The sequence below is a fragment of the Jiangella ureilytica genome (genome assembly GCF_004348545.1).
GTDB lineage: Bacteria > Actinomycetota > Actinomycetes > Jiangellales > Jiangellaceae > Jiangella > Jiangella ureilytica.
On the sequence record NZ_SMKL01000041.1, the window covers coordinates 1 to 54,119 of the forward strand.

The following is a 54,119-nucleotide window of genomic DNA, read 5'->3' on the forward strand; positions in this document are numbered from 1 at the left end:
GGCGTGCCCAGGGCCTCCCCGTCCCCCTGATAGCTGCCCGTTCTTATGCCCCGGGTGCCCGGGTCAAGTCCAAGCGCCCCGACCCCGGCGGCGCGCAAGCACAGAGCGCGCGGACTTGAGGCGGGTGGCCGGGGTTAAGAGAATGGGCAGCAAGGGGGACGGGGAGCCCACCTCACCACCCCGGCGAACGCATCAACTCAGCTCACGCTTGAGATACACCAACTCACCATCGCCATCCACATCGGCGTGATGACGAACGAAGCCGACCTTGTCGAGCACCCGGAGCGACGCGGCGTTCCACGGCCGGACCGTCGCCCACACCCGCTCCCGGCCGGTCTCCGCCGCAGCCGACACCACCGCGCGAGCCGCCTCCGTCGCGTACCCGTGCCCGTGGTGGCGCCGCAGCAGCTCGTACACGATCTCCGGCTCGTCCACCGTCGACCGCCCGACGATCAGGCCGCAGTACCCGAGCGCCGCACCGTCGGCCCGCCGCCGCACGGTCAGCAGCCCGAGACCGGACGACATCGCAGCGACACGCTGTGAAGCCAGCCGCTCCCGCATCTCCTCCACCCCGAACGAGACGTTGGGCGGGTCGTGCTCGGCCAGCAGCTCGAGGTTCCACTCGGCGTCGGCGTGGTCGCGCAGGCGCAACGAGAGCCGCGGCGTCTCGAGCGCGAACCTCACAGCGTGACGGTGACCGTCGCGACGTCGACGGGTGGATGGTCGGCGGCGGGTTCGGCGCCGTGGCCGATGGCGACGGCTCCGATGGGGGTCCAGCCGGCCGGCAGGTCCAATTCCGCCGTCGCCGCCGACAGGGCGGGGTCGGGGAACAGCCAGGCCGACGCGAGTCCTTCAGCACCGAGCGCGATCAGCAGGTTCTCGACCGCCGCGCCCAGTCCCAGCAGTGCGTCGGAGCCGTCGACCAGGCAGGGGATGACGACGTACGGCGCCGTGCGCAGCAGCCCGGCCCCGTCCAGGGCGGCGGCCAGCCGCTGCCGCGACGCCGGGGACTCGAGCAGCACGAACCGCCACGGCGGCGTGTCGATGGGCCACGGCGCCGAGAAGGCCGCCGCCACGGCCTGCCGCACGACCGAGCCGTCGACCGCCGCCGGCGTGAACGACGACGCGGTCCGCCGGGCGAGGACGGCCGAGCGCATCGCCTCGGGGGTGCCGAGCCGGAACCGGTCCTCGGCGCTCGGCCGGATCAGCGCCGCGACCCCGGCGTCCTCCTCGCCGGGTTCGAGCAGCAGGTGCGGCAGCCCACGCACCACGGCGACCGGCATTCCGGACAGTTTCGCGCGGACCAGCTCCGACGCCGCCGCCAGTTCGTCGGCCAGCGCCACCACCGTCACGCCCAGGTCGTTGCCGTAGGGATCGACGCTGCCGCGCAGGTCGTCGACGGCCCGCACGCCGGCCGAGCCGACCGCGAAGTCGGTGACACCGTTGCGCCACACGCGCCCGGCGGTGTCCGTCACCACGACCCCCACGCGCACGCCGAACCGCGCCGCCAGCCCGTCGCGCAGCCGCCGCGCCGACCCGTCCGGGTCGACCGGCAGCAGCACGATCGACCCGAGCTCGACGTTCGACGCGTCGACTCCGGCGGCGGCCATGACGAAGCCGTGCCGTGTCTCGACGATGCGGGTGCGCCCGCGCGGCGTGGTCCACTCCGAGATGGTCCGGACCGCCTCGGCGTCGATGGCGGCGTCGCGGTCGATGCCGGCCACGATGCGGCCCTCGGCCTTGCTCACGATCTTGCTGGTGACGACGACGATGTCGCCGTCGCGCAGGGCGTCGCCGGGCGGAGCCGACTCGAGCGCCGTCGCCAGGATGCCGACGAGGTCGTCGCCCGGCCGGACCTCGGGGATGCCGGGCAGCCCGAAGGCCTCGTACCGCGTGCTCACCGAGCCCGCACCTCCTCGGCGAGGTCGAGCGCCGCGCGGGCCATCGCGGCCGCGGCGTCGACGTCGGTCATCCACAGCGGGACGGCGGCGCAGCGCACGCCGGCCGCCTCGACCGCGGACACGGCCTCGGCATCGACGGTGTCGACCAGCCAGCCGTCGAGCAGGTCCGCGAACAGCTCGGCCACGCCGGCCGCCGTCGTCGGCACCCCGATGGCGGTCAGTGCGGCGTCGGCCATGCCTCTGACCGGTGAACCGCCGATGATGGGTGAGAGGCCGACGACGGGGGCGCCTGCGGCCCGGACGGCGTCGCGCACCCCGGCCACCGCCAGGATCGGGCCGATGCTCACGACCGGGTTCGACGGCGGCAGCAGGATCACGTCGGCGCTCTCGAGGGCCTCGAGGACCCCCGGCGCCGGCTTGGCCTGGTCGGCCCCGACCAGCACGATGCGCCGGGCCGGCACTTCGGCGTGCAGCCGGACCCACCACTCCTGGAAGTGGATCGCCTTCTCGGTGGCCCCGGATGCCTCGTCCTCCAGGTCCGCGGCGACCACCACGTGCGTCTCGACGCGGTCGTCGGTCATCGGCAGCAGCCGCACGCCCGGCTGCCACCGGTCGCACAGCGCCTCCGTCACCGCCGACAGCGGGTAGCCGGCCGCCAGCATGCGGGTGCGGATGAGGTGCGTCGCGAGGTCGCGGTCGCCGAGGGTGAACCACTGCGCCTCGGCACCGTACGCCGCGAGCTCCGACGCGACGGCGAACGTCTCGCCCTCGCGGCCCCAGCCCTGCGACTCCTCGATGCCACCGCCCAGGGTGTACATGACGGTGTCGAGGTCGGGGCTCACGTGCAGGCCGTGCAGCGTGATGTCGTCGGCGGTGTTCCCGATGACGGTGACCCGGGCGTCCGGCACGGCCCGAAGGAGCCCCCGCAGGAACCTGGAGCCCCCGATCCCCCCGGCCAGCGCGGTGATCCTCAGCACAGCCACGACCGTACCCGGTGCCGCCCGCCGGTCCGGTCCGCGCCCGGTCAGCGAGACACGCGGAACCGGAACGACCGGCCCGGACGTCACAGGGATGGCGCGGTTGGGACGGCCCGGATCGGGTATTCGGCCGTCTGGCGAGCCACTGCCGGGAGCGCTTAAGCTCCCGGCTCGAACCGGCCCGGAGCGTCTTCAGGGCGCGCCGGGACGGGTCGGGGCGCAACGGGCGACCGGGGCGCCGGCAAACGAACGGAGATCTTTAGCACGGTTCCGCTTGACGCGCACGTATTGCATTCATGTAATTTCGAACGTGTCGTTCAGTGGTTCTGCGGCCTCGACCACCGCAGGAGCGCTACGGGGGCCGGCTTCGAGCCGGAGAACCAGGTCGAAGGAGGCGAGCCATGACCGAGTGGGACGGGGACCAGATAGACCTGCTCTGGGGCGAAGCCGAAGAGATGAGTTGGCAAGAGCGGGCGCTGTGCGCCCAGACTGATCCGGAGGCGTTCTTCCCTGAGAAGGGCGGGTCCACCCGAGAGGCGAAGCGGGTCTGCACCGGATGCGAGGTCCAGGCGGAATGCCTGGAGTACGCGCTGGCGCACGACGAGCGTTTCGGCATCTGGGGCGGGCTGTCCGAGCGGGAACGGCGGAAGCTCAAGAAGCGGGCGGTCTGACGATCACCCGGCCGGTCGCCGAGTAGCTGCAACCTGTCGTTCTCAGGTTCAGCGCGTAAGGTTGGCGGTCGGCGCACGGGGTCGCCCGGCCGAGGCATGCTTCGGCCGGGACCGCCATTGCTCCGTGTGCTCGCAGACCGAACCGCTGGAACGACGACGAGGCATGGCACCGGACCCCTTGACCGCAATCGACAACGGCAGCCCGACACCCAGCGTCTATTCCGACCCTGGCATCGGCGCCAACGCCGCACTTGACGCGTTCGCCAGCGACATCGGCGAACCGGAACCGGTCGACCCCACGGCGCTGCTGACGCACGACGTCACGGCCGTGATCGTCGCCCACGACGGCACCCGGTTCGTCCACCGCACCCTCGAGGCCGTGGCGGCGCTGCGCCGCATGCCCGAGCGCATCGTCGCCGTCGACACCGGCAGTCGCGACGAGACCGAGCAGGTCCTCACGTCCACCCTCGGCGCGCCCTCCGTCGTCTCCATGCCGCGGTCGACGGGGTTCGGCGCGGCCGTCGCCGCCGGCGTCGTGGCCGGCGACCAGATGGCGCAGGCCATGCTGGGCACCGGCGGGCTGCGCCGGTCGGACCAGACCCGCTGGATCTGGGTCCTGCACGACGACAGCGCCCCGGCGCCCGACGCGCTGGCGCGGCTGCTCGAGACCGCGATCCGCCGACCCGACGCCGGCATCATCGGGCCGAAGGTCCTCGACTGGCGCGAGGGCCGGCAGCTGCTCGAGATCGGCCTGACGGTCACCGGCGGCGGCCGCCGTCACACCGGCCTCGACCGCCGCGAGTACGACCAGGGCCAGCACGACACGACCAAGAACGTTCTCGCCGTCGGCAGCGCGGGCATGCTCATCCGCCGCGACGTCTGGGACGAGCTGGGCGGCTTCGACCCGCGGCTCACGATCTTCCGCGACGACGTCGACCTCGGCTGGCGCGCCAACGAGGCCGGCTACCCCGTCGTCGTCTGCCCCGAGGCCGTCGTCTACCACGCCGAGGCCGCCGCGCACGGGCGCCGCCGGCTCGGCGCCACCCGCGACCGGCCGCACCTCGCCGACCGCCGCAACGCCATCTACGTCCTGCTGGCCAACACCCCGGCACGCTCGCTGCTGCTCGTGCTGCTCCGCGTCGTGTTCATGAGCATCGGCCGGTCGCTGACGTTCCTGGTCGGCAAGCAGCCGGCGCTGGCCTTCGAGGAGCTGGTGGCGCTGCTGTCGGTCATCGGCCGGCCCGACGTGCTGATCCGGGCGCGGGCGCGGCGCCGGCAGACCCGCCGCAAGTCGCCGTCGCAGCTGCGCTCGCTGTTCCCGCCGCGGGGCCAGCAGCTGCGGCACGCGGGCGAGAACGTCCTCGGCGTCATCACCGGCTCCAGCGGAGGCGCCGGCCACGACGTCTCCGGAGGCCGGCGCGCGGCCAGCACCGACGGCAGCGACGACGACGACGTGCCGCCCGGAGACGACACCTGGATCCTGCGCTTCCTGCTGCACCCCGCCGTCCTCATGACCGCCGCGCTGGTGGTGGTCACGCTGGTCACCGCGCGCGGCCTGATCGGCTCCGGCCGGCTGTTCGGCGGCGCGCTGCTGCCCGCTCCCACCGCCGCCGGCGACCTCTGGGAGGTCTACACCGAGTCGTGGCACGGCGGCGGGCTGGGCAGCGCCTCGGCATCGCCGCCGTATCTCGGCATCGTCGCGGTCCTCGCGTCGGCGGTGCGCAACGCCTCGCTCACCGTCGACCTGTTGCTGATCGGGTCCGTGCCGCTGGCCGGCCTGACGATGTACCTGCTGGTCCGCCGGCTGGCCGGGTCCAAGCTGCTGCGGGTCTGGGTCTCCGCCACGTACGCGCTGCTCCCGGCGACGACGGGCGCCATCGCGGCCGGCCGCCTGGGCACCGCCGTCGCCGCCGTGCTGGCGCCGCTGCTGGCGCTCGCGGTCATGCGCACCCTCGGCTCGCCGGGCCGGCCGGGACCGGGCCGGGCCGCATGGAGCGCCGGGCTGCTGCTCGCCATGGTCTCGGCGTTCGTGCCGCTGGCCTGGATCGTCGCGCTGGTGCTCGCGGTCGTCGCGGCGGCGACGGTGTTCCGCGACCGCCGCGCACTGTTGCGGCTGGGCGTCATGCTGGCCGTCACGCCGGTCGTGCTGATCCCGTGGACCGGCAGCCTGTTCAGCAACCCGATGCTCCTGGTCACCGAGGCCGGCGTGCCCGGGCCGGGCCTCTCCGACCCCGAGCTCGCGCCGTGGTCGGTGCTGCTGCAGAACCCCGGCGGCCCTGGCAGCGGCCCCGTGTGGCTGGGCGCCGGCATCCTCGCCGCCGCCTGGTTCTCGCTGTTCCGCCCGGTGCGACGGCTGGCCATCGCGGCCGCCTGGACGGTGGTGGGCGTCGCGCTGGTCGCGGGCCTCGTGCTGTCGCGCCTCGCGGTGAGCGGCCCGACGCTCGAGACGCCGGTCGCCGGCTGGCCCGGGCTCGCGACGGTGGTCGTGGCCGGCGGCCTGCTGATCGCCACGGCCATCGGCGCCGAGGGCGCCCGTGAACGGCTGTCGCGGGCCAGCTTCGGCTGGCGGCAGCCGCTCGCCGTCATCGTCGCCGCCGCGGCCGGGCTGGCTCCGATCGTCGCGGCCGGCTGGTGGGTGGCGCGCGGCGCCGGCGATCCGATCGAGCGCCGCGACGCGCAGATCCTGCCCGCCTACGTCGCCGATGAGGCCGTCCGCCCCGAGCGGGTGCGCACCCTGGTGCTCAGCCGCACCGACGACGGCCGCATCACCTACGCGCTGCTGCGCGAGTCCGGCCCGCGCCTCGGCGACGCCGAGACCAGCCCGCCGCCCGAGGAGTACGGCCCGCTCGACCAGGTGGTCGCCGACGTCGTCTCCGGCCGGGGCGGGGCCGACGGCGCCCGGCTCGCCGAGTTCGCGGTGCGCTACCTCTACATGCCGCGCCCGTACGACCCCGACCTCGCCGACACCCTCGACACCGTGCCCGGCCTGGTCCGCAGCAGTGCCCCCGAGGGCGCGGCGATGTGGCAGATCGACCAGCCCGTGGCCCGGGTCTGGGTCACCGCGCCGCCCGCCCACGGCACCGAGATCGCGCCGCTGGCCGACGAGGACTCCGAGGTCGTCACCGTCCCCAGCGGCGAGATCGACGCCGCCGGCCCCGTGCCCGAGGGTGCCGAGAACCGGCTGGTGGTGCTCTCCGAACTGGCCGATCCCGGCTGGACGGCGACACTGAACGGCGACGAGCTCGAGCCCACCACGTACGCCGGCTGGGCGCAGGCGTTCGAGCTGGGCCCGCAGGCCGGTGACCTGGTCGTCGAGTACGAGGGCAACCGGCGCGCGTTCTGGCTCTGGTTCCAGCTCGGCGCGGTCGTGGTGGCCGTGGTCCTGGCGCTGCCCGGCATCCGCCGCGAGCGCGGCGCCGTCGACGACGCCGCCGACCTCGATCCCGACGACGACTCCTCGCCGCCGCTGCCGCTGGAGCCGGTCACCGTCGGCGCCACCGCGGGAGCCGGTGCTGCCGGTGCGGCCGCGCCGGTGGCCGCGCGAGGGGCGAGGCGACGCGGATCCCGGCGCGGCGATCCGGCCGAGCCGGGCCGGCGCGGCCCGCGACGCGAGCCGTCGCCGTCGCCGCGGCCGGAACCGACCCCCGCACCCACCCCGGCGCCCGATACGGCGCCGGCTGGTCCGGCGGCGCCGGAGCCGGCCACCGTCGCCGGCGCCGGGCTGCCGTGGCTGCCCGGCGGCGAGCGGCTGCCGGCCGAGCGGCCGTTCGAGCAGCCGGGATATGACGAGCCGGCCGCGCCGCTGTCCGGTGGGCCGGCACCCGAGCCGGCCACCCAGCAGTGGACGCCCGGCGACCCGCTGACCGATCCCGCATTCGCCGAGCCGCAGCCCGAACCCGAGCTCGCGCCGCGCGCCCGGGCCCCGCGCAAGCGGACCGGACGCGCCCCGGCGGAGCCGGCCGAGCCGGCGCGCCCGGCCGAGCCCACGCGCCCGGCCGAGCCCACGCCGTCGGCGCCCGGCGAACCCGCACCGCACGCCGTCGGAGACTGGGACCCGTTCGCCCGAGCCGGGGCCGACGAGGACGCGCCGCGTGCCTCGTTGACCGACGCCTACAAGGGCCGGCGGGCCGGCCGTGCGGCCGACGAGGCCCCCGGCGCCGGCGCCGACGACGCCGCGGGCGGCCGCTCGCGGCGCACTCCCGGCAAGCGGGCCGCGGGCAGCCGCGGGGCGGGCAGGCGGGCGAAGAGCCGGCGGCAGGAGGACGAGCAGTGATCAGCGCACGGTGGGCCGGCCTGGCGGTCGGCGCCGGGGTGGCCGTCGTGGTCGGCGGGGCGACTCTCATCGGGCCGCCCGACTCCGTCGTCGACGACCACCCGGAGGTCCGCGAGCCGGTCGTGCGGTCGACGCTGGTCTGCCCGTACGTCGACGGCGAGGACGTCGGCACCGCCGAGCTCGGCGTGCTGGCCCTGCCCGGCGTCGACCTCCCCGAGGAGACCGGCGCGGAGCAGCCGCCCATCACCGTCCAGGCGCTCGCGCTGCCTCCGGACCCCGAGGACCCCGAGGCGACGGCAGAGCCGGCCGAGCCGGCCGAGCCGCCGGAGCCGCTGCTGAGCCTCACCGACCGCGGCATCCCGACCATCACGCCGGTCGAGACCGACGCGGGCACGTCGTTCGCCGTCACCGGCCAGGGCGCGCTGGCGCCGGGGCTGGCGGCCGAGCAGACGCTGATCACCCAGGAGGTCGACCTCCGCGGCATCAGCACCGCCGCCTGCACCGCGCCGCGGCGCGAGCACTGGTTCGTCGGCGCGTCGGGCGAGGTCGGCCGCCGCGGCCGGCTGATCCTGGCCAACCCGACCGACGTGCCGGCCGTCGTCGACGTCGAGCTGTGGGACGAGGCCGGGTCCATCGACGCGCCCGGCACCCAGGACGTCGGCGTGCCGGCCCGCAGCCAGCGGATCCTGCTGCTGGACGCGCTGGCCGCCGGGTCGGTGAGCACCGCCGTGCACGTGCGGTCCAGCCAGGGCCGGGTGACGGCGGCACTGGAGCTGCGCGAGACGTCGGAGATCACGCCCCAGGGCATGACGTACGTCCCGGCCGCCGTCGCGCCGCGTCGCGACCTCATCATCCCGGGCGTGCCCGGGTCGGGACAGCGCAGCCTGCGCATCGTCGCGCCCGGCGACACCGACGCCATCGTGTCGCTGCAGGTCCTGGGCGCCGAGGGCGCGTTCAGCCCGGTCGACCTGGACGTCCTCACCGTCACCGCCGGCACCGTCGCCGACATCCCGCTCGACAGCGGCGCCGACCCCGCCGGCATCCGGCTGCAGAGCGACGAGCCCGTCACCGCATCGGTGCGCGTCGTCCAGGCGCCCGAGGACGGCCTGCCCGACCTCGCCTACACGACCGCCAGCGAGCCGATCTCCGGTCCCACCCCCGCGCTGCTCAGCCGCGCGACGGGCGGGCTGGCCAGCACGCTGCTGCTGAGCTCCGCCGTCGCGACGACCTCGCGGGTCACCGTCCAGACGCTGGCCGCCGACGGCACCGTCGCGGCCGAGGAGCCAGTCGACATCCCCGCCGGCGCGACCGTCCCGGTGACCCTGGCCGCCCAGGGCGACGCCGCGAACGCGACGGTCATCGTGGTCCCGGAGTCACCCGGCTCCGTCGTCGCCGCCCGCCTCATCTCCGCCGTCGACGACGACGGCTCGCTGCTCGACCTGATGCCCCTCGTGTCGCCGACGATCGAGGTGAACGTTCCCGAGGTGGTCGGCGAGCTGCCCGACGTCCCCGAGCCCGTCGAGTCGCCCTGATGGCCGGTCGCGGGCGAGCGCGCCCCCACGCAAAGTTGATCGTGGAGAGAGTGCGGTATTCATCGGGCATATCGCCCGGCAATGGCGCACTTACTCCACGATCAACTCGGGGGTGGCGGGGTTGATCCGCTGCCACGGGACGTGATCAGGGGAGGTCGCGGCCGCCGTAGGCGGGGTCGATCTCCTCGGGCTCGACGCCGAACAGCTCCGCCACTTGCTCGGTGACGACGTCGCCGACCAGGGCGCGGAGCTTGGAGGGGTCGGTGGCGCGGGTCTCGACCGGGCGCCGGAAGACGACCACCCGGGCGGGCAGGGCGCCGGTGCCGGCGTAGGCGCGGGCCAGCGGCACCCAGGTGCGGTCCCAGTCGTCGAGGGCGGGAACGTCCTCGACGGCGAACTCGACCTTGGCCAGCTGGTCCTGCCAGCGGCGGTCGAGGCGCTCGACGGCACCGATGACGAGGTCGTCGAAGCGCTGCGCCCGCGAGACCGCCAGCGGCGAGCCCGCGGGGGCGAGCGGACCGCGCATGCCGCGCCCGTGCCGGTCGCGGCGGATGCGCGGCAGGCTCACCCCGGACGGGGTCTCGGGACCGGGCACGCGTGGGCTCATCCTCGGCAGACTAGCCCGGTTTGGCGTGCCGTGCCCGGACGACACCGCGCAGACGCTAGCCTTCCCCTGTGAGTCCGATGCGTCGCTGTTCACGATCAGCCTGTCCGCGGACCGCGGTGGCGACGCTGACCTATGTCTATGCCGACTCCACGGCCGTGCTCGGCCCGCTCGCCACGTATGCCGAGCCGCACAGCTACGACCTCTGCTCGCAGCACTCCGAGCGGCTCGTGGCGCCCCGCGGCTGGGAGGTCATCCGGCTGGCTCCCGACCCCGCCGCACTGGGCCCCAGCAACGACGACCTGCTGGCCCTCGCCGACGCCGTCCGCGAGGCCGGCCGCCGTCCCGAGCCCGCTCCGGCGCCGCCGCTGGCCGGTGAGAGCGGCGGCACACGACGCGGACACCTGCGGGCGCTGCCCGACCCCGACGCCTGATCATGGGCGTACCCGCGGCAGGGCCGGAGTCTCACCGCTGACCGAGCGGCGCGACGCGCTTCGTTCATTCGGCGTTCACCTTTCCTGCATACCCGCTCTTGGCGGCCGCGTTGATCGGAAATGGCGCAGGGCGTACGCTGCTCCCCAGCCGGGCGCGGGGTGGTCCGCAGGGGAGGCCTCGTCCGGCGCGCCGTTGCCGCAGCGACGGCAAGGGGGCAATGTGCGTGTCGAGACGACCTGGTCTCCGCCGCGGTCGGACGAGACGTCCGGTGCGGGCGCCGTCGGCGCGCCCGAGCGCGAGCCGACCCGACGCCGGCTGGCCCGCTGGTTCGCCGGCGCGCGCAGCCTGCGCAGCCGCCTCATCACGTCCTACGTCGTGCTGCTCTCCACCTCGGCCGTGGTCACCAGCCTGGTGCTGAGCGAGGTGCTGATCATCCGGCTCGACCAGCGCATCCAGCGGGCCGAGCTGCAAGAGGTCCTCGAGCTCGAGCGCATGATGAACGACGGCCGCGACCCCACCACGGGCGAGCCGTTCACGTCGTTGTCGGCGCTCTTCGACGTCTACTTCGCCCGCAACGTCCCGAGCAGCGGCGAGGGCATGGTCGCGTTCGTCGGCGGCCGCGTCCACCAGACGGCGGTGGGCCGGCTGCCGTCGGGCGACGTGCCGCGCCACGTCGTCGACCGCTGGCGCGAGCTGGCCGGGCACGACGATCACAGCATCGGCCGCATCGAGACCGGGCGCGGCGAGATGCGCTACCGCGTCGAGCCCATCGAGTTCGGCGGCGAGTCCGGCGCGTTCGTCGTCGCGCATCTGCCGCGGCGCGACCTCGAGGACATCGCCGACGTCCGCACGTACAGCCTCTACATCGCGCTGGGCATGCTGCTGCTCGCCGGGCTGGCCATGTGGCCGCTGGCCGGCCGCGTGCTCGCGCCGCTGCGCGCCCTGACGACGACCGCGCACACGATCTCCGAGTCCGACCTCACCGGCCGCATCCGCACCCGCGGCAGCGGCGAGGCCGTCGAGATGGCGCACGCCTTCAACGCCATGCTCGACCGGCTCGAGGCGTCGTTCCGCAGCCAGCGCACCTTCGTCCAGGACGCCAGTCACGAGCTGCGCGACCCGCTCACCATCTGCCGCGGCCACCTCGAGCTGCTCACCGACGACCCCGCCGACCAGCGGGCGACGGTGGCCCTGGTGCTCGACGAGCTGAACCGCATCGGCCGCATCGTCGACGACCTGCAGGTGCTGGCCGACGCCGACCAGCCCGACTTCGTCCGTCCGGCGCCGGTCGACCTCGGCGACCTCACCGTCGAGCTGCTGGCGAAGGCCGGCGCGCTCGGCCCGCGCACCTGGCTCCTCGACGGCGTCGGCGAGGGCACCGTGCTCGCCGACCGGCACCGGCTCACCGAGGCCGTGCTCAACCTCGCACACAACGCCGTCAACCACACTCGTGGCGACCAGATCGTCGCCGTGGGCAGCGCCCGCACCGACGACGAGTGGCGGCTGTGGGTGCGCGACACCGGCACCGGCATCGCCGAGGTCGACCGCGAGCGCATCTTCGAGCGGTTCGCCCGCGGCGCCGACTCGCGCCGCGCCTACCAGGGCGCCGGGCTGGGGCTGGCCATCGTCGCCCTCATCGCGCAGGCGCACGGCGGCCGCGTCGATCTCGTCAGCGCGTCCGGCCAGGGATCGACCTTCACCATCGTCGTCCCGCTCCGCGGTGAGCTGCCGTGACCAGCATCCTGATCGTCGAGGACGATCCGCTCATCAGCGCGTTCGTGCAGAAGGGCCTGCGCCTGCACGGCTACGCCACCGAGGTCGCCGACGACGGCCTGACGGCGCGGCAGCTCGGCATGTCCGGCGCGTACGACCTGGTCGTGCTGGATCTCGGTCTGCCCGACCGCGACGGGCTGCGGGTGTTGCGCGAGATCCGGTCGGCAGGGCACACCGTCCCCGTGGTCGTGCTGACGGGGCTGCCCGAGCGCGACGCGGCGACCTGCCTCGAGAGCGGCGCCGACGACTACATGCGCAAGCCCTTCCACTTCGACGAGCTGCTGGCCCGGGTCCGCAGCCGCCTGCGCTCGTCGTCGGGCGGCACCGGCCGGGCGACGTTGTCCGCGAGCGGCATCCAGCTCGACCTGCGCAGCCGGCGCGCCTGGGTGCACGGCCGCACGGTCGAGCTCACCAGCCGCGAGTTCGCCCTCCTGGAGGCGTTCCTGCGCCATCCGGACCAGGTGCTGGGGCGTGAGCAGCTGCTCTCGCAGGTCTGGGGCTTCGCCGTCGACCCCGGCACCAACGTCGTGAACGTCTACGTCAACGCGCTGCGCAAGAAGCTCGGCGCCGACGTCATCGAGACCGTCCGCGGCGTCGGCTATCGCCTCAGGCCCGCCTGATTCCGCCACGCCCAGAACATGAGCATGCCGGGTGGTACGTGATTCGCCGGCCATCGCCAGGGGAAACACTTACACGTATCCACTTTCAAGCCCGTAAAACCTCATAAAGAAGCTCTCACCATTGCCTTACAGATGTCTCATGCCTCAGCGGGAAGCTTGCACCGTCGATATCCAGGTGGGGCATGCGGAGAGACCCGTGGGGGGCCTCCGCAGGGGGGCGGGATTGTCATGCTCAAGGGGCGGACTCTGCTCGGCATGCGCGTCACGCGCGGCCGATTCCGTGCCATCGTCGCGTTACTCGCGGCTTTGGGCACGGTGGCGGGCATCATGGCGCTGACGGCGCCATCTGCGCTCGCCGGCGAGACCTTCGTGGTCACCAGTACAGCTGATGCGGCCGACGCCGATGTGGGCGACGGCATGTGTCTCACCGGGGCGGGCGAATGTACGCTGCGCGCCGCGATCCAGGAATCCAACGCGTCGACGGCGCCCGACGTCGTCCAGGTGCCGGCCGGCACGTTCGAGCTGGCCATCGCGCCGGCCGGCGACAACGGCGCCGATACCGGCGACCTCGACATCACCGCACCGGTCACCGTCAACGGTGCGGGTGCCGCGGCGACCGTGATCGACGGTGGGGACGCCCCGTCCGGGTCGCCGCCGGAGCAGACGGCACTGGACCGGGTGCTGGAGATCCAGGAGACGGCCGGGGCGGTGACGCTCTCCGGCCTGACGCTGCGTGAGGGCTTCGCCGGCGAGGAGGGCGGTGCCCTCTACACCGCGTCCGGCGGCAACATCCGCCTCAACGGCGTCAACGTCACCGACAGCGAGGCGGTCGGCGACGGCGGCGGCATCTACGCGCTGACCGGCACGGTCACCATCACCGGCGGCGCGATCACCGGCAACACCGCCCACAACGGCGGTGGCGTGTTCGGGGCCGGCGAGCCGAGCCTGACCGGCGTGCCGAGCCGCCTGAGCATGAGCGGCGTCACGGTCGACGGCAACTCCGCCGCCTCGGGCGGTGGCGTCATGGTCGACCACGAGGGCGCGCTCAACCTGACCAACAACACGATCACCGACAACCACGCGACCGACGGCGACGGCGGCGGCGTGGTCGCCGGCTCGAAGGCGAGCCTGTCGATCCGCGGCGGCACCATCGAGGCCAACTCGGCGGTCGGCGACGGCGGCGGTGTCTTCACCGGCGTCGAGCGCCCCGTGTCCGTCAAGGACGTCGCCTTCACCGGCAACGCGGCCGGGGTCGAGGTCGAGGGCGTGGCCGAGGGCTCCGGCGGCGGTCTGTTCGCCGGCGGCAGCGGCCCGGTCGTCGTCGAGGCGTCGCGCTTCACCGAGAACGAGGCCGGCACCGCCGGCGGTGGTATCGCGCTGGAGAACAACGGCTCGGTGAACATCGAGAACACCGAGATCACGGGCAACAGCGCCGAGGCCGGCGGCGGTCTGCTGAACGCGGCCGCGCGGGTCACCGTCACCGGGCTGACCATCACGGGCAACGAGGCCGAGCTCGACGGCGGCGGCATCCTCAGCGAAGGCAGCGGCGACTTCACGATCAGCGAGACCACGGTCCGCGGCAACACCGCCGAGAACGGCGGCGGCCTGGCCAACGAGGCGGACGGCGCGCTGCGGGTCGAGGCGTCGACGTTCTGGGACAACCGCGCCATCGCCCGGTTCTCCGACGACACCGGCCTGGGCGGCGGCATCTACGGCCTGGGCGACGCCGAGGCGAACTACGAGAACGTCACCATCACCGGCAACCTCGCCCAGGTGCGAGGCGGCGGTCTCTACATCGACGCCGACGCCGCGGTGCACGTGTCCAGCACCACCATCGCGCACAACAGCGCGCCCGCGGCCAGCGGCGTCGGTGGCGAGGTCACCGTCCCGGCCGTACCGATCCAGCCCAGCACCAGCGTGATGTTCCGCAACACGATCGTCTCGGACAACCTGATCGGCCCGAACTGCAACTTCGCCATCGGGTCCGAGGGCGGCAACCTCGACTCCGGCGACACCTGCCACTTCCGCGGCATGCGCGACCGCCAGAACGCGGTGACCGCGAGCCTCGACGCCGTCGCGGACAACGGCGGCCCGACCATGACCATGGCGCTGCGCGAGGACAGCTTCGCCGTCGACGGCGGCGTCGAGCCGTGCCCGACGGTGGACCAGCGCGGCGTCAGCCGGCCGCAGGGCAACCAGGTCGACCCCGACGACAACAAGTGCGACGGCGGCGCGTTCGAGTACGAGGGCCCGTTCGCCGCACCGGACGTCAGCCCGCCGAACACCGCGTACGTCTCGGGCCCGATCCAGGACACCGAGAACACGTCGCTGTTCACGTTCACCGGCATCGACGACGTCACGCCGGCCGACGAGCTGCTCTACGAGTGCCGCCTGCTCGAGTTCGAGCCGGGTGAGCCGCCGGAGCCGCCGGACCCGACCGAGCCGCTCGACCCCGAGGAGATGTTCGTCGGCTGCCCGAACCCGTGGCAGGTCGAGCTGGTCGAGGACGGCGTGTTCCTGTTCGAGGTGCGCGCGATCGACCGTGCGGGCAACGTCGACCAGAGCCCGGCGTCGCACTCCTTCGAGCTCCAGCCCGACGGCACCGCGCCGAACACCGTCTTCCAGGAGACCCCGCCGAACCCGAGTGACCGCAACTCCGCGGCGTTCACCTTCACCGGCACCGACGACCGCACCGCGGCGCAGTTCCTGGAGTTCGAGTGCCGCATCGACACCGTCGACCCCGACGCGTGGCTCGAGTGCTTCAACCCCGCCGTGTTCTCGAACCTGGCGCCGGGTGAGCACACCGTGCAGGTGCGCGCCATCGACGGCGAGGGCAACGTGGACCCGACGCCGGCCACCCACACGTGGACGGTGACCGAGCCCACCAGCTGCACCGCGGCCAACATCATCCTGCAGGCGACGGCCGACACCCACGTCGAACAGGGTGTGCCGCTGGACAACTTCGGCGCGTCCGAGGAACTGGTCGTGCGGTCCAACGAGCCGGACCAGAACGCCCGGTCGTACGTGCGCTTCCCGCTGCCCGACGTCCCGGACACCTGTGTCCTGGAGCGGGCGACGCTGCGCCTGCACGGCGATGGCGAGGCCGGCCGCACGCTCGAGGCCGTCGCCACCGACGCCGCGTGGGACGAGTCGCAGCTGAACTGGAACAACCAGCCGGGCACCACCGGCGCCGCTGTCGCGACCACCTCGGGCGCCGGCTACCGCGAGTGGACCATGACGACTCAGGTGCAGTCGATGCTCGACGGCGCCTCGGCCAACCACGGCTGGATGATCCGCGACTCCGCCGAGGGCGACCTCACGGGTGCCGAGAGCTCGTTCATCAGCAGCGAGGCCGTGCTCGAGCCGCCGACGCCGCCGCAGCTGGTGCTGCGGTTCCAGGAGGTCGGCACGCCCGAGCCGCCCACGCCGGACGAGCCGGGTGCGGCCGAGACGGTCGCCTGCGGCCAGGTGATCACCGAGAGCACGCGGATCGACAACGACCTCACCTGCATGGGTGAGGGCCTGGTCATCGGCGCGCCGAACCTGATCCTCGACCTCAACGGGCACACGCTGAAGAGCGGCCTGGTGGTCGACCCGGGTCAGGAGGAGGGCCTCTACGCCGGTGTCCGCAACGCCGGGCACGCCAACGTCCACGTCCGCAACGGCTCCATCGAGTGGTTCGGCTACGGCGTGCGGATCCTCGGCGGCGGCGAGCACGGCTCCGTGCACGACCTCACGCTCGAGAACAACCTCATCGCCGGCGTGGAACTGCACGACGCCGACGACGGCCGCTACGGCGTGCACGTCCACGACAACACGATGAACCTCAACGGCGACGGCGTGGCCGCGGTGTTCGGCACCGAGGGCGCCCTCATCGAGGGGAACACCTTCGGCGGCAACCTGGGCCGGCAGGTCTACCTGTTCGACTCCGGGTACAACCGCGTCGAGGACAACACCGTCAGCGGGCTCACGCACGACCCGCTCCTCGACAGCGACGGTGGCATCTACCTCGAGAGCGCCAGCGACAACGTCGTCTCCGGCAATGTCGTCTCCGACACCGGTGACGCCGCCATCGCGATCCACGCGGGCTCGCACCGCAACGTCGTCGACGCCAACACCTCCACCCGGAGCAGCGACTCCGGGGTGTCCGTCGACGACTCCGACGCGGCCGTCGTCACCGACAACGTGCTGCACCTGTCCGGCGGCGCCGGCATCACGCTGTCGAACTCGCACCACAGCGAGGTCAGCGGCAACGACGCGCGGTTCAACCCGGGCGGCATCCTGGTGGTCGGCTCGCACGACAACCAGGTCACGGGCAACGAGGTCAGCCACACCGGCGCCGAGGGCATCGGGGTGGAGTCCGCCCACCGCAACGTCGTCAGCGGCAACATCGCCAACCACGGCGGCGGCGCCGGCATCTCGGTGACGGCGGAGCTGCTCGACCCGAACGAGGTCCCGATCGACGGCAACGTCGTCGAGGGCAACGAGGCCGTCGGCAACCTCTCCGACGGCATCTCCGTCGAGGGCGGCGGCCACGAGGTCACGGCCAACGAGGCGTACAACAACCTCGCCTGGGGCATCAGCGCCGACGTGCTCACGATCGACGGCGGCGGCAACCTGGCCAGCGGGAACGCCGAGCCGGAGCAGTGCGAGGGCGTCGTCTGTGCGCCCGGCACGGCCCCGCCGGTGCTGCCGCCTGACCTCACCGCGCCGGACACGCAGATCCTGACGCAGCCGGCCAGCGGCTCCAGCTCGCTCTCCCCGCAGCAGTTCACGTTCACGGGCACCGACAACCTCGCGCCCGCGACCGCGCTGCGGTTCGAGTGCCGGCTGGACGCGCCGCCGGACCCGCCGCCGCCGGTCCCCGAGCCGGGCGAGCCGCCGCAGCCGCCGGACGTCGACAACTGGGTCGAGTGCTCCAGCCCGCAGGTCTACCCGTTCCTGCTGTCGGGTGAGCACGTGTTCGAGGTGCGGGCGATCGACCCGTACGACAACGTCGACCTGACCCCGGCCAAGGTCACCTGGACCGTGGTCCCGGCCCCGCCGGGCGACGACGACCTCGCGCCGAACACCACCATCGCCGAGGCCCCGGAGGACCCGTCGACGTCCGAGGACGCGACGTTCGCCTTCCGCGGCTCCGACAACGCCACGCCCGGTCCGTTCCTCACCTACGAGTGCCGGCTCGACGGCGGCGCCTGGGGCGACTGCGTCAGCCCGGCCACGTACACCGGCCTGGGCCTCGGCGAGCACACGTTCGAGGTGCGCGCCAGCGACGTCGCGGGCAACACCGACGCGTCCCCGGCCGTCCACACCTGGACGATCGTGATCCCGCCGGACGACACGACGGACCCCGAGACGACCATCGACTCCGGACCCGACGTCACCACGGTCGACACGACGGCGACGTTCACGTTCTCGTCCAACGAGGCGGGCGCGACGTTCGAGTGCAAGCTCGACACCGCCGAGTGGGCGGCGTGCACCTCGCCGGCCGAGTACGCCGGTCTCACCGTCGGCGAGCACCAGCTGCAGGTCCGCGCGACCGACCCGGCCGGCAACGTGGACGAGTCGCCCGCCGGCTACCTGTGGACGGTCAGCGCCGCCCCGGTCGCCACGACGGTCACCTGCGGCCAGGTGCTCACCCAGAGCACGCTGGTGAGCAACGACCTGACCGACTGCGGCGGCGACGGCCTGGTCATCGGCGCCGACGGCATCACCGTCGACCTCGACGGCCGGATCATCGACGGCGTCGGGCAGGGCACCGGTATCCGCAACGACGGGTTCGACTCCGTCACCGTCCGCAACGGCACCGTCCAGGAGTTCGACCTCGGCGCCTCGCTGAACTCCGGCGTCGCGATGAACATCGTCGACGGACTGACGCTGCAGTCGACCATCACGGCCGCGGTCCAGCTGACCAACGCCGACGACGGCACCAACGGCAACACGGTCCGCAACAACGAGATCGCGGGCAACGCCATCGGTGTCTTCCTGCAGGCCGGCACGCAGAACGCGTCGGTCACCGGCAACATCATCAGCGGGAGCACCGAGCAGGGCGTCTACCTGCTCAACTCCAGCGGCAACACCTTCGCCGGCAACCAGATCAACGGCACCAGCAACGCCGGTGTCCAGCTGGACGGCTCGAGCACCAACGTGTTCCGCGAGAACGAGGTCAACACGAGCTCCGACGCCGCGATGATGGTTCAGATGGGCTCGCACGGCAACCGCATCGAGGGCAACACGCTCTCCGAGAGCGAGGCCGGCGTCATCGTCCTCGAGTCCAACGGCACCCAGATCGTCGGCAACGCCGCGACGACCAACGGTGACGTCGGCATCGAGCTGGAGGCCGCCCAAGGCTCGCTCATCCGGGACAACGACGTCCGCTACAACACCGGCGGCATCGCGCTCAGCGGGTCCAGCGGCAACCACGTCGAGGCCAACAACGCCAGCGACAACGGCGGCGTCGGCATCGAGGTGGGCGACGAGTCGCTGAGCAACGTCCTGCTGGGCAACGTCGCGATCGCCAACGACGGCGAGGGCATCGCCGTCAACTCGTTCGCGCCGCCCGGCTCCGGCACGCTGATCCAGGGCAACACCGCCAACAGCAACGCCGCGGACGGCATCGCCGTCAACGACCTCGGCCACATGATCGGCGGCAACGTCGCGAACAACAACGGCGGCTGGGGCATCTACGCGGCCACCGGCAGCGTCGCCGGCATCAACGTCGACGGCGGCGGCAACCGCGCCTTCGGCAACGTCGGCGGCGGCATCGACCCGGTGACGCAGCGAGTGATCCAGTGCTTCAACGTCGACTGCGACGGCGGACCGCCGCTGCCGACCGACCAGGTGGCGCCGGACACGTCGATCGTCTCCGGCCCGAGCGACCCGACCACCAGCACCTCGGCGACCATCACGTTCACCGGCAGCGACAACGCCACGACCGTGACCTTCGAGTGCCGGCTGGACGGCGGCGCCTGGGCACCGTGCACCAACCCCGTCACGTACACCGGCCTGGGCATCGGCGAGCACGTCGTCGACGTCCGTGCCACGGACTGGACGGGCAACGTGGACGAGACGCCGGCCCAGCACGCCTGGACCGTCGAGACGCCCCCGCCGGGCGTCGCTCCGGAGACGACCATCGACTCCGGGCCGGACGCGATGACCGTCAGCACCACGGCGTCGTTCACCTTCTCCTCCAACGAGGAGGGCGTGACGTTCCAGTGCAAGCTCGACGCGCTGCCGTACGTGAACTGCACCTCGCCGGCCACGTACACCGGCCTCTCGGTCGGTGCGCACACGCTGCTGGTGCGGGCGATCGACGGTGAGGGCAACGTCGACGCCTCGCCGGCCGAGTACGGCTGGACCGTCGGCGCCGCACCGGTGCCCGCCACCGTGAGCTGTGGGCAGACCATCACGCAGAGCACCCTGGTCATGAACGACCTGACCGGCTGCGGCGGTGACGGCCTGATCATCGGCGCCGCGGGCATCACGCTGGACCTCGGCGGGCACCTCCTCGAGGGGTCCGGCCAGGGCGCCGGCGTGCGGAACTCCGGCTTCGACAGCGTCGCGATCGTCAACGGCTCCGTGACGGACTTCGACTTCGGGGTCCAGCTCGGTGACGGGGTCGCGAGCAACGTCGTCGCCTCGATCCTCGCCACCGCCAACCAGGACGCCGGCATCGGGCTGAACGGCACGGACGGCGGCAACACCGTCCGGACCAGCACGGTCAACGAGAACACGGCCGGCATCGTCCTGTCCGGCGGCACCACCGGCGCCGCCGTGCTGAACAACCAGCTGAGCCTGAACCCGGGCGACGGCATCCGGCTCGACGGTGTCAGCGGGAACCGCGTCGAGGGCAACCTCGTCACCGGCTCCAGCGAGTCCGGCATCGCGCTCCTGGCCGCTACCGGCAACACGCTGCTGAACAACCAGCTGTCGGCGACCAGCAGCACCGGCATCTCGCTCGAGGCGGGATCGAACGACAACGTCCTGCAGGGCAACTCGTCGACCGTCAGCGGGTCCTACGGCATCAGCGTCATGGAGTCCAGCGGCAACGACTTCATCGCCAACGCCGTCGGCTCGGCCGGCGCCACCGGCATCGCCCTGGACAGCGCCGACGACAGTGAGCTGCGCGCCAACGACGTGCGGTTCAACTCCGGCGGCATCTCGCTCATCCAGTCGAGCAACAACCTGCTGCAGGGCAACAACGCCAGCGGCACGACCGACAGCGGCATCTCGGTCGAGAGCGAGTCGTTCGACAACGTGATCCGCTCCAACACGGCCGGCGGCAACAACGGCGAGGGCATCTACGTGTCCGGCCAGGCGCCGTCCGGTCAGGGCAACCTGATCGAGTCCAACAACGCCAGCAACAACGGCAGCGGCGGCATCCTGGTGAACGACGCCGGGCACACGGTCACCGCCAACGTCGTGAACAACAACGACGGCTGGGGCATCTACGCGCACGAGGACACCGTCGACGGCGGTCAGAACCACGCCTCGGGCAACGCCGAGCCGGCCCAGTGCTTCACCATCGTGTGCATCATCGGCCCCGCGCCGGGTGCGCCCGACACCGAGATCGTCGACAAGCCGTCGAACCCGAGCAGCAGCCGCAACGCGCTGTTCACCTTCATCGGCACCGACGACATCACCCCGCTGGGCAACCTCGAGTTCCAGTGCCGTCTCGACAGCACCGACGAGGCGGCCTGGGCGGACTGCGAGAACCCGCAGGAGTACACCAACGTGAGCCCGGGCCAGCACCGGTTCGAGGTGCGCGCGGTCGACGAGAACGAGCTGGTCGACTCCACACCGGCGGTGTACGAGTGGGAGTACGTGCCGCTGCCTCCGGGCGTCGCGCCGGACACCCAGATCAACCTCAAGCCGCCGGCCGAGACGCCGCTGTTCGAGGCGCTGTTCACCTTCTCGTCGAACGAGCCCGACGTGACGTTCGAGTGCGCCATCGACGACGCCGCCTGGGAGCCCTGCTTCTTCGCGGTCGAGCACGAGTTCGACGAGACCGAGGTCGGTCCGCACACCTTCCGGGTCCGAGCCACGGACTCCGAGGGGCTCACGGACCTCACCCCGGCCGAGTACACGTGGACGATCACGGGCGTCATCGCGAGGATCACCGACGGGCCGGCGTTCGAGCCGGGTCAGGGCACCGAACCGCCCAACGGAGGCGAGACGGAGGAGACGACGGCCACGTTCGAGTTCGAGGCCAACGTCGCCGACTCCACGTTCGACTGCTCGCTCGACTTCGCACCGTTCGCGCCGTGCACGTCGCCGATGACGTACACCGGCCTGAGCGTGGGTGAGCACGTGTTCCGCGTGTTCGCCACCGACCCGGAGGGCGCCAGCCAGCTGGAGAGCACCGAGTACGAGTGGACCGTGATCCCGAGCCTGGACACCGTCCCGCCGAACGCCGTCATCCAGGGCGGCCCGGCGGACCCGACCGGCGCGGCCACGTTCACCTTCACGGGCACCGACAACGTCACGACCCCCGCGGGCCTGCTGTTCGAGTGCAGCATGGACAGTGCCGAGGAGGCCGCGTTCTCGGCGTGCACCAGCCCGTGGACCTACCCGAACCCGGAGGCTCCGGAACCGCTCGAGCCCGGTGCGCACGTGTTCTACGTGCGAGCCATCGACGCGGAGGACAACATCGACCCGACACCGGCGAGCCTGCCGTTCACCTACGGCGGCGACTCCGTGGCACCGGCGGTCACCTTCATGACCACGCCGCCGGCCTCCACGCCGCTGCCGGACGTGCTGTTCACGTTCAGCGCGAACGACCCGTTCGCGACGTTCGAGTGCAGTGTCGACGGCGCCGGCTTCGAGCCCTGCGAGAGCCCCCACGAGGTCCAGGGCATGCTGGTCGGGCCGCACGAGCTCCAGGTGCGCGCGGTCGACATGTCCGGCAACGTGGGCGCCGTCGCGGTCGCCGAGTGGACCCTGGTCGGCCCGCCGGAGACGACGCTGCTGACCACGCCGGCCGACCCGTCGGGCGCGGACGTGAGCTTCGCGTTCGAGTCCAACGTGCCGGGGTCGACGTTCACCTGTGCGCTGAACAACGGTCCGTTCCTGCCCTGCACCTCGCCGCACGGCTACACCGGTCTCGGCGGTGGCGACCACCAGTTCCAGGTCGCCGCGGTCAGCCCGGAGGGCTTCGTGGACGAGTCGCCGGAGGAGTTCTCCTGGACCGTCGACGCACCGGCCGACACCACGGCGCCGGACACCGTCATCGAGAGCGGCCCGCCGGCCGTCTCCACCGCCGTCGACGCGAACTTCACGTTCTCGTCGCCGGACCCGGGCGCGGGCTTCCAGTGCGCGCTCGACGGTGGCTCCTTCGGTGACTGCCCGACTCCGTACCTGCTCGAGGGCGTGGCCGAGGGCGAGCACGAGCTGGCCGTTCGCGCCGTCGACGTCCACGGCAACGCGGACCAGACACCCGACACGTACACGTGGGAGGTGGACGGCCCGCCGGAGGCGGAGATCACGTCCGGTCCGGAGGTCTCGACGGAGATGACGTCGGCCACGTTCGAGTTCGTCTCGGACGAGCCGGGCTCCACGTTCGTCTGCTTCCTCGACGGGGTGGAGGAGCCGTGCACGTCGCCGGTGGACTACACCGGCCTGAGCGTCGGCGCGCACCTGTTCGCGGTGCAGGCGACGGACGCGAACGGCAACGTCCAGCCGGACTGGACCGAGCACGAGTGGACGGTCACGCCGGCGATGCCGCCGCAGACGATGCTGACGTCGACGCCGCCGCCGGCCACCACGAGTGCCACGACCGCAACCTTCGCGTTCAGCTCCAGCGAGCCCGGCACCTTCCAGTGCTCGCTGGACAGCGCACCGTTCGCGGCCTGCGTCTCGCCGACGGAGCTGACCGGACTGGCGGCCGGAGCGCACACGTTCGCCGTGCGCGCCGTCGACCTGGCCGGCAACCCCGACGGCAGCCCGGTGGTGAGCACCTGGACGGTCACGCCGGCCGACATCACCGCGCCGCAGACGACGATCGGTGAGGGCCCGACGGGCTCGGTGACCACCACGACGGCAGCGTTCGAGTTCTCGGCCGACGAGGGCGGCACGACCTTCGAGTGCCTCATCGACGGCGGCGCCTGGGGCGCGTGCACCTCGCCGAAGGTCTACACGAACCTGACGCCGGGCGAGCACACGTTCCTGGTGCGCGGGACCGACACGGCCGGGAACACCGACGCGACGCCGGCCTCCCGGACGTGGACGATCGCCGAGCCGCCGGTCTGCACCACGCAGACCGTCACGCTCGACGCGGTCGCCGACTCCTGGATCGACCAGGGCAGCTCGTCCAGCAACAAGGGCACCGACTCCACCCTCAAGGTGATGTCGAAGAGCGGCTCCAACCTGCGGGCTCTGGTCCGGTTCGACCTGCCCGACCTGGCCGAGGGGTGTGCGGTGTCGTCCGCGACGCTGCGCCTCAACGCCACGTCGTCGCGGAGCGGGCGGACGCTGCAGGCGATCCGGGTCGCGGCTCCGTGGACCGAGAACGCCGTCACGTGGGGCAACCAGCCGGCGACGACCGGCACCCCGGCGACGACGTCCTCCGGCACGGGCTGGCGCACCTGGACGGTGACCCAGCAGGTCAACGCGATGTACACGGCGAACGCGGAGCACGGGTTCCTGATCCGCGACGCGTCTGAGAACAACGACCACGAGCAGCAGTTCCGCAGCCGCGAGAGCGGCAGCAACCGGCCGCAGCTCGTGCTGACCATCGGACCGGCGCCGGAACCGGACACCACGGCGCCGCAGACCACCATCACCTCCGGGCCGGGAGCGGCGAGCGTCCCCTCGTTCGAGTTCATCGCGGACGAGCAGGGCACGTCGTTCGAGTGCTCCATCGACGGCGGCGCGTTCACCGCGTGCTCGTCGCCGAAGACCTACCCGGGCCTGGTGGTCGGGTCGCAGCACACGTTCGCCGTCCGCGCCATCGACGCGGCGGGCAACGTGGACGCGACGCCCGCGACGTCGACCTGGACCGTGCCGATCAACTGCGGCGCCCCGATCACCGTCCCGGCCAGCACCGACGCCTGGTTCGAGCAGGGCAGCCCGTCGACCAACAAGGGCGACGACTCCGCGCTCAAGGTGATGTCGAAGTCGTCGAACCAGAACGTCCGTGCGGCGGTCCGGTTCGCCCTCCCGGCAGCGCCGTCCGGCTGCGAGGTCATCGGGGCGACCCTGCGCATGTACTCCGACTCCTACGTCTCCGGGCGCACCCTGCAGGCGCTGCGGGCGACGGCCGCGTGGACGGAGTCGGGCGTCACCTGGGGCAACCAGCCGGCCACCACGGGGACGCCGGCGACAGCGCCGTCCGGCGGCGGCTGGCGGACCTGGACGGTGACGGAGCAGGTGCTGGCCATGTACGCGCCAGGCGCCAACCACGGCTTCGTCGTCCGCGACGCCACCGAGGGCGCCAGCGCCGGACCGGAGCAGTCCTTCCACAGCCGGGAGAAGGGAGAGAACACCCCGCAGCTCGTCGTGACCTTCGGGGCCTCGAGCTGAGCACCTCCCCCCGGGAAAGGGCGGTCACGGCGCCCCTCGCCGTGACCGCCACCCCGCTCGCGTGACCGACTGATCCGAACGGGTGGGTGGGACTCCCGCTCCGCCAGGCCTGCCTGGTGGGGCGGGAGTTCGCTGTGCGTTGGGGGCCGGCGGCGCTGAAGCCGCGCCGCCGGCGGTCGTGGGAGGGACCTTCGCCGCGGGGCGGGAACGCGCCGCTGCGCTGGCCGGCCCTCCGCGGGGCCCCGGATTCTCGGGTCCCGACCAGGACCGTTTCGCCGCGCTGGAGCTCTGCAGTCGTTTCCGACCGCAGAGCTCCAGGGCGCGTGCGCGCTCTGCCGGCGGATGCGACCGCAGACCTCCAGGGCGTGTGGCGCTGTGCCGGCCGAAGCGACCGCAGACCTCCAGCGCGCGTGCGCCCTCTGCCGGCCGAAGCGACCGCAGAGCTCCAGCGGTGCAACCGACGTCGCCAAATGGCGACGCGAACTCCCTCCCGACTCCGCGTCGTGGGCGGGCTACCGCTGCTCCGGCCGGGGCAACTCGCCCACGGCATCGGCAAACGGCGCACGCGGCGACCGGCGACCGGCGAGCCTCGCCCCGTCGCCCCGTCGCCCCGTCGCCCCGTCGCCGCGTCGCCCCGGCGCCGCGTCGCCGCGTCGCCACCCGGGCAGGGTAGGGTCGGCCCGTGCGTGCCCTCGCTCCGATCCTCAAGGCCTACGACATCCGTGGCGTGGTGCCTGACGAGCTCGACGACGACAGCGCCCGGGCCATCGGCTGGGCGGCCGCGCACGTGCTCGCCGGCGGCACCGGAGCCATGGTCGTCGGGCACGACATGCGGCCCACGTCACCCACGCTGTCGGCGGCGTTCGCCGACGGCGTCACCTCCGCCGGCGTCGACGTCGTCATGGCCGGGCTCACCAGCACCGACCAGCTCTACTACGCCAGCGGCGCGCTGGGCCTGCCCGGCGCCATGTTCACCGCCAGCCACAACCCCGCCCGGTACAACGGCATCAAGCTCTGCCGGGCCGGGGCCGCGCCGGTGGGCTACGACACCGGCCTCGCCGAGATCAAGGCCCTCATCGACGACGGTGTCGACTCGCCGGTGGCGGCGCGCGGCCGGGTCTCGCACCGCGACACGCTGGGCGACTACGCGGCCCACCTGCACTCCCTCGTCCCGCTCGACGGAGGGCGGGCGCTCACCGTGGTCGTCGACGCCGGCAACGGCATGGCCGGGCACACCGTCCCGGCCGTCCTCGACGTCCCCGGGCTGACGGTCGTGCCGCTGTACTTCGAGCTCGACGGCAGCTTCCCGAACCACGAGGCCAACCCGATCGATCCGGCCAACCTCGTCGACCTGCAGAAGGCCGTCCGCGAGCACGGCGCCGACCTCGGGCTGGCCTTCGACGGCGACGCCGACCGCTGCTTCGTCGTCGACGAGCGGGGCGAGCCGGTGTCGCCGTCGGCGCTGACCGCGCTGATCGCCGTCCGCGAGCTGCAGCGCTCGCCGGGCCAGCCGGTCGTGCACAACCTCATCACCTCGAAGGCCGTGCCCGAGATCATCGCCGAGCACGGCGGCACCCCGGTGCGCACCCGCGTCGGGCACTCGCTGATCAAGCGGACCATGGCCGAGACCGGCGCCGTCTTCGGCGGCGAGCACTCCGGCCACTTCTACTTCCGAGACTTCTGGCGGGCCGACTCCGGCATGCTCGCGGCGCTGCACACGCTCGCCGCGCTGGGCTCCGACGACGGCGGCCGCCCGCTCTCGCAGCTGCTCGCCCCGTACGAGCGCTACGTCGCGTCGGGCGAGATCAACAGCACGGTCGACGACGCCGAGGCGGTCACCGCCCGGGTCGAGAAGGCCTTCGGCACGGCGCCCGACGTCACCACCGACCGTCTCGACGGCCTCACCGTCGAGTTCACCGGCACGCCCATGTGGTGGTTCAACCTGCGCCCGTCCAACACCGAGCCGCTGCTGCGGCTCAACGTCGAGGGCGCCGACCGCGCCGTCATGGAGCGGGTGCGCGACGACGTCCTGCGGGTGGTCCGCGGGTCGGGGGAGGGGGCCGCGTGAGGCTCGATCCGACGCTGCTGCAGGTCATCGCCTGCCCGGTCTGTCACAGCCCGCTGGAGCCCGACGACGCCGCCGGCGAGCTGCTGTGCACCGGCTGCCCGCTGGCCTACCCGGTGCGCGACGACATCCCCGTACTGCTGGCCGACCAGGCCCGCACCCGCAGCTAGTTCCTTGGAGTAGCCCCCAGTGTTCTTCGACGGCTCGCTCGACGACCCCCACGCGTTGAGCGTCATCGACCCGGTCCTGCGCGAGATCGCCGGCTGGGGTGCTCAGGTCCGCCTCGCCGAGGCCGCCTCCGCCGACGTCATGGCGTCGCTGCGCACCGGCGACGACCGGCCGCGTGCCGTCGTCGCCGGCGGTCCCGACGGCCGGCTGTTCCGGGCCGTGCTCGAGCCGGTCTGCCCAGTGCCGTTCGTCGCCTGGCCGCACCGCGGGCTGCCCGCCTGGGCCGGCCCGCTCGACCTCGTCGTCGTGGTCTGCCGCGACGGCCACGGCGACGACGAGATCTCCGCCGTCGCCGAGGCCCGCCGCCGCGGCTGCGCGCTGCTGGTCGCCGCGCCCGAGGGCTCGCCCATGCACCAGGCGGCGGCCGGTCGCGGCACGACTTTCCTGCCCGCCGGCAGCGCCGACCCGACGGCGCTCGCCGTTCCCGTCCTGCGGGCGCTGCACATCATGGGGCTGGGCCCGCAGGTCGAGGCCGAGCCCGTCGCCGACGCCCTCGACGACGTCGCCGAGCGGTGCGGGCCGAGCGTGCCGGCCGACGCCAACCCGGCCAAGGAGCTGGCACTCGCCATCGCCGATGACGTTCCCGTGGTCTGGGGCGGCTCGGTGCTGGCCGCCCGCGCCGCCCGCAGGGTCGCCGAGGCGCTCCGCTCGGCCAGCGGCCGGCCGGCGGTGTCCGGCGAGGCCGACCAGCTCGCCCCGATCCTCGAGGGCGCCCCCGAGCCGGACCTGTTCGCCGACCCGTTCGAGGACGGCGGCTCGGCCTCGTCGCGCCCCGCCCTCGTCATCCTCGACGACGGCGCCGACACCCCCGCCGCGGTGGCCGGCCGGGCCCGCCTCGACGCGGCGGCCGAGAGCGGCTCCGTGCGGGTCCAGGAGGTCCGCGCCGTCGAGGGTCCCGACATCGGCCGGTTCGCGGCGCTGCTGGCCACCGGCCGCTACGCGGCGGCCTACCTCGCGCTCGGTCTCGGCCGCCCGGCCTGACCTCGCCCGGTTCCGGGATGATCACGTTCACGAGGAAGTCCCGTGTCGTACTACGCCCGCAGCCCTAGTGAGGCACGGGAAACCCTCATGGTGGCCCCGGCCGCCCGGCCAGACCCCCGCCCGGGCGACGACGGCCGCCCGGTCTCACATGTTCGCCGGTTAGGCTGTCGCCTCGTGGCCGTGCTTCTGGACAACCCCGTGCGTTCCTACGCGTGGGGCTCGCCCACCGTCATCCCCGAACTGCTGGGCCGGGCGCCGTCGGGGCAGCCCGAGGCGGAGCTGTGGGTCGGCGCGCATCCCGGGTCGCCGTCGACGGTGTCCGGTGACGGCCGGCCGCTGTCGGCGCTCATCGAGGCCGACCCGGTCGCGACGCTCGGTGCCGCCGTCGTCGACCGGTTCGGGCCCAGGCTGCCGTTCCTGCTGAAGATCCTCGCGGTGCAGCGGCCGCTGTCGATCCAGGTCCACCCGACCATCGAGCAGGCCGTCGAGGGCTACGACGCCGAGGACGCCGCCGGTCTCGCGCTCGACGACCCCCGCCGCTCGTACCACGACCGCAACCACAAGCCCGAGATGGCGGTCGCGCTGACCCCGTTCGAGGCGCTGGTCGGGTTCGACGACCCCGTCGCCGTCGCCGCCTCCCTGGAGCAGAGCGAGCACCCGGACCTCGTCGGCGCCGCCGCCGTGCTGCGCGACGACGACGGGCTTGAGCGGCTCGTGCGGCGCTGGCTGACGCTCGACGCCGACGCGGCCGCCGAGATCGTCACGGTGCTGACCGGCGAGGCGTCGACCCGGCGCCACGACCCCCGGTTCGCGCTGGTACACCGGCTCGCCGAGGCCTATCCGCACGACCGCGGGCTGCTGCTCGCGCTGCTGCTGCGCCACCACGTGCTCGAGCCAGGCGAGGCGGTGTTCGTACCGGCCGGCGTCCCCCACGCCTACCTGTCCGGTGTCGCCGTCGAGCCACAGGCCAGTTCCGACAACACCCTGCGCGCCGGGCTGACGCCCAAGCACGTCGACGCCGCCGAGGTGCTGCGGATCCTGCGCTACGAACCGCGCGGCGAGGTGCTGGTCGCGCCCGTGGTGACCGACCCCGGGATCGAGCTGTACCCCGTCCCGGGGGTCGACGAGCTGCGGCTGGCGCGGGTGCTGCTGAGTCGCTCCGGGGTCATGGTGCCCGGCCCCTGCCTCGTCCTCGTCGTCGAGGGTTCGGCCTCGCTCGACGGTGTGAGCCTGGCGCGCGGGCACGCGGCGTTCGTCCCCGCGTCCGAGACCGGCGCGACCCTGACCGGCGACGGCGTGGCGTTCACCCTGACCACGGCGCTCGACCAGGCACGATAGTCACCGACCCTGCACGCTCTGAGCGAAGGAAACCCCTGAACCATGGCCACTGAAGGTGGGACCAAGGCGGTCGTCGCGGCCCTGCTGGCGAACACCGGCATCGCGATCACCAAGTTCATCGCGTTCGCCTTGACCGGGGCGTCGTCCATGCTGGCCGAGGCGGTGCACTCCGTCGCCGACGCCGGGAACCAGGTGCTGCTGCTGGTCGGCGGCCGGCGTGCCCGACGCAAGGCCACACCCGAGCACCCGTTCGGCTACGGCCGGGTGCGCTACGTGTTCGCGTTCATCGTGGCGATCGTGCTGTTCAGCATCGGTGGCCTGTTCGCGCTGTACGAGGCGTACCACAAGTACGAGGAGGTGCACGCCGGCCACCCCAACGAGCTGCTCGAGAGCCAGTGGTGGTGGGTCCCCGTCGCCGTCCTCGTCGCCGCGATCGTCATGGAGACGTTCTCGCTGCGCACCGCTGTGGTCGAGTCCGACCGCGTCCGCGGCGGCAAGTCGTGGATCCAGTTCGTCCGCCGGGCCAAGTCGCCGGAGCTGCCGGTCATCCTGCTCGAGGACATCGGCGCCCTGCTCGGCCTCGTGTTCGCCCTCATCGGCGTCGGCATGGCCCTGATCACCGACAACGCCTACTGGGACGTCGCGGGCACCGCCGCCATCGGCCTGCTGCTCGTGGTCATCGCCGTCATCCTGGCCATCGAGATGTCCAGCCTGCTCATCGGCGAGGGCGCGGCCGAGGACAACGTGAAGAAGATCCTCGCCGCCGCCACCGCCGGCGACGACATCGGCCGGGTCATCCACCTGCGCACCCTGTACACCGGCCCGGAGGAGCTGCTGGTCGCCGCCAAGCTCGCGGTGCGCACCGACCAGACCGGCGCGCAGATCGCGGCCGCCATCGACGCCGCCGAGCAGCGCATCCGCACCGCCCTCCCCGAGGCGACGCACATCTTCCTCGAACCGGACATCGACCGCGCCCCGTCGCCCACCCCGTAGCTCCGCCCGGTCCCGTGATCATCGGCGATCGGCCACACCCTGGCGGGGCCGATCGCCGATGATCATGAGTATCCGCTGACGGGCAGCCCAGCGGGGTAGACTCGGGCCCGACACCATGCCGGCGCAGGTGATGCCGCGGACCCAGATGGGTCGCGCCGGGTCGGACACCGCAGGCCGCCTCGTCGCGTCCGCCACGCGGTCCGACCCATCCGCCGTCCTCTGGGAGAGGAACCGTTCCATGTCCGACGACTTCAAGGTCGCCGACCTCGCACTCGCCGACTTCGGGCGCCGCGAGATCCGGCTCGCCGAGCACGAGATGCCCGGCCTCATGGCCATGCGCGCCGAGTACGGCGAGAGCAAGCCGCTCACCGGCGCCCGCATCACGGGCTCGCTGCACATGACCGTCCAGACCGCCGTGCTCATCGAGACGCTGGTCGCGCTGGGCGCCGAGGTGCGCTGGGCCTCCTGCAACATCTTCTCGACGCAGGACCACGCGGCCGCGGCGATCGCCGTCGGGCCCACGGGCACCGCCGACGCTCCCGCCGGCGTGCCGGTGTTCGCCTGGAAGGGCGAGACGCTCGAGGAGTATTGGTGGTGCACCGAGCAGGCGCTCACCTGGCCCGGGCAGGCCGGCCCGAACATGATCCTCGACGACGGCGGTGACGCCACGCTACTGGTGCACAAGGGCGTCGAGTACGAGAAGGCCGGCAACGTGCCGGAGCCCGCCGACGACGACCCCGAGGAGTGGCGGGTCGTCCTCGGGCTGCTGAAGCGCACGCTCACCGAGAGCCAGAGCCGCTGGACGGCGATGGCCCAGGAGATCAAGGGCGTCACCGAAGAGACCACCACCGGCGTGCACCGCCTCTACGAGATGATGCGCGGCGGCGCCCTGCTGTTCCCGGGCATCAACGTCAACGACTCCGTCACCAAGAGCAAGTTCGACAACCGGTACGGCTGCCGGCACTCGCTCATCGACGGCATCAACCGCGCCACCGACGTGCTCATCGGCGGCAAGGTGGCCGTGGTCTGCGGCTACGGCGACGTCGGCAAGGGCTGCGCGGAGTCGCTGCGCGGTCAGGGCGCCCGGGTCGTCGTCACCGAGATCGACCCGATCTGCGCGCTCCAGGCGGCCATGGACGGCTACGAGGTCACCACCCTCGACGACGTCATCGAGCGCGCCGACATCGTCGTCACCGCCACCGGCAACCGCGACGTCATCACCGTCGACCACCTGGCGCGGGCCAAGCACCAGGCCATCGTCGGCAACATCGGCCACTTCGACAACGAGATCGACATGGCCGGGCTGGCCGCCGTCGACGGCATCGTGCGCACCGAGATCAAGCCGCAGGTGCACGAGTGGACGTTCCCCGACGGCCACGCCGTCATCGTGCTGTCCGAGGGCCGGCTGCTGAACCTCGGCAACGCCACCGGCCACCCGTCGTTCGTCATGTCGAACTCGTTCACCAACCAGGTGCTGGCGCAGATCGAGCTGTTCACGAAGACCGCCGACTACCCGCTCGGCGTCTACACGCTGCCCAAGCACCTCGACGAGCAGGTCGCCCGGCTGCACCTCGACGCCCTCGGCGTGAAGCTGACCGAGCTGACCGAGTCGCAGGCGTCCTACCTGGGCATCCCGGTCCAGGGCCCGTACAAGAGCGAGCAGTACCGGTACTGAGTCAGGCGCGGCGGGCGAGGCGCACGTTCCGGGCGTAGGTCCGGAAGCCGAGCGCCTCGTACGCCGCCCGCGCGGCCGGGGCGCCGTCGTCGCCGCGGGCGCAGACCCGGGCGTCGCGCGCGCCCAGGTGACGGGCGGCTCGGAGCGCGGCCGCCGCGGCCGCGACGGCGAGTCCGCGGCGACGGTGTCCGGGCGCGGTCCCGACCGGCTCCAGCACCGCGACGCCGCTCTCGTCGTCCAGCCACGCCAGCGCCGACGCCGCCGGGGTGCCGTCGGGCGCGACGACCAGCCAGTCGAGGCCCGGCCGGTACAGCGGGGTCCGCATGAGCGCGCGGTAGCCGGCTGTGGACAACCGCGCCCCGAAGGCGGCCCTGTGGACGGCGGCCCGAGCGGGCGCGTCGGCCGGGCCGGAGACCGGCCGCAGCGTGTACCCGCGTGGCAGCGGCGGCGGGCCCGGGAGGTCGGTCGGGTTCGTCAGCGACCGGCGGAGGTGGGCGAAGAACGGGCCGCCGTCCTGGGGCTCGTAGCCGTGGCGGGCCAGCGCGGCGAGCAGCGCCGTCTCGGCGTCGAGGACGGTGACCCACCGACTCCCGGCCCAGTCCAGCAGCTCCGGGAGCAGGTCCGGGTGCGCCGGGTCGAGCTGCAGGTCCAGCCCGCCGGAACGGGTCCACGCCCACGCCACCACTCGGCCGTCGTGCGTCCAGTGAGCCGTGCGCCGCGACGGGTTCGGGCCGCCGTGCTCGCACCAGAACCAGGCCAGCTCGCCCGGATGCCAACGGCTCGACCAGCTCCACAGCCGGGCGGCCAGCGACTGCATCGCGGCCGGCTGCTCGGGACCGGCCCCGCCGGTGCGCCGGTAGGTGGCCGGGGCCGAACTGGTTGCGCTGGTTGCGCCGGTGGTGCCGGGTGCGGCGGCCGTGTCGGTCATGCCGGCGGTGCGAATCCGCCGTCGGTGCGCGACGGCGGCCGCTCGGCTTCCGGCGACGGCTCCGGTTCCGGCGACGGCGACTCGGACTCCGGCGACGGCGTGAACCGGGGCCCCCGCGGCGGCTGCGGTCCGGGGAACGGCTGCGACTCGGCCGGGTAGGACGACGGCCCGGGGTAGGGCGGCTGCCCCGCGTAGGGCCCGGGCTGCCCCGCGTACGGGCCCGGCTGCCCCGCGTAGGGCCCGGGCTGCTGCCCCGCGTACGGCCCGGGCTGCCCGGCGTACGACCACGGTGGTCCCGGGTACGGTCCCTGCTGCTGGCCGTAGGGCGGCTGCGGGCCGCCGTAGCGGAGGGTGTCGCGGCGCCGTCGCTCGGCCAGGACGGCGGCGAGGTAGGCCCACGGAGGGGTGCCGGGCGGAGGCGGCGGGCTGACGACGGCGGCGACCTCGGTGGCGAGGTCGACGGCGAGCCGGGTGCGCACCTCGGGCGCCAGTTGCGGCGCACGGGCCAGCAGCGACCGGACGGCCATGGCGAGCTGGTCGGGCAGCCGCGACAGCTCCAGCGACGCCGCCCAGGGCGCCAGTCGCGGGTCGAGGACCGGCGGCGGAGCCGTGATCGACGGGATGCGCTCGCGGATGACGACGGTGCCGGCCAGGATGTCGCCGATGCGCTTGTCGCGGGAGTTCAGCAACGAGCAGACCATGGCGCCGACGCCGAGCGTCAGGACGAAGTCGGCGAACACACCGGCCAGCGCGCGGACCAGGGCGTGACGGAACCGGATCGGGCCGCCGTCGTCGCGGACCACGCGCAGCCCGGCCGCGGCCTTGCCGACGGACTTGCCACGGGTCAGGGTCTCGACCGTCGTCGGGATGACGACCAGCAGGAACACCGTCCCGGCGATGATCAGGGCGGCCGCGAGCGCCTCGTCGACACCGGGCGCGACCTGGCTGAACAGGAGCAGCAGCGCGAACCCGACGACGGCCAGGATGGCGGCGTCGAGGAGCAGGCCCAGAGCGCGCGACGGCAGCTTGGCCAGCCGCAGCTCGAGGGGGACGGCCTCGCCGGTCACCAGGTCGCTCACGTGGCTGGTGTCCTCTCCCTCGTGGGAATCGCCGTCGCCTGGGACCTCGCGGTCGGCATGTGGCCATTCTGCCGCAGTCGCGGCGGCTGTCCGAATCGCGACATGTCGCAACCACGGCACCCGTCGCCCGATGACAGCCGTACGCTCCGGACCCCACCGTGGATCCATGTCGAACTGGCCCACACGTCCGGATGGTCCGATCCGTCCGCTCCGAGGGCGGCCGATCGCCGCCCTGGCGAGCGTGGTGCTGCTGGCGGCCACCGCCGCCGCGAGCACCCCCGCCTCCGCCGCCCCGAGCTCCACGCCACTGCCCGGCATCGCCGCCGGCACCGCGACCGGTCCGCAGCAGGCCACGGTCAGCCGGGTGACGCTGATCACCGGCGACACCGTGCACGTGACGGAGTTCGCGGACGGACGGCGGTCGGTGCGCATCGACCCGGCGCCGGGACGTGAGGACGTCACCGTCCACCAGTTCGAGATCGACGGCCGCTCGCTCGTCGTGCCGGCCGATGCGATCGCGCTGCTGGCGGCGGACCGGCTGGACCGGGCGCTGTTCGACGTCGGCGCGCTGATCGAGCAGGGCCACACCGACTCGGTGCCGCTCATCGCCGTCTACGAAGGGGCCGGGATCGCCGCCGCGCCCGCGGGCGCCACGGCCGGGCCGGAGCTGGCGAGCATCGGCGGCCGCGGGCTCGACGTCGCCGCCGAGGACGCCGCCGCCTTCTGGGCCGCGCTGGCGCCGGAGGGCGACGCCGTCAGCACGCTGTCCGGCGGCATCCGGAGGCTCTGGCTGGACGCGCGCGTCGAGGCGACCCTGGATCGCAGCGTCGCGCAGATCGGCGCGCCGGCCGCCTGGGAGGCCGGGCTCGACGGCACCGGGGTCACCGTCGCCGTCCTCGACACCGGCGTCGACGCGGACCACCCGGATCTCGCCGGCCAGGTCGTGGCCGCGGCGGACTTCTCCGGCAGCCCGTCGACGGCGGACCGGTTCGGCCACGGCACCCACGTCGCCGCGACCATCGCCGGCACGGGCGACGGCTCCACCGGCCCCAGCCGGCCCGGCGTCGCGCCGGGCGCGCGAATCCTGGCCGGCAAGGTGCTCGGCGACGACGGCTACGGCGACACGACCAGCGTCATCGCCGGCATGGAGTGGGCCGTCGAGCAGGGCGCCGACGTCGTCAACATGAGCCTCGGCGGCGGGCCGTCCGACGGCACCGACCCGCTCAGCGTCGCCCTCGACGAGCTGAGCGCCGCCAGCGACACGCTGTTCGTCGTCTCGGCCGGCAACGACGGCCCGGGCTCGGTGACGATCGGCAGCCCGGGCAGCGCCGACGCCGCGCTGACCGTCGGTGCCGTCGACCGCGACGAGTCGCTCGCGGAGTTCTCCAGCCGCGGCCCGCGCCTCGGCGACCAGGCGGTCAAGCCGGACATCACGGCGCCCGGCGTCGGCATCGTCGCCGCCCGCGCCGCCGGCACCGCGATGGGCACCCCCGTCGACGAGCTCTACACCGCCGCCAGCGGCACGTCGATGGCGGCTCCGCACGTCGCCGGCGCCGCGGCCCTGCTGGCCCAGCGGCACCCGGACTGGACCGGCGAGCAGCTCGAGGACGCCCTGGTCAGCACCGCCCTCTCCCACCCCGAGCTGACCCTCGACGAGCAGGGCGCCGGCCGCGTGGATCTCGTCCGCGCCGTCGGCCAGCAGGTCTTCGGCACCGGTTCACTGGGTCTGGGCACCTACGCCGACGGCGACACCACTCCCGTCACCCACGACGTCACGTACACCAACACGACCGCCGCTGCCGTCGAGCTGAGTCTGGACCTCGCTCTCGCCGGCCGCGACGGCGCACCGCCCGCCGCGGGCGCCGTCGACCTCGGCGCCGCGACGGTGACGGTCCCGGCCGGCGGGACGTCCACGGTCACCCTCACCGTGGACCCCGCCGCGCTGGACCGAGGCCGCTTCACCGGCCGGCTCACCGCTGAGTCGGCGGACGGCTCGGTCGTGCTCGCGACCACGCTCGGCCTGGTCAAGAGCGCGCCGGTGCGGACGGTGACGGTCAGCGCCGTCGGCCCGGACGGCCGGCCGGCGTTCACCTCGCCGCTGGTGCTGTTCGGCGCGGACCCGCAGTTCGACACCGTCATGACCCTTCCCACGGGCGGCCCGGTCGAGCTGCGGCTGGGTGAGGGCGACTACTTCCTGCACGCGCTCATCGAGACCGACCTCGACGGCGAGGAGACGGCGTTCCTGGTCGTCGACCCGGACCTCGAGGTCGACGGCGACACCGAGGTGGTGCTGGATGCCCGCGAGACGCGGCGGGTCGAGATCCGGACGCCGCAGCCGGCCGAGCAGCGCGGCATCTGGGGCTACTACACCCACCGGCAGGTCGACGGCCGTCACATGACCAACGGCACCATGCACTTCGACGGCGTCCGCTCGCTCTGGGTGACCCCGACCGAGGAGGCGACCGGCGGCGTGTTCGAGTTCATGTCGCGCACGCAGCACGTCGCCCCGCAGCTGACGACGACGGCGGCCGCCGGCGCGGCGTTCTCCGCGACGCCGCAGCCGCTGAACCAGTCGCCGCTGTTCGACGGCCGCCGCACGCTCGACGTCGTCGCGGCCGGTGCGGGCGGCGAGAAGGACTACGCCGGCCTGGACGTGCGCGGCAAGGCCGTCGTGGTGTGGCCGCAGGCCGACCCCGACGGGGACCTGCTGTCGGCGCCGGCAGCCGCGGCCGGGGCGGCGATGCTGCTGGTCGTGCCGCCGGACGGACAGGACTGGCCGCAGTTCTGGCAGCCTGCCGGCGACCGGTTGCCGCTGGTCGCGGGCACGCTCTCGCCGGCGGAGGGCCGGGCGATCGCCCAGCGGCTGAAGGACGGCCCGCTGCGCCTGCACGTCGACGGCATCGCGGCCAGCCCGTACCTCTACGACGTCATGCAGGTGTCGTCCGGGCAGGTGGCCGACCCCGTCGTTCACACCGTGAGCAGCGAGAACAGCGCCGTCATCACCGCCGACTACCACGAGCCCGGCGGCGAGCCGTGGTCGAAGGAGCAGCGCTACGGCTGGCGGCCCTGGCAGTCCGAGACGATCATCGAGCACCAGCGGCTGGTCGGCACCGGGCAGACGCGCGTCGAGTACGTGTCCGCAGGTGACACCGTCTGGCGCCAGCACGTCCTGCCGTACCGCAGCTGGGACGAGATGAACCCGGTGCTGTCCGGCATGAGCCACGACCTGCGCAGCTACCGGGCCGGGGAGCGGATCGACGAGACCTGGTTCGCGCCGCTGGTCCGGCCGGCCATCCCCGCGGGCGTCGAGGGCGCCGACCCGTACCGCACCGGCGACACGCTGAACATCTGGATCCCGGAGTACGTCGACACCGGCGCCGGCCACTACGGCCGCGCCGAGGCCGCCGTGTTCGGCTCGTCGCCCGACCGGATCGAGGCCCGGCTCTACCAGAACGACCGGCTCGTCGCCGAGACGGAGGGCGTCTGGGGCGCGTACCCGGTGACCGGCGCGTCGGGCCGCTACCGGCTCGAGCTGAGCACCGAGCGGGACCGGCCGGACTGGGAGTTCGCGCCGCGCACGGACACGACGTGGACGTTCCGGTCCTCGCGGCCGGCCGGCAGCGAGAGCACGGTGCTGCCGCTGATCCAGCTCGACTACGGGGTCCCGGCCGGCCTGGACAACCGGGTGGCGCCGGGATCGGCTCTGACGTTCACGCCGCGCCACCCCGACGGCCTGACGGACCCGCCGCGGATCGTCCGGCTCCGCGCCTGGGTCTCCTACGACGACGGCGGGCGCTGGACGCCGCTCGCCGTCCGCCCCGACGGCTCCGGCAGCTGGACGGCGACCGAGCGCGGACTGCGCGGTGACCACGTGTCGCTGCGGGTCGAGGCCACGGACGCCGACGGCAACAGCGTCACCCAGACCGTCGAGCGCGCCTACGGGCTCCAGCGGTGACGGTGGCGACGGCGGCGGTCGTCCCCGGCCCGGCAGCTCTGCCGCCGTCAGGTCAGCCAGCCGCGACGGGCGACCTGCCAGGCCAGCTGCATGCGGGTCTCGGCGCTGGCCAGCTCCATGAGGTCGCGGATGCGGCGCTGGACCGTACGCATGCTGACGCCGAGGCGGGTGGCGATCGCCTTGTCGCTGACGCCCGCCACCAGCAGCGACAGCAGGTAGCGCTCGTCGCCGGAGAGCGCGGTGGCCGGTCCCGCCCCCTCCCAGGGACCGGTCACCGCCACGCCGCCGGTCTCGGTCCCGCGGCCGGTCACGGCCACGCCGCCGGAGAGCAGCAGCGGCGCCGCCGCCGACCAGTAGCTCTCGAACAGTGCGATCAGCGCCGTCAGCAGGTTGCTGTCGCGGACGATGGCGGCCGTCGGCTCGGTGATGCCGTCGCTGCGGGGGACCAGCGGGCAGATCGCGACCGACCGGTCCGAGATGGCCAGCCGGATCGGCAGCGTCGGCACCGATCGCGCCTGCTCGCCGGCCTCGATGCCCTTCGCGACGTTGTCGATCATTCCGGGCTCCTCGAGCAGCTGCCGCTCGTACAGCACGCGGTAGGAGACGCCGCGGGCCAGCATGTCGAACTCCTCGTCGTTCTCCTCCGACGGCATCGCCACGTGCCCGGCGCGGCAGAACCACAGCATCTCCGAGCGGGTGCCGAGCTGCACGGCCCGGATGCGCTGGCGGATCGCCTCGCCGCCGGTCACGATCTCGAGCAGCTGGCCGGCGTCGCGGCGGCGTGCGGTGGCGAGGTGCTCCTCGGCCAGCTCGGCAACCGCCGCGCGGGCCTGGTCGAGCGACTCCTGGCCGCGCAGCAGCAGCGGGCCGAACGCGACATCGGGCGGGTTGGCGGCGAAGCGATCGCCGCCGTCGCCGCCGGGCAGCCGCCGGGCCAGGCCGCGGGCGAGCAGCCCGTCGAGAACCGCGCGGGCGCCGTCGCCGGACAGCCGCAGCTGCGCCGCCAGATCGTCGGCGCAGGCCTCGCCGGCCCGGACGAGCAGCCGGTAGACCTGTTCCTCGTCTGCGGTGATGCCGGTCCCCTCGAGCATCAGCGGTCCTCCTCGTCGCCGCGGCGGGCAGGTGATGTTCTAGTGTCGGACACACCGGGAGCCGGCGCGCGCGGAAGGGACGGCAGGTGGACCTCGACGCGTTCGTCGCCGCCCATCGTGACGAGTGGGACCGGCTCGAGCGGCTGGCCCGGCGCAGCGGCCGGCTGAGCGGGCCCGAGGCCGACGAGCTGGTCGCGCTCTACCGCGCCGCGTCGACGCACCTGTCCACGCTGCGCTCGGCCGCGCCCGACCCCGTCGTGCTGGGGCGGCTGTCCGCGCTGGTCGCCCGGGCCCGCACGGCCATCGCCGGCGCCCATGACCCCGGCTGGCGCGACGTCGTCCGGTTCCTGACGGTGGGCTTCCCGGCCGCCGTCTACCTCAGCCGGCGCTGGTGGATCGGGGCCGCGCTGGCGTTCGGCATCGTGTCGGTCGCCATCGGCTGGTGGGTCGCGGTGACGCCCAGCGTGCAGGCGTCCATCGGCGCGCCGGACGAGATCCGCCAGCTCGTCGAGCACGACTTCGAGGACTACTACTCCGAGAACCCGGCCGGCTCGTTCGCGGCGCGGGTGTGGGTGAACAACGCCTGGGTGGCGGCGGCCTGCCTCGCGCTCGGCGTGTTCCTCGGCATCCCGGTCGTCTACGTGCTGTGGATGAACGCCGTCAACGTCGCGGCGTCGGCGGGGCTCATGGCCGCGGCCGGCCGGCTCGACGTCTTCTTCGGCCTCATCACGCCGCACGGCCTGCTGGAGCTGACGGCGGTGTTCGTCGCGGCCGGCGCGGGGTTGCGGCTGGGCTGGACGGTGGTCGATCCCGGCCCGCGCAGCCGCGCCGAGGCGCTCGCCGAGACCGGCCGGGCCACCATCGGCATGGCGCTCGGGCTGGCCGGCGTGCTGCTGATCTCCGGCGTCATCGAGGCGTTCGTGACGCCGTCGGGCCTCCCGACCTGGGCGCGCATCGCCATCGGGGTGCTCGCCGAGGCGCTCTTCATCGCTTACGTCTGGGTGTACGGACGGCGGGCGGTGCTGGCCGGCGAGGTCGGCGACATCGACCGGTCGGCCCGCGCCGACACCCTCCCCGTCGCCGGCTGACGGCGGCCCCCGATCGACGTCGGTGAGGGTGACGGGGTCAGAGGCGGCCGGTGGCCTTCAGCTCCAGGTAGGCGTCGGCGACGGCGGGCGGGAGGTCGGCGGGCGGCTGGTCGACGACGTGGGCGCCGCGGCGGGACAGCAGCTCGGCCAGCCGGGCGCGCGCCAGCCGGTCGTGCTCGGCGGCGGCAGCGGCGTAGACGGCGTCGGAGTCGCCCCGACCGGCCGCCAGCGACGCCAGCCGCGGGTCGGCGACGGACGCCACCACGACGGTGTGCCGCCGGGTCAGCTGCCCGATCACCGGCAGCAGCCCGAGCTCGACGGCGCCGGAGTCGAGCCCCGTCACGATCACGACCAGCGCGTGCTGCCGGGCCCGGGCCAAGACCTCGGCGGTGAGCTGCCGGTAGTCGGTCTCGAGCAGCTCGGGCTCCAGGACGGCCAGCGTGCCGACCATGCGGCCCAGCACGTCCGTCGCACCCAGCCGCGCGACGTCGGCGCGCACCTGGCGGTCGAAGGCGAGCAGGTCGACGCGGTCGCCGGCCCGGGCCGCCAGCGCGCCGAGCAGCAGCGCGGTGTCGATGGCGGCGTCGAGCCGGGGCTCGTCGCCGACCCGCCCCGCCGAGGTCCTGCCGGTGTCGAGGACGATCAGCACGTGCCGGTCGCGCTCGGGCCGCCAGGTGCGCACGACGACGCCGCCGTGCCGGGCGGTCGCGCGCCAGTCGATCGAGCGGACGTCGTCGCCGCGGACGTACTCGCGCAGCGAGTCGAACTCCGTCCCCTGGCCGCGGACCCGCACCGCGGACCGGCCGTCGATCTCGCGCAGCCGCGCCAGCCGCGACGGCAGGTGACGGCGGGCGTGGAACGGGGGCAGCACCCGGACGGTCCACGGGACGGAGTGCGAGACCTGCCGCCCGGCCAGCCCGAGCGGGCCGATGCTGCGCACCGTCACGCGGTCGGCGGTCCGGTCGCCGCGCCTCGTCGGCCGCAACGACGTCTCGATCAGACGGCGCTCGCGTGCCGGGACGTCGAGGGCGACGCGATCGGTGGCGCACCCCGCCGACGGCGGCCAGGCGTCGCGCAGCAGGCCGCGGACGCGGTGCCGGCCGTCGTTGCGCACGCCCAGCCGTACCGTCGCCGTCGTGCCGAGCCGGGCGGTGTGGTCGCCGTCGCGCGACAGCCGCAGCGACCGCGGGGAGCCGGCCAGCGCGACGTCGGCCAGCGCCAGCGCCACGACCACGCCGGTCACCAGCAGGACGCCGGCCGTCGTCGGCACGGCGGCCGCGACGACCACCGCGCCGATGGCCGCCAGCACGGCGGCCCGCCCGGTCAGCACCATGGGCGCGTCAGCGCGGGACCGGCACGGTGGCCAGCACCGTCTCGAGCACGGAATCGGCGGTGACGCCCTCCATCTCGGCCTCCGGCCGCAGCGTGAGCCGGTGCCGCAGAGTCGGCCGGGCCAGCGCCTTGACGTCGTCGGGCGTGACGAATCCGCGCCCGGACAGCCAGGCCCAGGCGCGCGCCGTCTTGAGCAGCGCCGTCGCTCCACGCGGCGAGACCCCCAGCTGCACCGACGGCGACAGGCGGGTGGCCCGGCAGACGTCGACGACGTAGCCGAGCACGTCGGGCTCGACGCGGACGGCGGCGACGGCGTCGCGCGCGGCGGTGAGGTCGGCCGGCGAGGCGACCGCCCGCAGCCCGGCCGCGGCGAGGTCGCGCGGGTCGAACCCCTCGGCGTGCCGGCGCAGGACGGCGATCTCGTCGTCGCGCTCGGCGATCGTGACGGTGAGCTTGAGCAGGAACCGGTCCAGCTGGGCCTCGGGCAGCGGGTAGGTGCCCTCGTACTCGACCGGGTTCTGGGTGGCGGCGACGAGGAACGGGTCGGGCAGCGCGCGCGGCTCGCCGTCGACGGTGACCTGCCGCTCCTCCATGGCCTCGAGCAGCGCGGCCTGGGTCTTCGGCGGCGTGCGGTTGATCTCGTCGGCGAGCAGCAGGTGGGTGAAGACCGGCCCTTCGACGAACGAGAACTCCGCCGTGCGGGCGTCGTAGACCAGGGAGCCGGTGATGTCGCCGGGCATGAGGTCGGGCGTGAACTGCACCCGCTTCGTCTCGACGTGCAGGGTCGCCGCGAGCGCGCGGACGAGCAGCGTCTTGGCGACGCCGGGAACGCCCTCGAGCAGCACGTGGCCGCGGCAGAGCAGCGCGATGACCAGGCCGCTCACCACCGCGTCCTGCCCGACGACGGCCTTCGCGACCTCGTGGCGGACGGCGGTCAGCGCGGCCCGGGCGTCGTCGCCGGGGGTGCTGCCAGGCGTGGGCGCGCGCGGCGGCGGGGTCTGCTCGGTGGACGCGTCGGTCACGATGGGCGGGGATCCTTTCCGGTGGGCGAGGCGCCGGTGGCCCGGGGGACATCGGCATTCTCCAGGGCGTCGAGGTCGTCGGCCAGCCGCACCAGGGCGGCGTCGTCGGCGGGCGGCGGGCCGGCCAGCAGCGCGACGATCTCCGCGGCCGGGCGGCCGGTGCGGCCGGCGAGGGTGGCGGCCAGGGTGCCGACGGCGGCAGGTCCGGGCTCGCCGGCGGGCAGGTGCGCCGTGGCGGCGAGCCGGCGGATCGCGGCGCTGCGCAGCAGGGCCGCGGCGTGCGCGCGGGACCGGCCGCGGCGGTACAGCCGGGCCCGGCCCTCGGTGGTCTCGCTGGCCCGCACGACGACGGGCAGCGGCTCCCTGACCAGCCGGCCCAGCCGCCGTGCCCGCCAGAGCGCCGCCAGCAGCGCGGCGGCGGCGAGCTGCCAGGCGGCCGCCCGGACCCAGCCGGGCAGCTGGTCGGTGAAGGCGGCCGGCGACTCCGCGGCGCCCTCGGGCAGCGGTCGGTACCAGACCAGCCGCTCGCTCTCGCCCAGCAGCCCGAGCGCGAGGGCGGCGTTGCCGTCGTCGTCGAGGTACTCGTTGGTCAGCGGGTCGGCCGTGCCGAGCAGGACGACGGGGCTGCCGCTCTGGGTCGCCGTGACGGCCAGAACCGGCTCGCCGTCGACGAGGTAGCAGCGGGCGCCCTCGGACCGGCTGACGTCGCCGTCGTAGCCCAGGCCGCCCAGCCGCGCCGACCCGGCCCGCTCGGCCACAGCGAGCTCGCACGCGGGGTCGACCGAGCGCGGCTCGTCGACCAGCACGGCCGACAGCCCGGGCGCGTAGTCGGGCACCCGCACCTGGGCCGCCACGAGCACCAGCCGGGCGCCGGTGTCGACGAGCCGGTCGACCTGCGCGGTGGTCAGCAGGTCCGGGACGGTGACGAGGACGGTGTCGCCGGGGCCGGCGGCCGCGGTGGCGTCGGCGTGGGTACGCACCGGCTCGACCTCGACGCCCTGCTCGGTGAGCAGCCGGGCCAGCGCCCGCGCGCCGGCGTTGTCGACGCCCTCGGGGTCGAGGTAGCCGCGGCTGGCCCGGCTCTGCACGATGCCCAGGATGACGGCGGTGACCAGCAGCAGCACGACGACGGCGAGCGGCTTGCGCCAGCGCCGCCAGTGATCGGCGCCGGTGGGATCGAGCGGCCGCGATTCCGGCGCGACGGTGATCGCACCGCTCACCGGGGCACCGCCAGGACGGGGCCGTCGTCGGCACGGGGTCGCGACCGCGCCGCGGTGACGGCGTCGTCGACGGCGCGCAGTAGCCGGTCGTCGTCCCGGCCGGCCGCCGCGCCGCCGTAGCGGACGCCGTCGAACAGCCGGGCGGCGACGTGCATGCCCCCCGTCCGGCCGGAGCCGGCACCGTCGGGCAGCGCGATCTCGCCGATGACGGCGGTGGCCTCGCGAGCCGCCTCGTCGGCGGTGCGGCCGGGCCGCGGGTCGAGTACGCCGCGCTCCTCCAGTCCCGCGACGACGGCGCGGAACCGCTCGACGACGGCGGTGGGCCAGTCGCCGCGGGCGGCGGCGTCGTCGGCAGCGGCGCGGTACTCGGCGGCGCTGCGCGGGCGGTCGGGCAGGACGGCGCCGGAGCGCTCCGCCGCCCGCCGCGCCAAGGGGCCGGCCCGCAGGATCACGACCGCCGCGAACGCGACCGCGATGACGACGATGACGGCCAGCCCCACCTGGCTGGACAGTGTGCCGGTGGCGGCGTCGAGGATGCGCTCGACCTGGTCGGCGATCCAGCGAAGCACCCGCGTGAGGAGGGGGGTGTCGCGCTCGTAGGACGGGCGCGAGAGCTCCTGGCGGGCGAGGTCGCGCGCCTCGTCGCGGCCGAGGTCGACCGGCACCGACAACGGGATCACGGCGAGCCCGGGGGCGCTCCGGGACCGCCGCGGCCGTGCAGGTCGACGCCGGCGGCGCGGGCGAGGTCGATGTCGAGGCCCTCGCGGCGGATGCGCCGGTCGATGTAGAGCAGCGCCGTCGCCGCGGCGGAGAACGGCGCCGTGATGGTGGCCGAGATCATGCCGGCCAGGGTGTTGAGGACGTACCACGTGACGGGGTCGTCGGAGGCGTTGGTGCCCAGCATGGTCGGGACGCCGAACGGCACCGCCACGACCTGCCCGATGAGGAACACGATGATCATGATCAGCAGCAGGATCGCGAACACGCGCCACCACGACGTGCGCACCAGCGTGGCCGACCGGCGCAGCGACTCGAAGACCCGGATGGGCCGCGTGGCGCCGTCGGCGTTGGTGGTCTCGAGCATGATGGCCGGCGTCGACAGCGCGTAGCGCACGTACAGCCACACCGTGATCGGGATGGCGGCGATGGCCGTGAGGCCCACCAGCACGGCCGCGGCGCCGGACCCACCGGCCAGCCCCACTGCGAGGGCCAGCACCAGCACCGTGAGGCCCGGGGCGAACCAGATGAGGGTGTAGGTCAGCGTGAGCCCGAGCAGCCGCAGCAGCCGGCCCTTCGACTCGCGCCACGCCTGCCCGATGGAGAGATCGCGCCCGAGCACCGCCTGCCCCACCACGACCGTCAGCACGCCGGTGAGGAAGACGGTGGCGATGAGCGTGACCAGCCAGCCGAGCAGGGCCGCCGGGATGCCGCGCGACAGCGACTCGAGCGCGTCGGCGTCGGACATGCCGAGGTCGGGCTCGGTGATCGCCTCGCCGAAGATCCAGGCCAGCACCGCCGACGAGAGGATCTGCGTGCCGGCCGCCACGACGGCGGACAGCCCCAGCATGGCGGCGAGGTTGCGCCGGATGGTCGTGATGGCGCCGTCGAGGATCTCGGTGACCCCCAGCGGGCGCAGCGGGATGACGCCGGGCTTGACGTCGGGCGCCTTCCAGGTGTGGCCGGTGCCGGACGCCCAGGCGCCGTACTGGCCCGGGCCAGGGCCGTAGCCGGGACCGCCCGGGCCGTAGCCCGGCCCGTGGCCGTAGCCCGGCCCGTGGCCGTAGCCGGGGCCGGGTGCGCCGGGCGGGCCGGTGGGGCCGGGACCGCCGGGCGCGGGTCCCCAGCCGCCGGCGGACCAGCCGCCGGCCTGCTGGCCACCCTGGCCGGGAGGGCCCTGGCCGGGAGCGCCCTGATGCGGCTCGTAACCCTGACCGGGGGCGGCCGGACCTGGTGCGCCGCCCTGCCCCGGTGCGTCGCCCTGCCCCGGTGCGCCCTGACCGGGGCCGCCGGGTGCGGCGCCCCAGCCGCGCGGCTGCGGTTGCTGCGGCGACCAGCCCGGGTACGGCGGCGGAGCGGGCGCGCTCGCGTCGTCGCCGGCGCCGGCCGCGTCGCTCTGGCGCGCGTCGTCGTCCGGCGGAGGCGACCCCGCGTTCCCGGACATCGGGCTCCCTTCTCCCGCGACGTCGCCGCGGGCCATGCCGGTCTCGGCTCAATCCTGTCACGTCCCCTGGACAGCGCTTCGACCCGTCGCCGGCGCGTCCCGCGGGCGGCCTGATGAGCGACTTTTTCACTCCCGGGCCTTCTCGGTGTCACCATATGGACATGAAGGGACGTGTGCTCATCGTCGACGACGACACCGCGTTGGCCGAGATGCTCGGGATCGTGCTGCGCGGAGAGGGCTACGAGCACGCCATCATCACGCGCGGCGACGACGTGCTGCCGGCGTTCCGCGAGTTCAAGCCGGACCTCGTGCTGCTCGACCTGATGCTGCCCGGCCGCGACGGCATCGACGTGTGCAAGGAGATCCGCGCCGAGTCCGGCGTGCCCATCGTCATGCTGACGGCCAAGAGCGACACCGTCGACATCGTCGTAGGGCTCGAGTCCGGCGCCGACGACTACGTCGTCAAGCCGTTCAAGCCGAAGGAGCTGGTCGCGCGCGTGCGGGCCCGGCTGCGCCGCACCGACGACCCCAAGCCCGAGACGCTGCAGGTCGGCGACGTCGTCATCGACGTGGCCGGCCACTCGGTCAAGCGCGACGGCCAGCCCATCTCGCTGACGCCGCTCGAGTTCGACCTGCTCGCCTGCCTGGCCCGCCGGCCGTGGCAGGTGTTCACCCGCGAGGAGCTGCTCGAGAAGGTGTGGGGCTACCGCCACGCCACCGACACCCGCCTGGTCAACGTGCACGTCCAGCGCCTGCGCTCCAAGATCGAGCACGACCCCGAGCGTCCCGAGATCGTCGTGACCGTCCGTGGTGTGGGGTACAAGGCCGGCCCTGGGTGATCCGATGATCGGTCCCGTGGCCGGCGACGGGGAGCGGGCGGCAGCGGCGGGCGCGGCCGGCGCCGACACGCTGTCGCGGCTGCTGCCACGCCTGGCCCAGTGGGCCATGCGGCCCTGGCAGTTGGTCCGGGGCGCGTGGCAGCGCTCGATCCAGCTGCGGGTCATCACGGCGACGCTGGCGCTGTCGGTCGTCGTGGTGTCGCTGCTCGGCGTCACGCTGTCGCGGCAGATCACCGACGGCCTGCTCGACGCGCACGCCGACGCCGCGGTCGCCGACGCCGCCGCGGGCATCGACAACGCCCAGCGCCAGCTCGCCACCACCGACGGCGCCTCCGGCGAGCTGCGCCGAGTGCTCGTGCAGATCGCCGAGACGCTCGCGGCCGGCGGCAGCACGTCCGCGGCCAGCCAGCCGCTGTACGAGATCGTCGTGCTCAGCGCCGAGGGCGGGCAGACGTACCGGTCCGGCGCCACCGCCGACAGCGTGCCGGCGGAGCTGCGCGAGCGGGTGCGCGACGAGGACCGGGTCTTCCGCACCTACACGTCGATCCACTACCCCGACGCGCCGGCGGTGCCGGGCCTGGCGGTCGGCGGACGCATCATCGACCCGTTCGGCGGCGCCTACGAGCTCTACTACCTGTTCCCGCTCACCGAGCAGCAGCAGACCATCGACCTCGTGCTGACGGCGCTGGCCACGGCCGGCGTGCTGCTGGTCGTGCTGCTGTGCGCGCTGGCCTGGCTGGTCGCGCGCCAGGTGGTCACACCGGTGCGGCTGGCCGCGCGCATCGCCGAGCGGTTCTCGGCCGGCAACCTGGCCGAGCGCATGGCGGTGCGCGGCCGCGACGACCTCGCCCGGCTGGCCATGAGCTTCAACCAGATGGCGGCCAGCCTGCAGCACCAGATCGGGCAGCTGGAAGAGCTGTCGCGCATGCAGCAGCGGTTCGTCTCCGACGTCTCGCACGAGCTGCGCACGCCGCTGACGACGGTGCGCATGGCCGCCGACGTCCTCTACGAGTCGCGGGGCGACTTCGACCCCGTCGTCGAGCGCTCCGTCGAGCTGCTGCAGGCCCAGCTGGACCGGTTCGAGGCGCTGCTCACCGACCTGCTCGAGATCAGCCGGTTCGACGCCGGCGCCGCCGCCCTCAACGCCGCGCGCCACGACGTCCGCGACATCGTCCACAAGGTCGTCGACGCCGCCACGCCGCTGGCCGTCGAGAAGGGCAGCGACCTGGTGGTCGACGTGCCGGTCGAGCCGGCCGTGGCCGAGGTCGACGCCCGCCGCATCGAGCGCATCGTGCGCAACCTGGTCGTCAACGCCGTCGAGCACGGCGAGGGCCGCGACGTGCGCATCGCGGTGGCCGCCGACGACCACGCCGTCGCGATCACCGTCCGCGACCACGGCGTCGGCCTCAAGCCCGGGGAGTCCTCGCTGGTCTTCCACCGGTTCTGGCGGGCCGACCCGGCGCGGGCCCGGACCACCGGCGGCACCGGCCTGGGCCTGTCCATCGCGCTCGAGGACGCCCGGCTGCACGGCGGCTGGCTGCAGGCGTGGGGCGAGCCCGGCGACGGGTCGCAGTTCCGGCTCACGCTGCCCCTGGTGGCCGGCGACGACCTGCACTCCGCGCCGCTGGCCCTGGTGCCCGACGACGTCGGCGACGGCGGGCTCATGGATCCCAGCGCCATCGGCGCGCCGTACCGCCGCGTCGCCGCGACGGTGCCGGCCGAGCCCGACGGCACCGCGTCGCCGTCGCCGGTGTCCTCGGCCGCGTCGGCCCCGGCGCCGCAGCCCACGCCGTCGTCGCCGCAGCCGCAGCCGCCGCCAGCCGCCTCCGCCGAGCCCGCAGAGGAGGCGACCCGTCGTGCGTAGCCGCGCCGCCCTCGTCGCCGCCCTGCTGGCCGCGTCCGCCGTCGCCGCCGGGTGCAGCGAGATCCCGACGTCCGGCCCGGTCATCGACGCCGGCGCCGTCGAGCCGCTCGAGGAGCAGCGCCGGTTCATCGAGGTCTCCGAGGCGCCGCCCGAGCCGGGCATGACGCCGGTCGAGATCGTCGACGGCTTCATCGAGGCGATGGCCTCCTATGAGCCGGGCTACGAGACCGCGCGCGAGTTCCTCAGCGAGGAGGCGGCCCGGCAGTGGGACCCGTCCGCCGGCGTCACGGTGTTCTACGAGGCCCGGCCGGACACCCAGCTGGTCGGGACCGACACCGTGCACGTCCGCATGACGGTGCGCGGCGCGGTCGGCAGCGACGGCTCGTTCCGCGAACTGCTCGACACCCCTGACCGGGACCGGTCGTCGGAGCTGCAGCTGGTGCAGGAGGACGGCGAGTGGCGCATCGCGAACCCCGCCGACGGCATCCTCATCGACGACTTCAGCTTCGACCGCGAGTACCAGGCCCGCAACGTGTACTTCTTCGACCCGCGGTTCGAGGTGCTGGTGCCCGACGTCGTGTACCTGCCTCGCACGGCGAACGACGCGACCGCCACCCTGCTGGCCCGCCGGGTGCTGGCCGGGCCGACCGACTGGCTGGCGCCCGCCGTCGTCACGGCGTTTCCCGAGGGCGCCGAGCTCGGCATCGACTCCGTCCCCGTGCGCGACGGCATCGCCACCGTCGACCTGAGCCCCGAGGTCGCGCTGGCCGGGCCCGAGGAGCGCGAGCGCATGGCCGCGCAGCTCATCTGGACGCTCGGCGCGCTCCCCGAGGTCGAGGCGGTCAGGGTGCTGGTCTCCTCCGGCGCGCCGCTGGCGCAGAGCGAGCCCCTGACGCCGCGCGACCCGGAGATGAGCGGCTACGACCCCGCCGTGCTGAACCCCGGCACCCCGCTGTTCGCCGTCGGCGACACCGGCGTGGTGAGCGTGACCGACGGCGAGACGGCGCCGGTGGCCGGACCGCTCGGGGACCTGCCCGGCATCAGCGAGATCGCGGTGAACCAGGGCGGCCACCGCGCCGTCGTCATCACCGGCGACGCCGCGAGCGGCACCGTGGTGCAGGCCGCGTCGTTCGGCGAGGAGGAGCAGCTCGAGACCCTCTTCCAGGGCATCGACCTCAGCTCCCTGGCGTGGGACCGCACCGGCCTCGTCTGGGCGGTCGACCACGGCGTCCCGGGCCCCGGCCTGATCGTCACCCAGCCCGACGGGCAGCCGCTCGAGGTGCTGCTCGACCCCGAGCTGGCCGGCCGCGACATCACGCGGCTGGCGGTCTCGCCCGACGGCGCCCGGGTCGCGCTGGTCGTCGGCGGACTGGCCGAGGTCGCCAACGTCATCCGCGACGTCGACGCCGGCACCGTCCGCATCGGGGACGCGCGGCCCGTCGGCCCGGCCGGCGTCGCCGAGGACGTCGCCTGGAGCTCCTCCAGCCCGTCCTGGAGCGCCGCCGACGCCGTCGTCGTCCTCGCCCACACGCAGACGGCCGGCGCCGAGACGTCGACGACCCAGCCGTACCTCGCCACGCTGTCGGGGCAGGAGGTCGTGCCACGCGGCCTGCAGGTCGAGGACGGCGAGCGGGTGGCCGGCTCGCCCGGCCTCCCCACGGTGCTCCAGTCCGCCGACGGCGTCCTCTACCTGCAGCGCTCCAGCAACACCTGGATCGAGCTCGGCCCCGGGCGCCACCCCGCCTACCCCGGCTGACCCCCCTCGGAATGATCGCGTTCAGCACGAGATCTCGTGTCGCACCACGCCTGCGATCGTGGTGAGACTCGGGTGATCGTGTCGGGGGCCCGGCGTTGTCGGAGCCGGACGGCATGATGGGCGCATGATCGTTCTCGCCCGGCTCCGGCGGGCCGTGGCCGGGCTGGTGCCGGCCGCCGCCGACCTCGCGCTCGGCAGCGCCTGCGCCGGCTGCGGCGAGCGCCCCGGCCTGCTCTGCCCCGCGTGCCGGTCCGCCCTGCTCGGCCCCGCCACCCGGGTGCTGACGGTGCCCGGCCGGCCCGACCTCCCGCTCGCCGGTGCCGCGGCCTATGCGGGCGCCGTCCGCGCGGCCATCCTCGAGCACAAGGAGCACGGACGGCTGCCGCTGGCGGTCCCGCTGGGCGACGCGCTGGCGGTCGCCGTCACGGCGCTGCTGGCGGCGCCGGGCGGCTGCGGGCACCCGGCCCACGGCGACCGGCCGGTGGTGCTCGTCCCGGTCCCGTCGGCCCGCCGCGCCGTGCGCCGGCGCGGCCACGACCCGGTCCTGCGCTCCGCTCGCCGGGCCGCCGCCACGCTGCGCCGGTCCGGTCAGGGCGGGGCCGTCGCGCCGGCGCTGCGGCACCGCCGGCGGGTCGCCGACCAGGCCGGGCTGGCCCGGCGCGAACGCGAGCGCAACCTGCGCGGCTCGCTGGCATGCCGGCGCTCGGCGGCCCGGGTCGCCCGCGGCGGCTGCGTCGTCATCGTCGACGACATCGTGACCACCGGGGCCACGTTGCGCGAGAGCGCGCGGGCGCTGGCCGAGGCCGGCGTGCGACCGTGCGGGGCGGTGGTCGTGGCCGTCGTGTGAAGTCGGTCGCGGTTAGCACGAATCGCGACGATCCAGGTGTACTGAGGGCGTCGAACGGCTAACGTTTGTGCATGGCACCCATTGCTGATCCCTGAACTCTCGGGAGGGCCGGGTGCGTATCCCGGTCATGCGAGCGCGTGGGTGTCGCTCGCCCGTCTGAAGCCACACGACCGGGAGGTTTCGAGTGGATATCGTCATCAAGGGCCGTCACACGACCGTGCCGGAGCGGTTCCGCAATCACGTCACGGAGAAGCTCTCCAAACTCGACAAGATCGCGCACAAGGTCATCCGCGTCGACGTCGAGATCACGGCCGAGGCCAACCCACGCCAGACCGACCAGTCCGAACGGGTCGAGCTGACCCTCCACTCCAAGGGCCCCGTCATCCGGGCCGAGGCCGCCGCCGCCGATCGGTACGCCGCACTCGACCTCGCCACCGACAAGCTCATCGGCCGGCTGCGCAAGGCCGCCGACCGCCGCCGCGTCCACCGCGGCAGCCGCACGCCCATCTCGGTGGCCGCCGCCACCGCCGGTCTCGACCGCGTCGCACCCATCCCCCCGCAGCCGGCGCCGGCCGTGTCCGCCGCCACCGCCGTCGAGGACCGCCCCGACGACTACGCCGTGCCCGACGGCTACGCCGTTCCCGACACCGGGCCCATGGTCGTGCGCGAGAAGACCCACCGGGCCGAGCCCATGACGCTCGACCAGGCGCTCTACGAGATGGAGCTGGTCGGGCACGACTTCTACCTGTTCGTCGACGCCGAGTCCAAGATGCCCAGCGTCGTCTACCGGCGCCGCGGCTACGACTACGGCGTCATCCGGCTCGACGTCTGACCCTCGCTCCACGGCATCGGCACGTCCTCGCGGAGGGCGTGCCGATGTCCGTTGCGGCGCGATTCCAGCGGCCGGACCCTGTCGGTGGGCGCTGGTAGCTTCGCGGGCATGGCTCGACGAGAGAAGCTGTCGATCGCCGCGGCCCGGCGGGTGGCGCTGGCGGCGCAGGGCTTCGCCGACGCGCGCCCCGAGGCGCCCGACCGGCGGGCCGTCCGCCGCGTGGCCGACCGCGTCGGCGTCGTGCAGATCGACTCCGTCAACGTCCTGTCCCGCTCGCACTACCTGCCGTTCTTCAGCCGGCTCGGCCCCTATCCGCGGGCCGAGGTCGACCGCGCGGTCAACAAGTCGCCGCGCATGCTGTTCGAGTACTGGGCGCACGAGGCGTCCATGGTGCCGGTGCGCACCCAGCCCTACCTGCGGGCGCGCATGGCCCGGGCCGACCAGCTGGCCTGGGGCGGCATCCGGCGGCTGGCGCGCGAGAAGCCCGAGTTCGTGGCCTGGGTGCTCGAAGAGGTGAAGCGCCTCGGCCCCGTCACGGCGGGCGATATCGAGCACGACGCCCCGCGCGAGAAGACCGACTGGGGCTGGAACTGGTCCGACGTCAAGACGGCGCTCGAGTACCTGTTCTGGTCCGGCGAGGTCACGTCGGCCGGGCGCAACGGCTCGTTCGCCCGGCTCTACGACATCCCCGAGCGGGTCCTGCCGCGCCAGGTCCTCGCGGTGCCCGACCCGTCCGAGGAGGAGTCGCATCGCGAGTTGGTCCGCATCGCCGCCCGCGCCCACGGCGTCGGGTCCGAGCAGTGCCTGCGCGACTACTTCCGGCTCTCCGTCGACGGCGCCAAGCTGGCGGTCGCGCAGCTGGTCGAGGCCGGCGAGCTGCTGCCGGTCACCGTCGAGGGCTGGAAGCGCCCCGGCTACCTGCACTGCGACGCCCGGGTGCCGCGCCGGGTCGACGCCCGGGCGCTGCTGAGCCCGTTCGACTCCCTCATCTGGGAACGCGCCCGCACCGAGGCGCTGTTCGGCTTCCGCTACCGGCTCGAGATCTACGTCCCGCCGGCCAAGCGGGTCCACGGGTACTACGTGCTGCCGTTCCTGCTCGGCGACGCGCTCGTGGCCCGGGTCGACCTCAAAGCCGACCGGCAGGCCGGGGTCCTGCTGGTCCAGTCGGCGTGGGCCGAGCCCGGCTCGCCGGCCGACACCGCCGAGGAGCTGGCCGACGAGCTGGTGTCCATGGCCGGCTGGCTCGACCTGTCCGGCGTCACGGTCACCGGCCGCGGCGACCTCGCCGCCCCGCTTCAGGACGCCCTGCTGCGCGCCGCCGCCTGACGCCGGGGGTCGACACGGACGTGGGGGTCGTTGGGGGCGTGTGGTTGCGTGGGGTTCCCCCGTCCCCCTGCTGCCCATTCTCTTAAGCCGCGCGGGTGCCCTCAAGTCCGCGCGCCCTGGGGGCGCTTGGACTTGACCGCGCCCGCGCGGCCTAAGAACGGGCAGCTATCAGGGGGACGGGGGGAGTCTGGCGA

33 protein-coding genes are annotated in these 54,119 nt (G+C 74.0%); 21 read left to right on the forward strand and 12 right to left on the reverse strand.

Annotated features, from left to right (window positions below):
- Positions 1 to 192: 192 nt before the first annotated feature.
- Genes E1212_RS18025 through cofD form a run of 3 tightly spaced genes read right to left on the reverse strand, consistent with a single transcriptional unit; the run spans position 193 to position 2,875 of the window.
- Positions 193 to 684: a GNAT family N-acetyltransferase gene (locus E1212_RS18025; RefSeq protein ID WP_131984942.1), complete on the reverse strand. Its 492-nt coding sequence runs from the start codon at positions 682 to 684 to the stop codon at positions 193 to 195.
- Positions 681 to 1,901 carry a coenzyme F420-0:L-glutamate ligase gene (locus E1212_RS18030; RefSeq protein ID WP_203416970.1) on the reverse strand — a complete coding sequence of 407 codons (1,221 nt, stop codon included), beginning with the start codon at positions 1,899 to 1,901 and terminating at the stop codon, positions 681 to 683. The genes E1212_RS18025 and E1212_RS18030 overlap by 4 nt, the downstream gene beginning before the upstream one ends.
- The gene (gene cofD, locus E1212_RS18035) at positions 1,898 to 2,875 is read right to left on the reverse strand and encodes a 2-phospho-L-lactate transferase (protein WP_131984999.1); all 978 of its coding nucleotides are present in this window, start codon (positions 2,873 to 2,875) and stop codon (positions 1,898 to 1,900) included. The genes E1212_RS18030 and cofD overlap by 4 nt, the downstream gene beginning before the upstream one ends.
- Positions 2,876 to 3,279: 404 nt before the next feature.
- On the opposite strand from cofD, the gene E1212_RS18040 reads away from it, so the two are divergent.
- The 3 genes from E1212_RS18040 (at position 3,280) to E1212_RS18050 (ending at position 9,354) form a co-directional block, all read left to right on the forward strand.
- Positions 3,280 to 3,549: a WhiB family transcriptional regulator gene (locus E1212_RS18040; protein WP_131984946.1), complete on the forward strand. Its 270-nt coding sequence runs from the start codon at positions 3,280 to 3,282 to the stop codon at positions 3,547 to 3,549.
- 163 nt (positions 3,550 to 3,712) lie between these two features.
- On the forward strand, positions 3,713 to 7,822 hold the full coding sequence (locus E1212_RS30800) for a glycosyltransferase family 2 protein (RefSeq protein WP_131984947.1): 4,110 nt from the start codon (positions 3,713 to 3,715) through the stop codon (positions 7,820 to 7,822).
- Positions 7,819 to 9,354 carry a DUF5719 family protein gene (locus E1212_RS18050; protein WP_131984949.1) on the forward strand — a complete coding sequence of 512 codons (1,536 nt, stop codon included), beginning with the start codon at positions 7,819 to 7,821 and terminating at the stop codon, positions 9,352 to 9,354. The genes E1212_RS30800 and E1212_RS18050 overlap by 4 nt, the downstream gene beginning before the upstream one ends.
- 145 nt (positions 9,355 to 9,499) lie before the next feature.
- Here E1212_RS18050 and E1212_RS18055 read toward each other — a convergent pair whose 3' ends face one another.
- A complete protein-coding gene (locus tag E1212_RS18055; RefSeq protein WP_131984951.1) occupies positions 9,500 to 9,961 on the reverse strand; it encodes a metallopeptidase family protein in 462 nt (153 codons plus the stop codon).
- Between the two features lie 68 nt (positions 9,962 to 10,029).
- On the opposite strand from E1212_RS18055, the gene E1212_RS18060 reads away from it, so the two are divergent.
- The 10 genes from E1212_RS18060 (at position 10,030) to ahcY (ending at position 32,585) form a co-directional block, all read left to right on the forward strand.
- Positions 10,030 to 10,392, forward strand: a complete 363-nt coding sequence (locus E1212_RS18060) for a DUF3499 domain-containing protein (RefSeq protein ID WP_131984953.1) — start codon at positions 10,030 to 10,032, stop codon at positions 10,390 to 10,392.
- 220 nt (positions 10,393 to 10,612) lie between these two features.
- Entirely contained in the window at positions 10,613 to 12,127 is a 1,515-nt protein-coding gene (locus tag E1212_RS18065; protein WP_131984955.1) for a sensor histidine kinase, read from the forward strand.
- Entirely contained in the window at positions 12,124 to 12,786 is a 663-nt protein-coding gene (locus E1212_RS18070; protein ID WP_131984957.1) for a response regulator transcription factor, read from the forward strand. Before E1212_RS18065 ends, E1212_RS18070 begins: the two co-directional genes overlap by 4 nt.
- Positions 12,787 to 13,041: 255 nt before the next feature.
- A complete protein-coding gene (locus E1212_RS18075; RefSeq protein WP_162605535.1) occupies positions 13,042 to 25,305 on the forward strand; it encodes a right-handed parallel beta-helix repeat-containing protein in 12,264 nt (4,087 codons plus the stop codon).
- A 682-nt stretch (positions 25,306 to 25,987) separates the two neighbouring features.
- Positions 25,988 to 27,373 carry a phosphomannomutase/phosphoglucomutase gene (locus E1212_RS18080; protein ID WP_131984961.1) on the forward strand — a complete coding sequence of 462 codons (1,386 nt, stop codon included), beginning with the start codon at positions 25,988 to 25,990 and terminating at the stop codon, positions 27,371 to 27,373.
- A complete protein-coding gene (locus tag E1212_RS18085) occupies positions 27,370 to 27,540 on the forward strand; it encodes a Trm112 family protein (RefSeq protein ID WP_131984963.1) in 171 nt (56 codons plus the stop codon). The genes E1212_RS18080 and E1212_RS18085 overlap by 4 nt, the downstream gene beginning before the upstream one ends.
- Positions 27,541 to 27,559: 19 nt before the next feature.
- Positions 27,560 to 28,579, forward strand: a complete 1,020-nt coding sequence (locus tag E1212_RS18090; RefSeq protein ID WP_131984965.1) for an SIS domain-containing protein — start codon at positions 27,560 to 27,562, stop codon at positions 28,577 to 28,579.
- Positions 28,580 to 28,753: 174 nt separating this feature from the next.
- Positions 28,754 to 29,917 carry a mannose-6-phosphate isomerase, class I gene (gene manA, locus E1212_RS18095; RefSeq protein ID WP_203416971.1) on the forward strand — a complete coding sequence of 388 codons (1,164 nt, stop codon included), beginning with the start codon at positions 28,754 to 28,756 and terminating at the stop codon, positions 29,915 to 29,917.
- A gap of 42 nt (positions 29,918 to 29,959) precedes the next feature.
- The gene (locus tag E1212_RS18100; RefSeq protein WP_131984967.1) at positions 29,960 to 30,910 is read left to right on the forward strand and encodes a cation diffusion facilitator family transporter; all 951 of its coding nucleotides are present in this window, start codon (positions 29,960 to 29,962) and stop codon (positions 30,908 to 30,910) included.
- Positions 30,911 to 31,148: 238 nt separating this feature from the next.
- Positions 31,149 to 32,585 carry an adenosylhomocysteinase gene (gene ahcY / locus E1212_RS18105; RefSeq protein WP_131984969.1) on the forward strand — a complete coding sequence of 479 codons (1,437 nt, stop codon included), beginning with the start codon at positions 31,149 to 31,151 and terminating at the stop codon, positions 32,583 to 32,585.
- 1 nt (position 32,586) lies between these two features.
- On the opposite strand, the gene E1212_RS18110 is transcribed toward ahcY, so the two are convergent.
- Positions 32,587 to 33,513 carry a GNAT family N-acetyltransferase gene (locus E1212_RS18110; RefSeq protein ID WP_131984971.1) on the reverse strand — a complete coding sequence of 309 codons (927 nt, stop codon included), beginning with the start codon at positions 33,511 to 33,513 and terminating at the stop codon, positions 32,587 to 32,589.
- Positions 33,510 to 34,592 carry an RDD family protein gene (locus E1212_RS18115; RefSeq protein ID WP_203416972.1) on the reverse strand — a complete coding sequence of 361 codons (1,083 nt, stop codon included), beginning with the start codon at positions 34,590 to 34,592 and terminating at the stop codon, positions 33,510 to 33,512. The genes E1212_RS18110 and E1212_RS18115 overlap by 4 nt, the downstream gene beginning before the upstream one ends.
- Positions 34,593 to 34,833: 241 nt before the next feature.
- On the opposite strand from E1212_RS18115, the gene E1212_RS18120 reads away from it, so the two are divergent.
- A complete protein-coding gene (locus tag E1212_RS18120; protein WP_203416973.1) occupies positions 34,834 to 38,547 on the forward strand; it encodes a S8 family serine peptidase in 3,714 nt (1,237 codons plus the stop codon).
- Between the two features lie 47 nt (positions 38,548 to 38,594).
- Here the strand turns inward: E1212_RS18120 and E1212_RS18125 are convergent, their stop codons facing one another.
- Entirely contained in the window at positions 38,595 to 39,638 is a 1,044-nt protein-coding gene (locus E1212_RS18125; RefSeq protein WP_131984975.1) for a helix-turn-helix domain-containing protein, read from the reverse strand.
- Positions 39,639 to 39,724: 86 nt separating this feature from the next.
- Here E1212_RS18125 and E1212_RS18130 point away from each other — a divergent pair, with 86 nt between their 5' ends.
- Positions 39,725 to 40,726, forward strand: a complete 1,002-nt coding sequence (locus E1212_RS18130) for a stage II sporulation protein M (protein ID WP_131984977.1) — start codon at positions 39,725 to 39,727, stop codon at positions 40,724 to 40,726.
- 37 nt (positions 40,727 to 40,763) lie between these two features.
- Here E1212_RS18130 and E1212_RS18135 read toward each other — a convergent pair whose 3' ends face one another.
- The 5 genes from E1212_RS18135 to E1212_RS18155 are packed head-to-tail and all read right to left on the reverse strand — an operon-like array spanning position 40,764 to position 46,461.
- A complete protein-coding gene (locus E1212_RS18135) occupies positions 40,764 to 42,059 on the reverse strand; it encodes a DUF58 domain-containing protein (protein ID WP_131984979.1) in 1,296 nt (431 codons plus the stop codon).
- 7 nt (positions 42,060 to 42,066) lie between these two features.
- A complete protein-coding gene (locus tag E1212_RS18140) occupies positions 42,067 to 43,080 on the reverse strand; it encodes an AAA family ATPase (RefSeq protein ID WP_131984981.1) in 1,014 nt (337 codons plus the stop codon).
- Positions 43,077 to 44,300, reverse strand: coding sequence for a DUF4350 domain-containing protein (locus E1212_RS18145; protein WP_131984983.1), 1,224 nt, complete (start codon positions 44,298 to 44,300; stop codon positions 43,077 to 43,079). Before E1212_RS18145 ends, E1212_RS18140 begins: the two co-directional genes overlap by 4 nt.
- Positions 44,297 to 44,980, reverse strand: a complete 684-nt coding sequence (locus E1212_RS18150; protein WP_131984985.1) for a DUF4129 domain-containing protein — start codon at positions 44,978 to 44,980, stop codon at positions 44,297 to 44,299. The genes E1212_RS18145 and E1212_RS18150 overlap by 4 nt, the downstream gene beginning before the upstream one ends.
- Complete coding sequence (locus E1212_RS18155; RefSeq protein WP_131984987.1) at positions 44,977 to 46,461, reverse strand: DUF7847 domain-containing protein; 1,485 nt, start codon at positions 46,459 to 46,461, stop codon at positions 44,977 to 44,979. The genes E1212_RS18150 and E1212_RS18155 overlap by 4 nt, the downstream gene beginning before the upstream one ends.
- Before the next feature lie 161 nt (positions 46,462 to 46,622).
- Here E1212_RS18155 and mtrA point away from each other — a divergent pair, with 161 nt between their 5' ends.
- From mtrA to E1212_RS18185, 6 genes are all read left to right on the forward strand, one after another.
- The gene (gene mtrA / locus E1212_RS18160; protein ID WP_046769651.1) at positions 46,623 to 47,300 is read left to right on the forward strand and encodes an MtrAB system response regulator MtrA; all 678 of its coding nucleotides are present in this window, start codon (positions 46,623 to 46,625) and stop codon (positions 47,298 to 47,300) included.
- Positions 47,301 to 47,304: 4 nt separating this feature from the next.
- A complete protein-coding gene (gene mtrB / locus E1212_RS18165; RefSeq protein WP_131984989.1) occupies positions 47,305 to 49,164 on the forward strand; it encodes an MtrAB system histidine kinase MtrB in 1,860 nt (619 codons plus the stop codon).
- Positions 49,157 to 50,920, forward strand: a complete 1,764-nt coding sequence (locus E1212_RS18170; RefSeq protein WP_131984991.1) for an LpqB family beta-propeller domain-containing protein — start codon at positions 49,157 to 49,159, stop codon at positions 50,918 to 50,920. The genes mtrB and E1212_RS18170 overlap by 8 nt, the downstream gene beginning before the upstream one ends.
- A 124-nt stretch (positions 50,921 to 51,044) precedes the next feature.
- On the forward strand, positions 51,045 to 51,767 hold the full coding sequence (locus E1212_RS18175) for a ComF family protein (RefSeq protein ID WP_131984993.1): 723 nt from the start codon (positions 51,045 to 51,047) through the stop codon (positions 51,765 to 51,767).
- Positions 51,768 to 51,951: 184 nt separating this feature from the next.
- Positions 51,952 to 52,599, forward strand: coding sequence for a ribosome hibernation-promoting factor, HPF/YfiA family (gene hpf / locus E1212_RS18180; protein ID WP_131984995.1), 648 nt, complete (start codon positions 51,952 to 51,954; stop codon positions 52,597 to 52,599).
- 108 nt (positions 52,600 to 52,707) lie between these two features.
- On the forward strand, positions 52,708 to 53,925 hold the full coding sequence (locus tag E1212_RS18185) for a winged helix-turn-helix domain-containing protein (protein ID WP_131984997.1): 1,218 nt from the start codon (positions 52,708 to 52,710) through the stop codon (positions 53,923 to 53,925).
- The last annotated feature ends 194 nt before the right edge of the window (positions 53,926 to 54,119 follow it).

What these genes read in the sequence shown, in the direction of transcription:
- E1212_RS18040 (WP_131984946.1), top strand. Translation starts at nt 3,280, where the DNA reads ATGACCGAGTGGGACGGGGACCAGATAGACCTGCTCTGGGGCGAAGCC.
- E1212_RS30800 (WP_131984947.1), top strand. Translation starts at nt 3,713, where the DNA reads ATGGCACCGGACCCCTTGACCGCAATCGACAACGGCAGCCCGACACCC.
- E1212_RS18055 (WP_131984951.1), bottom strand. Translation starts at nt 9,961, where the DNA reads ATGAGCCCACGCGTGCCCGGTCCCGAGACCCCGTCCGGGGTGAGCCTG.
- E1212_RS18075 (WP_162605535.1), top strand. Translation starts at nt 13,042, where the DNA reads ATGCGCGTCACGCGCGGCCGATTCCGTGCCATCGTCGCGTTACTCGCG.
- E1212_RS18100 (WP_131984967.1), top strand. Translation starts at nt 29,960, where the DNA reads ATGGCCACTGAAGGTGGGACCAAGGCGGTCGTCGCGGCCCTGCTGGCG.
- ahcY (WP_131984969.1), top strand. Translation starts at nt 31,149, where the DNA reads ATGTCCGACGACTTCAAGGTCGCCGACCTCGCACTCGCCGACTTCGGG.
- E1212_RS18110 (WP_131984971.1), bottom strand. Translation starts at nt 33,513, where the DNA reads ATGACCGACACGGCCGCCGCACCCGGCACCACCGGCGCAACCAGCGCA.
- E1212_RS18125 (WP_131984975.1), bottom strand. Translation starts at nt 39,638, where the DNA reads ATGCTCGAGGGGACCGGCATCACCGCAGACGAGGAACAGGTCTACCGG.
- E1212_RS18135 (WP_131984979.1), bottom strand. Translation starts at nt 42,059, where the DNA reads ATGGTGCTGACCGGGCGGGCCGCCGTGCTGGCGGCCATCGGCGCGGTG.
- E1212_RS18155 (WP_131984987.1), bottom strand. Translation starts at nt 46,461, where the DNA reads ATGTCCGGGAACGCGGGGTCGCCTCCGCCGGACGACGACGCGCGCCAG.
- mtrA (WP_046769651.1), top strand. Translation starts at nt 46,623, where the DNA reads ATGAAGGGACGTGTGCTCATCGTCGACGACGACACCGCGTTGGCCGAG.
- mtrB (WP_131984989.1), top strand. Translation starts at nt 47,305, where the DNA reads ATGATCGGTCCCGTGGCCGGCGACGGGGAGCGGGCGGCAGCGGCGGGC.
- E1212_RS18175 (WP_131984993.1), top strand. Translation starts at nt 51,045, where the DNA reads ATGATCGTTCTCGCCCGGCTCCGGCGGGCCGTGGCCGGGCTGGTGCCG.
- E1212_RS18185 (WP_131984997.1), top strand. Translation starts at nt 52,708, where the DNA reads ATGGCTCGACGAGAGAAGCTGTCGATCGCCGCGGCCCGGCGGGTGGCG.